Source organism: Pseudomonas sp. PAGU 2196, assembly GCF_022179005.1.
GTDB lineage: Bacteria > Pseudomonadota > Gammaproteobacteria > Pseudomonadales > Pseudomonadaceae > Aquipseudomonas > Aquipseudomonas kermanshahensis.
The window spans coordinates 110,200-166,927 of sequence record NZ_BNTL01000002.1 but is presented as its reverse complement, the minus strand read 5'-3'; the positions used below and the strand labels follow the sequence as shown (position 1 = coordinate 166,927).

Here is a 56,728-nt window from a genome sequence, read left to right as displayed (position 1 = left end):
ACCGACACGCCGCTGAGCATCGACCTGGCGATGAACATTCCTCCGCAACCCGCCGATGGCTCGATGGCCCAGCAGGCGAGCAGTGCGATGGCCGAGTCGTTCACCCGTCACAGCATCGAGGCGCTCTCGGCCTACCAGCAGCAGCCGGCACCACCCGCTTTGTTACAAGCAGCCAAAGGCTGGCTGCGCCCGGCGCTGGACGAGGTCGATTGCGAAGGGTTAGTCGTTTGTTCAGGCTCGCAAGTGGCAATCTTCGCCATCCTCAGTGCGCAGACGCGCCCGGGCGACGTCCTCTTATGCGACGCGCTGACCTACCCAGGGCTGATCCTCGCTGCCGAACAATTGAAACTGCGGCTGTGGCCTGTGCCCAGTTGTGCACAAGGCATGCAGCCCGACGCCCTGGCGCGGGCCTGCCAGGAAAGCGGCGCACGTCTGCTTTACCTGAACCCGACATTCCATAACCCGACAGCACATACCATGCCGTTGGCACGGCGCAGAGAAATCGCCGAAATCATCCTGCGCTGCGGCATCACGTTGATCGAGGACGATCCCTACCGCTATCTGCTCGACGATGCGCCGCCGCCCATAGCCACACTGACCGGACGGCGCAATACCTACTACCTCGCGTCCTTGTCGAAGTGCCTGTGGCCAAGCTTGCGTACCTCGTTCGTACTCCCCCCGCACGGCGATGACGGGCAAAGCCTGCAACTCAGCCTGCGTGCTACCAGCATGGGTTGCTCGGCATTGCTGCTGGCGCTGGTGGAGCAATGGATCAGCAGCGGAGCCGCTGCGGGCTTGATGCAGGAAATCAAGCGCGAAATGCGCGCTCGCCAACAACTGGCTGGCAAACTGCTGTCGCACCCGTTCCAGTCGCACCCCACCGGGCTGCACTTGTGGCTGGAGTTGCCTGCGCACTGGAATCAGGAGCTGTTCACCCATGCCCTGCGCGATCAAGGCGTGCAAGTGGCGAGCGGGCATTCGTTCGCGGTTGCGACGCCTGCACCGGACTGCCTGAGAATCTCCCTGGGCGGCGCCAGCAACCAAGCCGAACTGAGCCGCGCCTTGCGCAAGATCGATACCCTCCTCATCCAGGACCGCCGGCGCGACTCGCGCACGTTCGTTTGAGCAATTGCGCGAATACCCTGCGCGGGCATAGACAGCGTTTATAGCCAGCGCGGCGAGTATCGATTTGCTATGGGTATGGTCGTCCTCTAGGTTGGATCACGGTTATTACCTTGCCGTACCCTGAGGATGCTATGAGCCCAGCTTTCAATGTCGCCGGTTACCGACAACTTGCCCGACAGCGTTTACCCAGAATGGTATTTGACTACCTCGAGGGGGGCGCTGACGACGAGAAATGTTTGCAGCGCAACCTGGACGCTTTTGACAAGTTGGAGCTGCTACCTCGGCGGCTGGTCAATGTGGCCGAGCGGGACCTAGGCACTCAGGTGCTCAGCAGGCATCAGCCACTGCCGTTAATGATTGCTCCGACTGGGCTCAATGATGCGTTCTGGCCAGGGGGCGATCTGGAAGTCGCACGCGCAGCGAAGAAGGCCGGAATTCCTTTTATTCTCTCCACTGCCTCTAACACATCGATCGAAGAAGTAGCCGAAAAGGTCGGCGGCGATCTGTGGTTTCAGCTGTACGTAGTGCACTCCACCCTAGCGGACCAGCTGGTCGATCGAGCACTGTCCGCTGGATATCGCACCTTGGTCCTGACCACTGACGTAGCGGTCAACGGCAAGCGCGAGCGTGATTTGCGCAGCGGTTTCGGCCTGCCTTTCAAATACACGCCAAGCGTGATGCTAGATGGATTGCTGCACCCGCGTTGGTCGCTTCGGCTGCTCACGGCAGGCATGCCCCAGATGGCCAATTTTGCCAGCAAGGAAGCCTACGACACTGAGCTGCAAGCAGCGCTTCTCTCGCGCAAGATGGATGCAAGTTTTGACTGGGAAGCATTAAAAAGGCTACGCGCACGCTGGCCCCATCGGCTTCTGGTCAAAGGCGTGCTCCATCCTGAGGATGCCTCGCAGTGCATAGCACTGGGCGCAGACGGCGTCATCCTGTCGAATCATGGCGGTCGGCAACTTGATTCAAGCTGTTCGCCCCTGGCTACGCTTCAGCAGATTGCACTGGCCCACCCCGGAAAAGTGCTGATAGACAGCGGATTCCGACGGGGCTCTGATGTTGTGAAGGCGCTTGCGCTGGGTGCGAGCAGCGTATTGATCGGACGCCCAGTGCTTTACGGCCTTGCCGCTGCGGGGGAAGTGGGTGTGAGCACGGTGCTGGACATTTTCAGAGATGAGATAAGCCGAACCCTGGCCAATATGGGCTGCGGGTCAGTTCAGGGGCTGACATCGGATTATGTAATCCGTGTGACGTAACATTATGAAAGTCGGAGTCACTGAGCGTCAGGTTCCACTGGGGGTAGAACACATAACGTATCGCTTCCAGAATCGTAGACTTGGCCGAGTCACCCTTGCCGATTAGGCAGAAGATGTGTCCCATCGGGAGGCTCCATTCTAGCTCGCTGACACCTCGGAAATTCTTGATATTCAGTCGTCTAATCTTCACCGGCGAGCGACTCCTGAACCTTATCGAAGCGGGACCGGCAACCGTGCTGCGTTTCCGCTTGGTTTCCCTAGCGCGGCCGGTCATAGCCGCTAGTGCTGGGCGTCCGAAGCCGGTCAATTAGGCCTTCATAATGATGGCCACCAAGGTAAGCACGAAAGTGATAAAGCAGCAAAGGACTGATGGCCATCAACCAGGCGTGAGTCGAGCTGTTGGCCGAGGCGTATCTGGGATACCAGAGCATGGTGTACATGGGCCTATCCTCCGGACATTGACGAATGCGAAATGAATCGCCCCTGGTTTCGTAGACACATCGAACGGCTGCAAAGGGTCGGAAGCTGCCGGTCGTGAATGACCGCTATCGACCCATAGCAGACGCTCGCTGAGCGAAGACTGCGGCAAGATCTTCGTGTCTTGCCGCAGCCCAGTGTCGATGTCGGCGCTCGCGGTCAGCTTGCTGTATGGGGTAGCGGCGTCAAACCACTATCTTTGATCGCTGCGTCGGCTTCTGGCGATGCCAGATAGTCAAGGAGCGCCTGGGCTGCGGAATGATGCTGGCTCTTGCTGACGACAGCGCCCGAATACATGGTCATTTTCTGCGCATCAGCCGGGATCAGACCAACGATATCAATACCCTTTACTGGCTTAAGCTCACTTAGCTGTTGGAAGCCGATCTGTGCTTGGCCGCGAGCGATCACCTCGCCGACAGGCTCGGCAGGAATCATGTGAGCCTTTGCCTCGAACTGTTTGCCGAGCTGCATGCGAGGGAACAGGGTTTTAGAGAGGTATACACCGCTCGCGCTGTCGGAGTAAGCAACAGAGCTGCTGTTTTGCAGCACTTTGCGGAAGTCCTGCATGGTGCCTATGTCCGGCTTCGGTTCGCCTTTACGCACGGCCATGGCAATGAAAGATTTTCCGAGATCTATCCGGCTGTTTTTATCTGCTAGACCGCTGGCGACCAGGTTGTCGAGCGCCGAACCTACCATCAAAACCACATCCGCCTGCTCACCGCGGGCGAGCCTATTTGGGACGGCCTGTGGGGTTTCCCCCATCGAAGGCGCGGCTAGAACTTCCAGCTTCACGCCATATGTCTTCTCATACGCTGGCGCCACTTCCCGGATAGCGCCCATGATGCCGCCCGAACTCAAAACGGTCAGCGTTTCCTCACCACCTTGTACAACGTCAGCAGCCGAGCAGACGAATGAAGCGGTTAAGAGAGTGGCACAGAACAGCAGTCGAAGCATCGGGGCTTTCTCCACAAGTAAAGGCGCAGAATCCTACCGGGGCGAAGCTTAAGCTTGTGATTAATCAACGATTAAGAATGTTTTACTTGTCTACCCGCAAATGGCTTCAAAAGGCTTCCAGACGACTGGCCAAAGGAGAAAGCGAGATAACGGCTCGCAAGGCCTCATGATTGGCATCAGACCATGCCAGATCCAGTAAATCGTTGAGCGCCCTGCGTTGGAATTGACTGAAGGGCTTGCGTTGTTGGGTCGTACACAAAAGCGTAGAGACCTTTCTCAATCGCCCTAAAACCCGTGGATCTTGAGGTCTTCCCTAACGCATTCAGGGCAGAAGGAAGCGTCCCATTCACTGAAGTGCTCCCCCTCAGAAAGGTACTGAGTGCCTGAGTAGGCAACATCCCAGTCACTTTTGATGACGTGGAACGCTGCGTTCAGCGTGTGGTTGTGAACAAGTCGATTGAAACCATAGCACCCAGGCCAGCCGATGGCTGCTGCGAGCCTTCTCACTTCGGCCGTCTTTATCACATGACGGGTACGCAGGGCTTCGAAGATCTCTGCCTTGGGCTCGGCCCAATAGAGCAGCAGGTTCCTTCTCACGTATGACGGAAGAGTTTCATCAGGCAGAATCCAGAGGGGCATGTGAAAACGCCAGTACAAGGTAGGGAGGGGTCACGCGGGGAGTCTGGTGTAACCGCCCGATGAAGGGGAGCGAGCGCTTCCCCTCTACCGGCGACAGTTTTAATTGTTGGGCGACAGCTTTAATTCCACGAAATCACTTTTTAACGGTTGCCCGTCGGTTTATTCCACCGTCACCGACTTCGCCAAGTTACGCGGCTGGTCAACGTCGGTGCCCTTGAGCACCGCCACGTAGTACGACAGCAACTGCAGCGGGATGGTGTACAGGATCGGCGCCAGGGCGTCAGCGATGTGCGGTACCTTGATCACGTGGGTGCCTTCGCCGTTGGTCATGCCAGCGTGCTCGTCGGCAAACACCACCAACTCACCGCCACGGGCACGCACTTCCTGCAGGTTGGACTTGAGCTTCTCCAGCAGTTCGTTGTTCGGCGCCACGGTCACGACTGGCATGTCGTTATCCACAAGCGCCAGCGGGCCGTGCTTCAGCTCGCCTGCCGGGTAGGCTTCGGCGTGGATGTAGGAGATTTCCTTGAGCTTGAGCGCGCCTTCCATCGCTACCGGGTACTGGGCGCCGCGGCCCAGGAACAGGGTGTGGTGCTTGTCGGCGAACAGCTCGGCGATCTTCTCGACAGTTGCGTCCATGGCCAGTGCCTCGCCCAGGCGGGCCGGCAGGCGACGCAATTCTTCAACCAGCTCGGCTTCGACACCGGCTTCGAGGGTGCCGCGTACTTGGCCCAGGGCCAGCGTCAGCATCATCAGCGAGACCAGCTGGGTGGTGAACGCCTTGGTCGAAGCAACACCGATTTCCGGGCCAGCCAGGGTCAGCAGGGTCAGGTCGGATTCACGCACCAGCGAGCTGATGCCGACGTTGCAGATCGCCAGGCTGCCGAGGAAGCCCAGCTCCTTGGCGTTGCGCAGGGCAGCCAGGGTGTCGGCAGTCTCACCGGATTGCGAGATCGAGACGAACAGGGTGTCGGGCTGCACCACCACCTTGCGGTAGCGGAACTCGCTGGCGACTTCGACCTGGCAAGGGATGCCGGCCAGGCTTTCCAGCCAGTAACGGGCGACCATGCCGGCGTGGTAGCTGGTGCCGCAGGCAACGATCTGTACGTTGCGCACTTTGGCGAACAGGTCGGCGGCTTTCGGGCCAAAGGCCTGTACCAGGACGTGGTCTTTGCCCAGACGGCCTTCCAGGGTGCGCTGGACCACGCTTGGCTGCTCGTGGATTTCCTTGAGCATGAAGTGACGGTAGTTGCCCTTGTCCGCCGCTTCTGCACCTTCGTGATACTGCACGGTTTCACGCTGGACCTTGTTGCCAGCCTGGTCCCAGATGCTGACCTGGTCACGGCGGATTTCAGCGATATCGCCTTCTTCCAGGTACATGAAACGGTCGGTGACCTGGCGCAGAGCCAGCTGGTCCGAGGCCAGGAAGTTCTCGCCAAGGCCCAGGCCGATCACCAGCGGGCTGCCGCTGCGGGCAGCTACCAGGCGGTCTGGCTGTTTAGCGCTGATCAGGGCCAGGCCATAAGCACCGTGCAGGCGCTTCACCGCAGCCTTCAGCGCGTCGGTCAGGTCTGCAACGGTCTTGAGCGTGTGGTGGATCAGGTGGACGATGACTTCGGTATCGGTCTGCGAGGTGAACACGTAGCCGAGGCCTTTGAGCTCTTCACGCAGTTCTTCGTGGTTCTCGATGATGCCGTTGTGCACGACCGCCAATTCACTGCCCGAGAAGTGTGGGTGGGCATTGCCTTCGGTTGGCGCGCCGTGGGTAGCCCAACGCGTGTGAGCGATACCCAGCTGGCCGACAAGCGGCTCGGCGGCCACGGCAGCTTCCAGCTCGCTGACCTTGCCAATCCGGCGGCGGCGCTCCAGGCCACCCTGCTGGCTGTAGACCGCCAGGCCGGCACTGTCGTACCCGCGGTACTCAAGGCGCTTGAGGCCTTCGATCAGGATGGCGGTGATATTACGTTCGGCTACGGCACCAACGATTCCACACATGTTCATTGCTCCTGGCTGATCGCGGCGCAAATCAGGTTGATGCCGCGGGCTTGAATTTGTTCGCGTGCCGCTGCGGGCAGGCGTTCGTCAGTAATGAGGGTATTCACGCTGCCCCACGGCAGCTCAAGGTTGGGGATTTTGCGCCCCACCTTGTCGGACTCGACCATCACGATCACCTCACGGGCGACCTCGGCCATGACTCGGCTCAGGCCCAGTAGCTCATTGAAGGTGGTGGTGCCCCGGTTGAGGTCGATGCCATCGGCACCGATGAACAGCTGATCGAAATCGTAGGAGCGCAGCACCTGCTCGGCAACCTGCCCCTGGAACGACTCGGAGTGCGGGTCCCAGGTACCACCGGTCATCAGCAATACAGGCTCATGCTCGAGATCGCTGATGGCGCGGGCCACGTTCAAGGAATTGGTCATCACCACCAGGCCAGGCTGTCGGCCCAGCTCGGGAATCATCGCGGCAGTGGTGCTGCCACTGTCGATGATGATCCGCGCATGTTCGCGGATACGCCCTACCGCCGCGCGGGCAATGGCCTTCTTGTAGGCAGACACGGGCTGGGCCGGCTCACCGAGCAGTTCTTGCGGCACCGGTACCGCACCGCCATAGCGGCGTAGCAACAGGCCGTTGGTTTCCAGGGCGGCGAGGTCTTTGCGGATGGTCACTTCCGAGGTTTCGAAGCGCTTGGCCAATGCATCCACACTCACCTCCCCTTGCTCACTGAGCATGGCCAGGATGTTGTGGCGGCGTTGAGGCGTGTTACGTTTCGACATGAGCGCTTAAGTTTCGTTTCGAAAGATAATGGTTGCAATCAAAACCTAAGACGTTCGTTTCGTCAAGCAGTTGCTGCCCTGTGGATAGTTTCGTCCCCTGTAGGAGCGCAAACTCACGCCCCAAAAAAAAGCCGACTTATTCACATAAGTCGGCTTTCGATCGAACAGCTGTGTATAACTCAGCTCTTCTTGATCTTCTCCGGCCGCTTCCAGCCCGAGATGTTTCGCTGGCGCGCGCGGCCCACAGCCAGGTCGGCGGCTTCGACGGTCTGGGTGATAGTCGAACCGGCTGCCGTGGTCGCGCCGGCCTTGATTTCCACAGGCGCCACCAGCGAGTTGTTCGAACCGATGAACACGTCCTCACCCATCACGGTCTTGAACTTGTTGGCGCCATCATAGTTGCAGGTGATGGTGCCAGCGCCGATGTTGGTGCGCGCGCCGATTTCGGCGTCGCCCAGGTAGCTCAGGTGGCCTGCCTTGGCACCTTCGCCCAGGTGAGCGTTTTTCAGCTCGACGAAGTTACCCACATGGGCCTTGGCATCCAGCACACTGCCTGGGCGCAGGCGAGCGAACGGGCCGGCATCGCTGCCCTCACCCATCACCGCACCTTCGATGTGGCTGTTAGCCTTGACCACCACACCCTTGCGCAGGGTGCTGTTCTTGATCACGCAGTTGGGGCCGATCTCTACGCCGTCTTCGATGACCACCTGGCCTTCGAGGATCACGTTGATGTCGATCAGCACATCGCGACCAACGGTCACTTCACCCCGTACATCGAACCGCGCCGGGTCACGCAGGGTGACGCCCTGGGCCATCAGGCGGCGGCCTGCGCGCAGCTGATAGTGGCGCTCGAGCTCGGACAGCTGGCGACGGTCGTTGGCGCCCTGCACTTCCATCGGGTCTTCAGGTTGCTCGGTGGCAACCACCAGGCCATCGGACACCGCCATGGCGATGACGTCGGTCAGGTAGTACTCGCCTTGGGCATTGTTATTCGACAAGCGGCTCATCCAGTCCGCCAGGCGCGCCGCAGGCAGGGCCAGAATGCCGGTGTTGCCTTCCTTGATCGCTTTCTGCGCGTCGCTGGCATCCTTGTGCTCAACGATGGCCGTCACCTTACCTTGCTCGTCACGCACGATACGGCCATAGCCGGTCGGGTCTTCGAGGGTGACCGTGAGCAAGCCCAGCTGTTGATCATTGGCCTTGGCCAACAGGCGCTGCAAGGTCTCCACTTCGATCAACGGCACATCACCGTACAGCACCAGTACGGTGTCAGCGGTCAATGCTGGCAGCGCCTGGGCCACGGCATGGCCTGTGCCCAGCTGCTTGTCTTGCATGACAAAGTTCAGATCGTCAGCTGCCAGGCGCTCACGCACCTGCTCGGCACCATGGCCAATGACCACGTGGATACCTTGCGGCTGGAGCTGACGCGCGCTGTGGATAACATGGCCAAGCATGGAGTTGCCGGCAACCGGGTGCAGCACCTTGGGCAGCGCCGAGCGCATGCGGGTACCTTGGCCGGCGGCGAGAATAACGATATCGAGTGACATTACTGGCTACCAATCCTGGGCGGTCAGTGAAATGACCGGGGGGAGAAATTCGGAAAAAGAAAAAGGGTAGCCGAGGCTACCCTTTTACTCAATCGCAACAGAAGTGATCAGCCCAGGGCCGATTACTTGCCTTTGCGCATTTGCTGGACGGTACGCAGCTGAGCTGCGGCCTCGGCCAGACGTGCGGCGGCGGCGCCGTAGTCGAAGTCCGCGCCTTTCAGATTCAGGGCGTTCTCGGCAGCCTTGAGGGCTTCCTGAGCCTGAGCTTCATCCAGGTCTGCAGCACGTTGCACGGTATCGGCAAGCACCTTGACCATGTTCGGCTGAACCTCGAGGAAACCACCAGAGATGTAAAACACCTCTTGGGCGCCACCCTGCTTGGTCAGCGTGATCGGACCTGGCTTCAGATTGGTGATCAGCGGCGCGTGGCCCGGAGCGATACCAAGATCACCCAGGTTACCGTGCGCAACCACCATCTCGACCAGACCGGAGAAAATCTCTCCTTCCGCGCTGACGATATCGCAATGGACTGTCATAGCCATCTGCTTGCCTCAACCTGATAGCGCCCCTTGCGGGGCGCAGGAATTACAGTTTCTTGGCTTTCTCGATCGCTTCGTCGATGCTGCCGACCATGTAGAACGCTTGTTCTGGCAGGTGGTCGTAGTCACCTTTGAGGATGCCGCTGAAGCCAGCGATGGTGTCTTTCAGGGAAACGTACTTGCCTGGCGAACCGGTGAAGACTTCGGCCACGAAGAACGGCTGCGACAGGAAGCGCTGGATCTTACGAGCGCGGGCTACCAGTTGCTTGTCGGTCTCGGACAGTTCGTCCATACCCAGAATGGCGATGATGTCTTTCAGCTCTTTGTAGCGCTGCAGAACATACTGAACGCCACGCGCGGTGTCGTAGTGCTCGTTGCCGATCACGTTCGGGTCCAGCTGACGCGAAGTCGAGTCCAGTGGGTCGACCGCTGGGTAGATACCCAGGGAGGCGATGTCACGGGACAGAACGACGGTGGCGTCCAAGTGGGCGAAGGTGGTCGCTGGCGACGGGTCGGTCAAGTCGTCCGCAGGTACGTATACGGCCTGGACGGAGGTGATCGAACCTTCCTTGGTGGAGGTGATGCGCTCTTGCAGAACGCCCATCTCTTCAGCCAGGGTCGGCTGGTAACCTACTGCCGAAGGCATACGGCCCAGCAGTGCGGATACTTCAGTACCGGCCAGGGTGTAACGATAGATGTTGTCGACGAACAGCAGAACGTCGTTACCTTCGTCACGGAACTTCTCAGCCATGGTCAGGCCGGTCAGCGCTACGCGCAGACGGTTTCCTGGTGGCTCGTTCATCTGACCGTAGACCAGCGCTACTTTGTCGAGAACGTTGGAGTCCTTCATCTCGTGGTAGAAGTCGTTACCCTCACGAGTACGCTCACCCACACCAGCGAACACGGAGTAACCGCTGTGTTCCATGGCGATGTTACGGATCAGTTCCATCATGTTTACGGTCTTGCCGACACCGGCACCACCGAACAGACCAACTTTACCACCCTTGGCGAACGGGCAAACCAGGTCGATAACCTTGATGCCGGTTTCCAGCAGGTCGTTGCCGCCTGCCTGGTCAGCGAACGAAGGCGCTGGCTGGTGGATACCGCGACGCTCTTCTTCACCGATCGGGCCGGCTTCGTCGATCGGGTTGCCCAGTACGTCCATGATACGGCCCAGGGTGGCCTTACCAACAGGAACGGAAATGGCAGCGCCGGTGTCGACGACATCCAGACCGCGCTTCAAGCCTTCGGTCGAGCCCATCGCAATAGTACGAACCACGCCGTCGCCCAGCTGCTGCTGAACTTCGAGGGTGGTTTCCGCGCCTTGTACTTTCAGCGCGTTGTATACACTCGGCACGACGTCACGTGGGAATTCCACGTCGATGACGGCGCCGATGATTTGAACGATACGTCCGCTACTCATAGCTGGATCCTCTGAATATGTGAACCGTTAAACCGCGGCAGCGCCGCCGACGATTTCCGAGATCTCCTGGGTGATCGCAGCCTGACGCGCCTTGTTGTAGATCAACTGAAGCTCTTTGATCAAATCACCGGCGTTGTCTGTGGCGTTCTTCATGGCGATCATCCGGGCCGCTTGTTCAGCAGCGTTGTTCTCGACCACCGCCTGGTATACCTGCGACTCCACATAACGCACCATCAAGCCGTCCAGCAGCTCTTTTGCGTCGGGTTCGTACAGGTAATCCCAGTGATGCTTGAGATCCTGATCCGGGGTTGCCACCAACGGTACCAATTGCTCGACCGTTGGCTTCTGGGTCATGGTATTGATGAACTTGTTCGAAACCACGGAGAGGCGATCGATACGGCCGTCCAGGTAGGCGTCCAGCATCACTTTGACGGAGCCGATCAGATCGTTGATCGATGGCTCTTCGCCCAGGTGGCTGATCGCGGCTACGACGTTGCCGCCAAAGATGCGGAAGAAAGTCGCACCCTTGCTGCCGATCACGCACAGGTCGATTTCCACGCCCTGTTCGCGGTTTGCGTTCATGTCCTTGACCAGGGCCTTGAACAGGTTGGTATTCAAGCCACCGCACAGACCACGGTCACTGCTCACCACGATATAACCGGTGCGCTTAACAGGGCGCTCGATCATGAAAGGGTGGCGGTATTCCGGGTTGGCGTTGGCCAGATGACCGATCACCTGGCGGATACGCTCCGCGTAAGGACGGCTAGCAGCCATGCGCATTTGTGCCTTGCGCATTTTGCTGACCGCCACTTTCTCCATGGCGCTGGTAATTTTTTGCGTGCTTTTGATGCTCGCAATCTTACTGCGAATCTCTTTTGCGCCTGCCATGTATCACCTATCAGGTTAGCAAGCGGGGGCCTGAGCCCCCGCTGCGGCTTACCAGGTCTGGGTGGCCTTGAACTTCTCGATACCGGCTTTCAGGCCAGCGTCGATTTCGTCGTTGAAGTCACCCTTCACGTTGATCTTCGCCATCAGTTCAGCGTGATCACGGTTGAAGAAGGCGATCAGTGCTTGCTCGAAGCTACCGATCTTGGAGACTTCTACGTCAGTCAGGAAACCACGCTCAGCGGCGTACAGCGACAGGGCCATGTCCGCGATGGACATTGGCGCGTACTGCTTCTGCTTCATCAGCTCGGTAACGCGCTGACCATGCTCCAGCTGCTTGCGGGTCGCTTCGTCCAGATCGGAAGCGAACTGGGCGAATGCAGCCAGTTCACGGTACTGAGCCAGAGCGGTACGAATACCACCGGACAGCTTCTTGATGATCTTGGTCTGAGCGGCACCACCTACGCGGGATACCGAAACACCGGCGTTCACTGCAGGGCGGATGCCCGAGTTGAACATGGCCGATTCCAGGAAGATCTGACCGTCGGTGATCGAGATCACGTTGGTCGGAACGAACGCGGAAACGTCGCCAGCCTGGGTTTCGATGATCGGCAGCGCGGTCAGGGAACCGGTTTTGCCAGTCACAGCACCGTTGGTGAACTTCTCGACGTACTCTTCCGAAACGCGCGATGCACGCTCCAGCAGACGGGAGTGGAGATAGAACACGTCGCCTGGGTACGCTTCACGTCCTGGTGGACGGCGCAGCAGCAGGGAGATCTGACGGTAGGCAACGGCCTGCTTGGACAGGTCATCGTAAACGATCAGTGCGTCTTCACCGCGGTCACGGAAGAACTCGCCCATGGTGCAACCGGCGTATGGCGCCAGGAATTGCAGTGCGGCGGATTCCGAAGCACTGGCAACCACCACGATGGTGTTCTTCAGTGCGTCGTTTTCTTCCAGCTTGCGAACGATGTTGGCAACGGTGGAACGCTTCTGGCCGACAGCAACATACACACAGAAAATACCGGAGTCTTTCTGGTTGATGATGGCGTCGATGGCCATGGCGGTCTTGCCGATCTGACGGTCACCGATGATCAGCTCACGCTGGCCACGGCCGACAGGGATCATGGCGTCAACGGACTTGTAGCCAGTCTGTACAGGCTGGTCTACCGACTTACGCCAGATCACGCCTGGAGCAACTTTCTCGACCGCGTCGGTCTCGGTGTTGCCCAGCGGGCCTTTGCCGTCGATCGGGTTGCCCAGTGCGTCGACGACGCGACCCAGCAGTTCCTTACCAACCGGAACTTCCAGGATGCGGCCGGTGCACTTGGCGCTCATGCCTTCGGCGAGGGTGTCGTATGCACCCAGGATCACTGCACCTACGGAGTCTTGCTCCAGGTTCAGGGCCATGCCGTAGACGCCGCCAGGGAACTCGATCATTTCGCCGTACATGACGTCGGCCAGACCGTGGATCCGCACGATACCGTCGGAAACCGAAACGACGGTACCTTCGTTACGGGCTTGGGAGCTCACATCGAGGTTGTCGATGCGGCCCTTGATGATTTCACTAATTTCGGAAGGATTGAGTTGCTGCATTGCTCTGCTGCCCCTTCAAACTCAAGATTTCAATGCTTCGGCCAGTTTCGCGATTTTGCCGCGAACAGAGCCATCGATTACCAGGTCACCAGCGCGGATGACGACGCCGCCAATCAGGCTGGCATCCTCCGACGCGTGCAGGCGCACTTCCTGGCCTAACCGTGCACTGAGAACCTTGGCGAGTTTGTCTTGCTGTTCTTGGTTCAACGCGAAGGCACTGGTGACTTCCACGTCCACGGATTTCTCTTGCTCAGCCTTGTACAGGTCGAACAGAGCGGCAATCTCCGGCAGAAGCAGGAGACGGTCGTTTTCCGCGGCAACATGAATGAAATTCTGTGCCTGTGCATTGAACTTGTCACCGCACACGTCAATGAACGTGGCGGCCTTTTCTGCGCTCGTCAGTCGCGGGGCCTTGAGCAGGCGCTGCATGGTGTCGTCTTGCGACACCGCAGCAGCCAGGCCGAGCATGGCTGACCAATTGGCCAGTTGCTGATGGGCCTGGGCATGCTCAAAGGCAGCCTTAGCGTAAGGTCGGGCCAACGTGGTCAGTTCTGCCATGATCGCCCTCGCTTAAATTTCAGCGGCCAGTTTGTTAACCAGCTCCGCATGCGCGTTTTGATCGATTGTGGCGCCAAGGATCTTTTCAGCACCGCCAACGGCCAGAGCACCCACTTGGGCACGCAGGGCGTCTTTAGCGCTGTTCAGTTCCTGTTCGATCTCGGCCAGAGCCTGAGCCTTCACACGGTCAGCTTCGACGCGGGCCTGTTCACGGGCTTCCTCGACAAGCTGAGCAGCGCGTTTCTTGCTTTGCTCAATGATTTCGGCTGCCTGTGCTTTAGCTTCACGCAGTTGCTGACCCGCTTTCTCTTGGGCCAGCTCCAGGTCGCGAGCTGCGCGGTTGGCAGCGTCCAAGCCATCGGCAATCTTCTTTTGGCGCTCTTGCAGAGCAGTGATGACCGGAGGCCATACGTACTTCATGCAGAAGAGTACAAAAATCAGGAAAGCAACGGATTGGCCAATCAGGGTTGCATTAATGTTCACGCCAACACCTCGCTCGGTCTTAATTCATACAGCAAATCAACTCGTGGTGACGAGTGATTAGCCGGCGATCTGACCAACGAACGGATTCGCGAAGGTGAAGAACAGAGCGATACCAACACCGATCATGGTTACGGCGTCGAGCAGACCGGCAACGATGAACATTTTAACCTGCAGCATCGGAACCATTTCTGGTTGACGAGCAGCGCCTTCCAGGAATTTGCCGCCCAGCAGGCCGAAACCAATGGCGGTACCCAGAGCACCCAGGCCGATCAGCAGAGCAACAGCGATAGCGGTCAGACCAACTACAGTTTCCATCTTTCCTCCCGACTTTTACGTCGTATTGGTTAGGTTTTTAGTTTGAAGCGGTAAAACAAATCGTGAGTACAGCTGCCCTTGCGGACTTTTTAAGCCCTCCCCCCGTACCGGCGAGGAAGGCTATCAGACACGCCAGGCGGTCTTAATGGTTATCTTCGTGCGCCATCGACAGGTAGACGATGGTCAGCATCATGAAGATGAAAGCTTGCAGGGTGATGATCAGGATGTGGAACACAGCCCACGCCCATTGCAGCACCACACCCAGGCCGCTCAGCCAGAGCAGGCCAGAGCCGAACATGACGGCGATCAGGATGAACACCAGCTCACCGGCGTACATGTTGCCGAACAGACGCAGGGCCAGCGAGATCGGCTTGGCGATCAGGGTGACGAATTCGAGCAGGAAGTTCACCGGGATCAGCAGGATCTGCACAAAGATGTTCTTGCTGCCGAACGGGTGCAGGGTCAGCTCACCGATGAAGCCGCCCAGGCCCTTGACCTTGATGCTGTAGAAGATGATCAGGGCGAACACGCTGAAGGCCATGGCCAGGGTCGCGTTCGGGTCGGTGGTCGACACGGCGCGGAACGGAATGTGCGGATCACCGGAGATCAGGATGGCCAGCTGAGGAATCCAGTCGACCGGTACCAGGTCGACGGCGTTCATCAGGAATACCCAGACGAAGATGGTCAGCGCCAGCGGTGCGATCACCGGGCTACGGCCGTGGAAGGAGTCCTTCACGCTGCCGTTGACGAAGTCGACCATCACTTCGACGAAGTTCTGCAGACCGCCAGGTTGGCCGGAGGTCGCCTTCTTCGCCGCCATGCGGAAGATGAACAGGAAGATCAGACCCAGCGCAACGGACCAGCCCAGGGTGTCCAGGTGGAACGCCCAGAAGCCCATTGCCTTGGCTTCTGCAGCCGAATGGGCGAAGCCCCAGCTGCCGTCTGGTAGTTGACCGTAGGTCAGGTTCTGCAAGTGGTGCTGGATATAGCCCGAAGCGGTTTCTGCTGCCATGGTTGCCTCAAACGCCCTAAGGTCTCGAAAGTCTTTTATTCATTAGCAGTGGCGCGAACCAGCTGACCATTAGGGTCAGCAGGAAGACGCCGAATACTGCTAACGGCGCCAATGGCTTCACTCCTGCGAAGGTCAGTGCAAACAGCACTGCCGTCAAAATCATTTTGCCTGCCTCGCCAGCGTAGAACGACTTGACGATGGCCTGCGCTGCCCGGGCTCCGCTGAAGCGAAATGCCTTCCAGGCGAAATACACATTGGGTAGCCAGGCAATCAAACCTCCGCAGAGACCTGAATATCCACTGACCGCCCCTTTCCACTGCCACAACACCAACGTTGCCAACAGCAGTACAACACATTGAGTCAGCAGTACCGGAAAAACCGCCCAGCGATGGAAAGGCAAGCGGTTTGGCGTGCGTATTTCCATCACAACTGCTCCTCGGAAGTCGACCAACAAGTCAGCTATGACTTGGCATAATTTGTGCCGACAAAATGCGCGCAGAGTATAGGGGTGGATTAACCCCTATTCAACTCTTCGTAGTGATTTCCGACTGCGCGCTACAACAGGAATTGTTTCAGCGGATGTGAGCAAGGACGCCTTGCAACTCGTCAAGCGAGTTATAGCGAATAACCAACTGGCCCTTGCCCTTGTTGCCATGACGGATCTGTACGGCAGAGCCCAGGCGCTCTGCGAGCCGCTGTTCAAGGCGTGCGATATCCGGATCAGGTTTGCTCGGTTCGACCGGATCAGGCTTGTCGCTGAGCCACTGACGCACCAGTGCCTCAGTTTGGCGCACGGTGAGGCCACGTGCGACAACATGACGCGCCCCCTCTTCCTGACGATGCTCTTCAAGACCGAGCAAAGCGCGCGCATGACCCATCTCCAGGTCTCCATGGGCGAGCATGGTCTTGATCGCTTCAGGCAGGGTGATCAGGCGCAGCAGGTTGGCCACGGTAACCCGCGACTTGCCCACGGCATCCGCTACCTGCTGCTGGGTCAGTTCGAACTCCTGCTGCAGGCGCTGCAGCGCGAGGGCCTCTTCCAGGGGGTTGAGGTCTTCGCGCTGGATGTTCTCGATCAGCGCCATGGCGATGGCCGTTTCGTCCGGCACTTCGCGGACCATGGCCGGCACGGTGTCCAGGCCAGCCTGCTGGGTGGCGCGCCAACGGCGCTCACCGGCGATGATCTCGTAGCGGTTGTCGGCAATCGGGCGAACCACGATCGGCTGCATCACGCCATGGGTGCGAATCGAGTGCGCGAGTTCTTCCAGCGCCACCGGGTCCATGTCGCGACGCGGCTGGTACTTGCCACGTTGAATCAGCTCGACCGGCAGGTGTTGCAGTTCTTTCTGGTCGATCTTGACAGCCTGCTCTTCGAGCGCGCTGACGGAAGGACCACTGAGCAGTGCATCCAACCCACGTCCGAGACCCCGTTTCTTAACGGCCATACGGATTCCTTAAGTTGTTTGTGCAGTGCGGGATGGACGGCGCTGACGGCGTACCAGTTCCCCAGCCAGGGCCAGATAAGCCAGCGCGCCACGCGATTGCTTGTCGTAGGCCAGGGCCGGCATGCCAAAGCTTGGGGCCTCGGCCAGGCGAATGTTGCGCGGGATGACCGTGTCGTACAGCTGCTCGCCGAAGTGTTCCTTGAGCTGGGCCGAAACATCGTTGTTCAGGCTCAGGCGCGGGTCGAACATGGTCCGCAACAGGCCTTCGATCTTCAGCTCCGGGTTCAACCGGGCGGCGATGCGCTTGATGTTATCCACAAGGTCACTGAGACCTTCCAGTGCGTAGTACTCGCACTGCATGGGGATGATGACGCCATCGGAGGCCACCAACGCGTTCAGCGTCAGCATCGACAACGACGGCGGACAGTCGATGAGAATGAAGTCGTAGTTCTCGCGGATCGGCGCCAGGGCGTTGCGCAGGCGGCTTTCCTTGACCTGCATTTCCAGCAGCACCACTTCGGCGGCGGTCAGGTCACGGTTGGCCGGCAACAGCTGGAAACCACCGTGCTCGGAGTAATGCATGGCCTGAGCCAGGTCGCATTCCCCGATCAGCAGGTCGTATACCGAGTGCTCGAGCTCGTGCTTGTCGACACCGCTGCCCATGGTGGCGTTGCCTTGCGGATCGAGGTCGATCAGCAGCACACGACGTTTGGTCGCGGCCAGCGAAGCGGCGAGATTGATACAGGTGGTGGTCTTGCCCACACCACCTTTCTGGTTCGCGATTGCGAATACCTTAGCCATTGATGCGCGTGTTCCCAGTCATGCCTTGCGGCGCAGTATCAGCAGATGGCGCTGGCCCTGGCAACCCGGAACGGTCAGGGCCTGCTCGCTTTCCACTGTGAAGTCTGCGGGCAATGCTACCAGTTCATCGGCAGGATGCAGCCCCTTCATTGCAAGCCATTGCGTCCCGGTGTCGCCCAGATGGCGGGTCCAGTTGGTGAAGTTCTCCATGCTGCTGAAGGCACGAGAGATGATTCCGCTGAACGGTTGCGCCGGTTTGAACTCCTCGACCCGGCTGTGGATAACCTGCAGGTTGTCCAGCTTGAGTTCCATTTTGACCTGGGTCAGGAAGCGGGTCTTCTTGCCATTGCTGTCCAGAACCGTCACTTGCTTGTGTGGGTGCAGGATAGCCAAGGGTATGCCTGGCATGCCACCCCCACTGCCGACATCCAGCCAGTTATCGCGCTCGCTGTGGATAAACGACATGACGCTGAGGCTGTCGAGCAGATGCCGCGAAACCATCTCGTCCGGATCGCGCACGGCAGTCAGGTTGTAGGCCTTGTTCCATTTGATCAACAGGGCCAGGTAGCCCAGCAGCATCTCGTGCTGCTGCGCGCTCAGCTCGATGCCGAGCTGGCGCGCGCCTGTGGACAATTCTTCGGCGTGTTGCGGGGTGACCAGGGAACTCAAGCGCTTTGCTCCAATTCGCGGCCTGCGCCGCGTTTTTTCAGATGAATCAGCAGCAGCGAAATGGCCGCTGGTGTCACACCAGGGATACGCGAAGCCTGGCCCAGCGTCTCGGGACGGGTCTGGCCAAGCTTGCCCTGGATTTCCTTCGACAGGCCAGAAATCGTGGTGTAGTCGATATCCACAGGCAGGCGGGTGTCTTCGCTGGCGCGCAGCCGAGCGATTTCGTCCTGCTGGCGGTCGATGTAGCCCGCGTACTTGGTCTTGATCTCGACCTGCTCGGCAACCTGTGGATCAATTTCATCACCACCGGTGGCCTCGATCAGGCCGGCGTAGTCGATTTCCGGCCGCGCCAATAGGTTGAGCAGGCTGTATTCGTGGCTCAACGGCGTGCCGAACTTATCCACAACCGCCTGGCCCTGCGGCGTATTCGGGCGAACCCAAGTCGACTTCAGGCGCTGTTCCTCACGCTCGATGCCATCACGCTTGGCGCAGAACGCGGCCCAACGCTGGTCATCGATCAGGCCCAGTTCGCGGCCTTTTTCGGTCAGGCGCAGGTCGGCGTTGTCTTCGCGCAGGATCAGCCGGTACTCGGCACGCGAGGTGAACATGCGGTACGGCTCCTGGGTACCCAGGGTGATCAGGTCGTCGACCAGTACGCCGATGTACGCCTCGTCGCGCCGCGGGCACCAGCTTTCGCGGCCTTGCGCACGCAGCGCAGCGTTGGTACCGGCCAACAGGCCTTGTGCACCGGCTTCTTCGTAACCGGTGGTGCCGTTGATCTGGCCAGCGAAGAACAGGCCGCCGATGACTTTGGTCTCGAGGCTGTACTTCAGGTCACGCGGGTCGAAGTAGTCATACTCGATGGCGTAGCCCGGGCGCACGATGTGGGCGTTTTCCATGCCGCGAATCGAGCGCACCAGCTCCAGCTGCACGTCGAACGGCAGCGACGTCGAGATGCCGTTGGGGTACAGCTCATGGGTGTTCAGGCCTTCCGGCTCGATGAATACCTGGTGGCTTTCCTTGTCGGCAAAACGGTGGATCTTGTCTTCGATCGATGGGCAGTAGCGCGGGCCAACACCTTCGATCACACCCGAGTACATCGGCGAACGGTCGAGGTTCGACGCGATGATTTCGTGGGTGCGGGCGTTGGTGTGGGTAATCCAGCAGCTCACCTGGCGCGGATGCATCTGCGCGTTGCCCATGAACGACATGACCGGGATCGGCGTATCGCCCGGTTGCTCGGTCATGACCGAGAAGTCTACCGACCGGCCATCGATACGCGGCGGGGTACCGGTTTTCAAACGGCCTACGCGCAGCGGCAGTTCACGCATGCGGTGCGCCAGGGCAATCGAAGGCGGATCGCCGGCGCGACCGCCGGAATGGTTTTGCAAACCGATGTGGATAAGGCCACCAAGGAAGGTCCCGGTCGTCAGCACCACGGAGTCGGCAAAGAAGCGCAGGCCCATCTGGGTCACCACGCCTTTGACTTGGTCCTGTTCGACGATCAGGTCGTCGCAGGACTGCTGGAATATCCACAGGTTTGGCTGGTTTTCCAGGATTTCGCGAACCACAGCCTTGTAAATGGCGCGGTCAGCTTGCGCTCGGGTGGCGCGTACGGCCGGGCCTTTGCGGTTGTTCAAAACGCGGAACTGGATGCCGCTCTTGTCGGTGGCCAATGCCATGGCACCGCCGAGCGCATCGATCTCTTTGACCAGATGGCTTTTGCCAATACCGCCAATCGCGGGGTTGCAGCTCATGTGACCGAGGGTTTCCACGTTATGGGTCAGCAGCAGGGTTTTCACACCCATGCGTGCAGACGCAAGCGCAGCCTCGGTACCGGCATGGCCGCCGCCGATGACGATCACTTCAAAACGGGAAGGGAAATCCACCACGCACCTCGTGCCTGTTTTTGCGAATAGAGAAGGTAAGCGGACAAGTATAGGGACTTACCCCCTTGCAAAGGAACCGCTTGCGCAAAATTTGATCAGGCTGTGGATGAGTGGCAGACAACAAAAACAACGAAGAGAGATTTAAAAAAGCTTTGTTTTTATGTTTATTCTTATGCACACACCTTTCTGTGGATAAGGTTCTAGATCCCTTATGTGGCGCTGTGTACAGAGAAATTAAACCCTGTTATCCAAGTGCCATAAGGCCTCTGGATAACGTCCTTTAGCCTGTGGATTAAAGTACTACTTATGCACAAGCGGTTTTTTCCTCAAGAAAAAGAGAGGGTTATCAAGAGAGCTGATGGAGGGTTTTCCACAGGGTACAGGCGAGTGTTTTGGCTGCTGTGGATGAAATAAAACCGGAAGTCGAGGGTGCTTTTGCTATCCAAAGCCCCTTGCTAACCAATCGCCGGGCAAAAAAAAGCCGCTCCCGGAGGAGCGGCCTGGTGTTGCGAGTGCCTTTTGAAGGCCTGTGGATTACTTACCGATGCAGAAACTGGAGAAGATACGCCCCAGCAGGTCATCCGAGCTGAACACCCCTGTGATCTCTCCCAGGGCCTGCTGAGCCTGTCGCAAGTCCTCGGCCAGCAGCTCTCCGGCCCCCGCCAGGGTCAACTGCGCGCGGCCATGCTCCAGGTGATCGCTGGCCTGGCGCAGGGCATCCAGGTGGCGCCGGCGGGCGCTGAAACCGCTCTCGGCGGTCTGTTCATAACCCATGCAGGCCTTGAGGTGGTCGCGCAGCAACTGCAAGCCACTGTCGTCGTCCTTGGCGCTGAGGGTGATGGTCACATGGCCGTCGTCACACTGTTCCAGGCCCACGGCCTCACCACTGAGGTCAGCCTTGTTGCGGATCAGGGTGACTTTGCCAGGGTCTGGCCGCTGATCGAGGAACTCAGGCCAGAGGGCAAATGGGTCTGCGGCTTCCGGGGCTGTGGAATCCACAACCAGCAATACACGATCCGCTTCGCCAATGGCCTTGAGCGCCCGCTCTACGCCGATCTTTTCCACATGGTCATCGGTATCACGCAGGCCTGCAGTGTCGACCACATGCAACGGCATGCCGTCGATGTGGATATGTTCACGCAGGATGTCGCGAGTGGTGCCGGCGATGTCGGTGACGATGGCGGCTTCGCGGCCGGCCAGCCGATTCAGCAGGCTGGATTTACCCGCATTCGGACGGCCGGCAATCACTACGGTCATGCCATCACGCAGCAAAGCGCCCTGCCCGGCTTCGCGTTGCACTGTGGACAACTCGCCACGCACCGCGTCCAGCATCGACAGCACGTGGCCATCGGCGAGGAAGTCGATCTCCTCCTCCGGGAAGTCGATCGCCGCTTCGACATAGATCCGCAAGGCGATCAGTGCCTCGGTAAGGCTGTGCACACGCTTGGAGAACTCACCTTGTAGCGAACGCAAGGCATTGCGCGCGGCCTGGCTGGAGCTGGCCTCGATAAGGTCGGCGATCGCCTCGGCTTGCGCCAGGTCGAGCTTGTCGTTGAGAAACGCACGCTCGCTGAACTCACCGGGCCGGGCCAGGCGGCAACCGAGTTGTACACAGCGTTGCAGCAGCATGTCGAGGACCACCGGCCCACCATGCCCCTGCAGCTCGAGCACATCCTCACCGGTGAACGAGTTCGGCCCTGGGAAGTACAACGCGATGCCTTCGTCCAGGACCAGGCCCTGGTCATCACGGAAGGGCCCGTAATGCGCATGGCGAGGCGTTAGGGTGCGGCCGGTGATGAGCTGGCCTGCCTTGGCCGCCAGAGGGCCAGACAAGCGGACAATGCCCACGCCACCGCGGCCTTGGGCGGTAGCGATGGCAGCGATGGTCTCACGCACAGTGTTCATGCTCGAAAGCCTCTACGACAAAAACGACAGATAGCAAAAACGCCCCACTAGGGGGCGTTTTTATTCACAGACTAGCAGCCCGTCAAGCAGCAGCTTTTTTAGTCGCTGCTTCGATACGGCGGGTGATGTACCACTGCTGCGAAATCGACAGGCAGTTGTTCACAACCCAGTACAGCACCAGGCCAGCCGGGAACCACAGGAAGAAGAAGGTGAAGATGATTGGCATCATTTTCATTACCTTGGCCTGCATCGGATCCGGTGGCGTCGGGTTCAGACGCTGCTGAATGAACATGGTGGCGCCCATGATGATCGGCAGGATGAAGAACGGATCCTTGATCGACAGGTCAGTGATCCACAGCATCCATGGGGCCTGGCGCATTTCTACGCTTTCCAGCAGTACCCAGTACAGGGCCAGGAATACCGGCATCTGAACCAGGATCGGCAGGCAGCCACCCAGCGGGTTGATCTTCTCTTTCTTGTACAGCTCCATCATCGCCTGGGACATCTTCTGGCGATCATCACCGAAGCGTTCCTTCAGCGCAGCGAGCTTCGGCGCCACGGCACGCATGCGCGCCATCGAGCGGTAGCTGGCAGCCGACAGCGGGAAGAACAGGCCTTTGATCAGCATGGTCAGGACGATGATCGACCAGCCCCAGTTACCCAGCAGGCTGTGGATATGTTGCAGCAGCCAGAAGATCGGCTGGGCAATGAACCACAGGAAGCCGTAGTCGACGGTCAGTTCCAGGCCTGGGGACAACTCTTTGAGCTTGGACTGGATCTTCGGACCGGCGTACAGCATGGCGCTGGTTTCGACCTTGCCGCCAGCAGGAACGCTGATGGCTGGGCCGGTGTAGCCAATGATGTAGTTGCCTTGGCTGTCCTTGCGGGTCTGGACAACGTTATTGTCCGACTTGGCCGGGATCCAGGCAGTAACGAAGTAGTGCTGCAGCCAGGCGACCCAGCCGCCGGACACATTTTCTTTCAAACTACCTTTGTCGATGTCTTTCATCGACACTTTCTTGTACGGCTCGGCAGCTGTCCACAGGGCGGCGCCCAGGTAGGTAGCGGTGCCGGTGGCCGTGCTCGAAGACGGATCGCCACTGGCATCACGCTTGAGCTGGGCAAACATGTTGCCGCTCCAAGCCTGGCTGCTCTGGTTGTCGATCAGGTAGCTGACGGTCAGGTCGTACTCACCGCGCTTGAAGCTGAAGCGCTTGATGTAGTTAACACCGTTGTCGCTGAACTTCAGGTCTACCACCAGTTGTTCCTGGCCATCGGCCAGCTGGTAGTTGCGCTGTTCAGCCGCGTACAGCGGGCGACCCGTGGAACGGGCGTCCGGGCCATTGGCGCCGGTCAGGCCGCTCTGAGCCAGGTAAACACGCTCGCCACCATTGTCGAACAGCTGGAACGGAATGTTCGGGTGGTCCTGACGGCGTGGGTACTTCGGCAGGTTCAGCTGGACGATGTCACCACCCACCGGGTCGATAGCCAGTTCCAGAACATCGGTCTTGACGCGGACCAGATCCTTGCTGAGTGCGACCGGTGCCAGTTCGGCAGGGCTCGATTCGGCGTTGGCGCTCGGTACATCGGCGCTGGCACCGTTGTTACCGGCCGGCACGCCATCGGGCAAGCCCGGAGCAACAGTGCTGGCAGCAGTATTCTGAGTCGGCAGGGCAGCTTGGCCGTAGTCATCGTTCCACTTCAGGACCATGACGTAGGACACGACTGCCAGCGCGGCGATCAGGATCGTGCGTTTAATATCCATGATTACTCGGCTATCGAAGAAGTTCGGGAGGAAGGAGCGGGTGGAACGGGATCGAAACCGCCGTCGTTCCACGGATGACAACGCCCCAGGCGACGAACGGCCAGCCACCCACCACGCCATAAGCCATGGTTTTCGATGGCTTCGTAAGCGTAACAGGAGCAGCTGGGGAAGAAACGACAGTGACTGGCCATCAGAGGACTGATGGCATAACGGTAAAACTGGATCGGAACGAGTGCCAGTTTACGCATCTTGGCTGTCTACCCCTGCGAAATCGGCGCTAACCGCTGGAGAAGGCCGGCTGCGCGCCAGGCGTTTCCAGAGCTTGCCAAAGTGTTGATGCAATTCCGGGTTTTCTACCTCACCCAATCCCTTGCGCGCGACGATCACGATGTCCAGGCCAGCGAGTATCTGCTGGTTCAGACGAAAGGAATCGCGCATCAAGCGCTTGAGGCGATTGCGTTGAACGGCGAGCTTGACGCTCTTCTTGCCGATCACCAGGCCAAGGCGCGGATGATCGAGGCCGTTCTCGCGAGCAAGGATCAGCAGGTTTTTCCCTGGAACCTTGCCGGTTGGGGAGTCGAAGACCGCTTTGAAATGTCGGGGTGTAAGCAGTCGCTTTTCCCGACTGAAGTCCTGACTCACCACCTGTGCCGAAAAATCAAATGGCCAGACGCTTACGGCCTTTGGCACGACGACGCGACAGAACAGCGCGGCCGTTCTTGGTAGCCATACGAGCACGGAAACCGTGAGTGCGCGCGCGCTTGATGGTGCTTGGTTGGAAAGTACGTTTCATGGCGTGTTACCTGGGTTTGTCGACGACGGCCGGGATGGCCCCCTTTTTAAGAGACCGGCGATTCTAGAGAAAGCAAGCCAATAGGTCAATTTCCAACCAGTCATTCCTTATAGAAGGCGTGACGGGCTCGGTCGATCAGACGCTGCCCAGACGCGGCCTTAGCGTGAACGCACATCGGGGGATAACATGAAAAAAAAGAAGAGACATTTAAAAAGCTTTCTTAAAGAACTTATAAATCTTAAGTGGATAACTTTCTGTGGATAACGTTCTACAGCCAAGAAATCGCGGGCTGTACAGAGTTTTGAAACCCTGTCGGTATCCGGTGCTGCGCTTGTGCTCCGCATGCGCAGAAGCTGTGGATTAAAGTGCTCATTATCCACAGGTGAATTATCCACAGATCTCAACCCAGGGTTGTGCATAGCCCTCAGGTGCGGTTATCCACAGAGCTTATGCACAGCGCAATAAAGCCGTTTTGGTCGATAAATGGCTGTTTTGTCATGGCTCCTAACGTATCCACATGTGGATAACTGATCGCTCGACCGGTACAATGGCGGTTTGTTTTTGCCTCATCCGGCTTTCAAACTCAGGGGATATCCGTGTCAGTGGAACTTTGGCAGCAGTGCGTGGAGCTTCTGCGCGATGAACTGCCTGCCCAGCAATTCAACACCTGGATCCGTCCGCTACAGGTCGAAGCCGAAGGCGACGAGTTGCGCGTCTATGCGCCTAACCGTTTCGTTCTCGATTGGGTCAATGAAAAGTACCTGGGTCGTCTGCTCGAGCTGTTGGGTGAGAACGGCAGCGGCATTGCGCCTGCCCTTTCCTTATTAATAGGCAGCCGTCGCAGCTCGGCGCCGCGGGCCGCGCCCAATGCGCCGGTCAGTGCCGCTGTGGCCGCTTCGTTGGCGCAGACCCAGGTACAAAAAGCTGCGCCTGCTGCGATGTCGGTAGAGCCTGCCGCTGCGCCTGTGGAAGCTGCGCAGGTCAATGAGGTTGCCGAGCCTTCGTCGCGTGACAGCTTTGATGCCATGGCCGAGCCTGCGCCGGCACCGGCTACCAACACCCGCACCGAACAGCGCACTGTTCAGGTTGAAGGTGCCCTCAAGCACACCAGTTACCTGAACCGCACGTTCACGTTCGACACCTTCGTCGAAGGTAAGTCGAACCAGCTGGCGCGGGCCGCTGCCTGGCAGGTCGCCGACAACCCGAAGCATGGTTACAACCCGCTCTTCCTTTATGGTGGTGTGGGCTTGGGTAAAACCCACTTGATGCATGCTGTGGGTAACCACTTGCTGAAGAAAAATCCGAATGCCAAGGTGGTCTACCTGCATTCGGAGCGTTTCGTCGCGGACATGGTCAAGGCGCTGCAGCTCAATGCCATCAACGAATTCAAGCGCTTCTATCGCTCGGTCGATGCGTTGCTGATCGACGACATCCAGTTCTTCGCCCGCAAAGAGCGTTCCCAGGAAGAGTTTTTCCACACCTTCAACGCCCTGCTCGAGGGCGGCCAGCAGGTGATCCTCACCTCCGACCGCTACCCGAAGGAAATCGAGGGCCTGGAAGAACGTCTGAAATCCCGCTTCGGCTGGGGCCTGACCGTTGCGGTAGAACCTCCCGAGCTGGAAACGCGTGTCGCGATTCTGATGAAGAAGGCCGACCAGGCCAAAGTCGAGCTGCCGCATGACGCTGCCTTCTTTATTGCCCAGCGCATCCGCTCTAACGTCCGCGAACTGGAAGGTGCCCTGAAGCGTGTGATCGCTCACTCGCACTTCATGGGCCGCGATATCACCATCGAACTGATTCGCGAATCGCTCAAAGACTTGCTGGCGCTGCAAGACAAGCTGGTCAGTGTGGATAACATTCAGCGCACAGTGGCCGAGTACTACAAGATCAAGATCTCCGATCTGTTGTCCAAGCGTCGCTCGCGTTCTGTCGCGCGCCCGCGCCAGGTAGCCATGGCCCTCTCGAAGGAGCTGACCAACCACAGTCTGCCGGAGATCGGCGACATGTTTGGTGGTCGCGACCACACGACCGTGCTGCACGCCTGTCGCAAAATCAACGAACTGAAGGAATCCGACGCGGACATCCGCGAGGACTACAAGAACCTGCTGCGGACGCTGACGACCTGATGGCCGTCTGCGCAGCTAATTGAAGGCAAGGGACTAGACCATGCATTTCACCATTCAACGCGAAGCCCTGTTGAAACCCCTGCAACTGGTCGCCGGTGTCGTCGAGCGCCGTCAGACCTTGCCGGTCCTGTCTAACGTATTGCTGGTTGTGCAAGGCCAGCAGCTGTCGTTGACCGGTACCGACCTGGAAGTCGAACTGGTAGGCCGCGTACAACTGGAAGAGCCAGCCGAGCCTGGCGAAATCACTGTCCCGGCCCGTAAGCTGATGGACATCTGCAAAAGCCTGCCGAACGACGTCCTGATCGATATCAAGGTCGACGAGCAAAAACTGTTGGTCAAGGCCGGCCGCAGCCGCTTCACCCTGTCGACCCTGCCCGCCAATGACTTCCCGACGGTGGAAGAAGGCCCAGGCTCGCTGACCTGCAACCTGGAACAGAGCAAGCTGCGCCGCCTGATCGAGCGCACCAGCTTTGCCATGGCTCAGCAGGATGTGCGCTACTACCTCAATGGCATGCTGCTGGAGGTGTCGCGTAACACCCTGCGCGCCGTCTCTACCGATGGCCACCGCCTGGCGCTGTGCTCCATGAGCGCGCCCATCGAGCAGGATGATCGCCACCAGGTGATCGTGCCGCGCAAAGGTATCCTGGAGCTCGCGCGCCTGCTGACTGATCCGGAAGGCATGGTCAGCATCGTCCTGGGGCAACACCATATTCGCGCGACTACCGGCGAGTTCACCTTCACCTCCAAGCTGGTGGACGGCAAGTTCCCGGACTACGAGCGTGTACTGCCTAAGGGTGGCGACAAGCTGGTGGTCGGTGATCGTCAGGCGCTGCGTGAGGCATTCAGCCGTACCGCGATCCTGTCCAACGAAAAGTACCGCGGCATTCGCCTGCAACTGGCCGCTGGCCAACTGAAGATTCAAGCCAACAACCCTGAGCAGGAAGAAGCGGAAGAAGAGATCAGCGTCGACTACAACGGCAGCGCGCTGGAGATCGGCTTCAACGTCAGCTACTTGCTGGACGTGCTGGGCGTGATGACGACCGAGCAGGTGCGTCTGATTCTGTCCGACTCCAACAGCAGTGCGCTGCTGCAGGAGGCTGGCAATGATGACTCTTCCTACGTTGTCATGCCGATGCGTCTGTAACCTGTAGCAGACTGAATGTCCCTTCGACGTATCATGGTCACCGCGGTGCGCAACCTGCACCCGGTGACCCTCTCACCCTCCCCCCGCATCAACATCCTCTACGGTGCTAACGGCAGCGGCAAAACCAGTGTGCTCGAAGCTGTGCACTTGCTGGGGCTGGCGCGCTCCTTCCGCAGCACGCGCCTGAATCCGGTCATCCAGTACGAGCAGCCGGCTTGCACCGTGTTTGGCGAGGTTGAGTTGACGTCGGGGGGCACCAGCAACCTGGGCGTATCTCGCGAGCGGCAAGGTGATTTCACCATCCGTATCGACGGGCAGAATGCCAAAAGTGCGGCGCAGTTGGCCGAGTTGCTGCCCCTGCAGCTGATCAACCCAGACAGTTTCAGGCTGTTGGAAGGCGCCCCGAAAATTCGCCGCCAATTCCTGGATTGGGGAGTGTTCCACGTGGAACCTCGTTTTCTGCCTGCCTGGCAACGTCTGCAGAAGGCGCTCCGGCAGCGGAACTCGTGGTTGCGGCATGGTACACTTGACCCAGCTTCGCAAGCCGCCTGGGACCGGGAATTGTGCCTGGCCAGCGCGGAAATAGATGAATACCGTCGCAACTACATCAAGGCCTTGAAGCCCGTCTTCGAGCGAACCCTGAGCGAACTGGTCGAGCTTGACGGGTTGACCCTGAGCTATTACCGAGGCTGGGACAAGGACCGGGAACTCAACGAAGTACTCGCCTCCTCTCTTCTTCGTGACCAGCAAATGGGCCACACCCAGGCCGGTCCGCAGCGTGCTGATCTGCGTCTTCGGTTGGCTGCCAATAACGCAGCCGACATTCTGTCGCGAGGGCAGCAGAAACTTGTGGTGTGTGCGCTACGCATTGCCCAAGGCCACCTCGTCAGCCAGGCTCGCCGCGGTCACTGTATTTATCTCGTGGATGACTTGCCGTCAGAACTGGACGAGCAACACCGCCGCGCATTGTGCCGCTTGCTAGAAGAATTACGCTGCCAGGTGTTCATCACCTGTGTAGATCACGAATTACTGAGGGAAGGCTGGCAGACGGAAACGCCAGTTGCTTTGTTCCACGTGGAACAGGGCCGTATCACCCAGACCCACGACCATCGGGAGTGAAGGCATGAGCGAAAATCAAACGTACGACTCCTCCAGCATTAAAGTGCTGAAAGGTTTGGATGCCGTACGCAAGCGTCCCGGCATGTACATTGGCGACACCGATGATGGTAGCGGCCTGCACCACATGGTCTTCGAAGTGGTCGACAACTCGATCGACGAAGCCCTCGCCGGTCATTGCGATGACATCACCGTCATCATCCACACGGATGAATCCATCAGCGTGCGCGACAACGGTCGCGGCATTCCGGTTGACGTGCATAAAGAAGAAGGCGTATCGGCAGCCGAGGTCATCATGACCGTGCTGCACGCCGGCGGTAAATTCGACGACAACTCGTACAAAGTTTCGGGCGGCCTGCACGGTGTGGGTGTTTCCGTGGTTAACGCCCTGTCCGAGAAGCTGGTGCTGACCGTGCGTCGCAGCGGCAAGATCTGGGAGCAAACCTACGTTCATGGTGTCCCTCAAGCGCCGATGGCGATTGTAGGTGACAGCGAAACGACCGGTACCCACATCCACTTCAAGCCTTCGGCTGAGACGTTCAAGAACATCCACTTCAGCTGGGACATCCTGGCCAAGCGGATCCGTGAACTGTCGTTCCTCAACTCGGGCGTCGGCATTCTGCTCAAGGATGAACGCAGCGGTAAGGAAGAGTTCTTCAAATACGAAGGCGGCCTGCGTGCGTTCGTCGAGTACCTGAACACCAACAAGACGCCGGTGAACAACCAGGTGTTCCACTTCAACGTCCAGCGTGACGATGGCGTGGGTGTTGAAGTGGCCCTGCAGTGGAACGACAGCTTCAACGAAAACCTGCTGTGCTTCACCAACAACATTCCGCAGCGCGATGGCGGTACTCACTTGGTGGGCTTCCGTTCTTCGCTGACCCGCAGCCTGAACAGCTACATCGAGCAGGAAGGCTTGGCCAAGAAGAACAAGGTGGCGACCACGGGCGACGACGCCCGTGAAGGCCTGACCGCGATCATCTCGGTCAAGGTCCCTGACCCTAAGTTCAGCTCCCAGACCAAAGACAAGCTGGTTTCCTCGGAGGTGAAAACCGCCGTGGAACAGGAGATGAATAAATACTTCTCGGACTTCCTGCTCGAGAACCCGAACGAAGCCAAAGCTGTTGTCGGCAAGATGATCGACGCCGCTCGTGCCCGCGAAGCCGCGCGCAAGGCGCGTGAAATGACTCGCCGCAAAGGTGCACTGGACATCGCGGGCTTGCCAGGCAAGTTGGCTGACTGCCAGGAAAAGGACCCTGCCCTTTCCGAACTGTACCTGGTGGAGGGTGACTCCGCCGGTGGTTCGGCCAAGCAAGGTCGTAACCGTCGCACTCAGGCGATCCTGCCGTTGAAGGGTAAGATCCTCAACGTCGAGAAGGCTCGCTTCGACAAGATGATCTCGTCCCAGGAGGTCGGTACGCTGATCACCGCACTGGGCTGTGGTATCGGTCGCGAAGAGTACAACATCGACAAACTGCGTTATCACAACATCATCATCATGACCGATGCTGACGTTGACGGTTCGCACATCCGTACCCTGCTGCTGACGTTCTTCTTCCGTCAGCTGCCAGAGCTGGTCGAGCGTGGCTACATCTACATTGCCCAGCCACCGTTGTACAAGGTGAAGAAAGGCAAGCAGGAGCAGTACATCAAGGACGACGAGGCCATGGAAGAATACATGACCCAATCGGCCCTGGAAGATGCCAGCCTGCACTTGGACGAGTCGGCGCCAGCGGTTTCCGGTGTTCAGCTGGAAAGCCTGGTGAACGAGTTCCGTGGCGTGATGAAGACCCTCAAGCGTTTGTCGCGCCTGTACCCCCAGGAGCTGACCGAGCACTTCATCTACCTGCCGGAAGTTACCCTGGAGCAACTGGGCGACCACGCTGTGATGCAGGCCTGGCTGGCCAAGTTCCAGGAGCGTCTGAGCAGCACCCAGAAGTCGGGCCTGGCGTATCAAGCCAGCCTGCGCGAAGACAAGGAGCGCAATGTCTGGCTGCCGGAAGTGGAAATCACCTCGCACGGCCTGGCCAGCTACATCACCTTCAACCGCGATTTCTTCGGCAGCAACGACTACCGTACCGTGGTCAATATCGGTTCCAAGCTGGCCAGCCTGCTGGGCGAAGGTGCTTATGTGCAGCGTGGCGAACGCCGCAAAGCAATCGTCGAGTTCAAGGAAGGCCTGGACTGGCTGATGAACGAAAGCACCAAGCGCCACACCATCCAGCGATACAAAGGGCTGGGTGAGATGAACCCGGACCAGCTGTGGGAAACCACCATGGACCCAACCGTGCGCCGCATGCTCAAGGTCACCATCGAAGACGCGATCGCTGCCGATCAGATCTTCAACACCTTGATGGGCGACGCAGTGGAACCTCGCCGCGAGTTCATCGAAAGCAACGCGCTGTCGGTATCGAACCTGGACTTCTGATCAGGTGTAGGTTGAACGACATGAAAAAGCCCGCGAAAGCGGGCTTTTTTATGCGTGCGATACGGTGGGTCAGTAGCCGCTGAGAATGTTCACGATCACCCCACTGGCAATCGCCACCAGCACGTAGTCGCCATTCACAGCCAACCAACGGTGGTCACGCGGTGGCGCATAGAGGTGACGTGCACGCCAGTCGGTTACCCAGTAGCGGTCGCCGCGGTAATGGGGGTCAACGGCATGCCCGCGTTGCCATTGTTGATGGGGTATCGGCATACCCGGCTGTGGACGGAAGTTCGGGTTTTGGTAAGGGGCTGGCGCATGGCCGTTACCCGGCCGACCCTGCGGCTGTTTGCCGTGCTGGCCGTTGCCATGCGGTGTGTTGCCCTGATGGGAGGGGCCGTTGTCATGCCCCGGGGGTGGGCCCGGTTGAGCAAAGCTGGCCAGCGGCGCGCTGAACATCAGCGCGGCGCACAGCACGGTCAGGGTTTTCTTCATGTGTTGCTGATCCTCTGCATGTTAATGCCCAGCGCAAGTTCGGTTCGCCTGGTGCGGTTAATGGATCAGACAGCGGTTTTGCCAAGCTACTCCTTGGCTCGAGGTAAAGGTCAGGTAAAGGTGCGCAAGGCCGAGACTCCCTATGTGCCCAAGCCCAGTGACTTCAAGCGTCGGTAGAGGGTGCGCTCACTCATGCCCAGGTGGCGCGCCAGCTCACTGCGTGGCCCCTGAAACTGCTCCAGCGCCTGCGCCAGCTCACTCAGGTCGCTATGGCCTCGGCCCCTTGTCACGCCAGGTGCAATCGGTGGGCCGATGTCGTCAGGCAGGTGCTCGGGACGGATCAGCCCGTCATCGGCAAACAGCCGTGCCCGTTCAAGGATGTTGCGCAACTCGCGGATATTGCCCGGGAACGGATGCAGCCCGAGGTGCTTCAAGGCGTCATCGGCCAACCTGGGCGCCGGCTGGCCAGCCATACGCTGGAGCAGGCTTTCGACCAGCAATGGCAGGTCCTCCACGCGCTCACGCAGGGCAGGCAGCCGGATAGGAAAGCCACTGATGCGGTAATACAGATCCTCACGGAACGTACCTTCGGCGACCATTTTCTTGAGCGGCTTGTGTGTGGCTGAGACCAAACGGAAATCCGAGTGCACGGTCCGCAGGCTGCCCACCGGGCGGAAGCTGCCGGACTCGATCAGGCGCAGCAGCTTGACCTGCATGGCCATCGGCACTTCGCCGATTTCGTCGAGGAACAACGTGCCGCCATGTGCGGCTTCGGCCAGGCCGATCTTGCGTTGGTTGGCGCCGGTGAACGCCCCTTTCTCGTAGCCGAACAGCTCGCTCTCGAACAGCGACTCGGTCAAGCCGGTGCAGTCGACCACGACCAACGGCCCGTTTGCACGCGGGCTGCCCATGTGCAGGGCGCGGGCGAACAGCTCTTTGCCGGTACCCGATTCGCCCTGGAGCAACACTGGGATTTGCGCGGGCGCCGCGCGCTGCAGGCTGGCCAATGCTGCCTTGAACGCTGGCGCCCGCCCTACCAAGCCCTGCTGCTGAGGTTGCGCTGCGGCGAGCGTGATGGTGGTGAGGCGCTCGACAAAGGCGACCACCCTGCCCTGCTCATCCAGGATCGGCCGCAGCTCGACGTCCACATGCTCAGGGCCGCGTGGCGTGTGATGAATGTGCAGCACACGTTCCGGCACCTTGCTGTCCCATGCCTTGCGCATGGGGCAATGCTCGCCGGCCTGGTCGCATGGCACGGCATAGTGGTGCGAGACCTTATGGCATTTTTCACCCAGCGGCGCCTGCTGGTCTCGGCCGAACTGGCGGCGGTAGGCCGCGTTGGCCGCGAGAATGTTGTAGTCCGTGTCCAGCACGATGGTGGGCAGGGCATCGTGTTCGAGGTAGGAAACCAACGCTAGGATGATGTGATGAGGCTCAGGCATGACGGCACCGATGTGATAACCCGGCGGAGGGTAGCAAGGACTGCCAAACACTGCCATTGACTGACAGTCGACTGCCAACGTGGCTGCCATGTTGCCAGGCAAGCGCCGGCCCGGCCCGTATTCATTAGCCAAGGCCTGTGAAAAACCCTGGCATGCATCTTGATAAACCTCCAGTCACTGCCTACGCCTCTATAGGGGCGTAGGAAACTTTGGAGAACGTGATGATCATCGGTAACAACCTTCACGTGGAAGCCTTCTTCGACGAGGCGACCTCGACCATCAGCTACCTGCTCATGGACGGCGAGACGCGCAAATGCGCGTTGATCGACAGCGTTTTGGATTACGACCCCAAGTCGGGGCGCACCTGCACCGCCTCGGCAGACAGGTTGATCACCCGGGTAAAGGCGCTCGATGCCGAGGTGCAGTGGATTCTGGAAACCCATGTGCATGCAGACCACCTGTCGGCCGCGGCCTATCTGAAGGACAAGCTCGGCGGCCACACCGCCATCGGTGCGCAGATCACCCAGGTGCAGAAAGTGTTTGGCGCGCTGTTCAATGCCGAACCCGGCTTTGCCCGGGATGGCAGCCAGTTCGATGTCCTGCTGGAGGATGAGGAAGGTTTCCGTATCGGCAACCTGCATGCCCGTGCTTTGCACACGCCGGGGCACACCCCCGCCTGCATGAGCTATGTGGTGGTCGATGGCGGTGAAACGGCGGTGTTCGTCGGTGACACGCTGTTCATGCCCGACTATGGCACGGCCCGTTGCGACTTCCCCGGCGCCGATGCCCGCACCCTGTATCGCTCGATCCGCCGCCTGCTGGCCTTCCCCGACCAGACCCGGTTGTTCATGTGCCACGACTACCTGCCGGGCGGGCGCGACATGCGATACGTCACGACTGTGGCCGAGCAACGTGGCAGCAATATCCACATTCACCACGGCATCGACGAAGACAGCTTCGTGGCCATGCGCGAAGCCCGCGACAAGACCCTCGACATGCCTGTGCTGATCCTGCCCTCGGTGCAGGTCAACATGCGCAGCGGCCACTTCCCTGAGCCCGAGGCCAATGGCGTGAGCTACCTGAAGATTCCACTGAACACGCTTTAACCGCTTTTACCCATAACGAGATTTCCAGGAAATACCGCCATGCCTGCCTTGCTCCACCCTGCCAAAACGCTCAATACCGACCACCACAAAGTGGTGATCGTCGGTGCCGGTGCTGCCGGTATCGCCACCGCGTCCAGCCTGATCAGCCGTGATCCGTCACTGGATATCGCCCTGATCGACCCCGCCGACGTGCATTACTACCAGCCCGGCTGGACCCTGGTCGGTGCCGGTGTGTTCAAGGCGCCAGACACGGCGCGCACCATGGCCTCGACCCTTCCCCGTGGCGTGCATTGGATCAAGGCGCGCGTGCAGGGCTTCGACCCCTTGGGCCAGTTGGTCGTACTCGAAGATGGCCGCGCTATCAGCTATGAACAGTTGGTGGTTTGCCCAGGCCTGAAACTCGATTGGCAGGCCATCGACGGCCTGAGCGAGACACTGGGCCGTAACGGCGTGACCTCCAACTACCGCTACGACCTGGCCTCGTACACCTGGCAACTGGTGCAGCAGCTCAAGCAGGGCCGCGCCGTGTTCACCCAACCGCCGATGCCGATCAAGTGCGCTGGTGCGCCACAGAAAGCGCTGTACCTGTCTTGCGACCACTGGCTGCGCCACGGGCATTTGGGGGATGTGAAAGCCAGTTTCTTCAACGCCGGTGCCGTGCTGTTTGGCGTGGCCGACTACGTGCCCGCACTGATGGCTTACATCGACAAGTACGCCGTGGACCTTAACTACGCCCATCGCCTGGTGGCGGTGGATGGCCCCGGCAAGCGCGCGACGTTCGTGCGTACCTTGGCGGACGGCAGCACTGAAACCCGAGTCGAGGCCTTCGACATGCTGCACGTGGTGCCGCCGCAGGTGGCGCCAGACTTCATTCGCGAGAGCCCGTTAGCAGACAGCGCGGGCTGGGTCGACGTCGACCCGCAGACCTTGCGCCATCGAAAGTTCACCAATATCCATGCCCTGGGCGACGTGGCCAACACCAGTAATGCCAAGACTGCTGCGGCAGCACGCAAACAGGCGCCGGTAGTGGCCAATAACGTGCTGGTGGCGTTGGGCAGGCTCCCTACCCTCGCCATGTACGACGGTTATGGCTCATGCCCGCTGACTGTCGAGCGCGGCAAGATCGTGCTGGCCGAGTTCACCTACGGCGGCAAAGTGGCGCCGAGCTTCCCACGCTGGCTACTCGATGGCCGACGGCCGACGCGCCTGGCCTGGTTGCTCAAGGCGCGGGTACTGCCGCCGTTGTACTGGAAAGGCATGCTCAAGGGGCGTGAATGGTTGGCGCGGCCGCAGCCATTGGTAGCTGAGGCCAAACAGTGATCGAACACCAACTGTTGGGCGCAGGCTTGGGGGCGGTCATCGGTGCCGTGCTGGCCTTGACCGGCGCGGGCGGCGGTATTCTTGCGGTGCCATTGCTGGTGTTTGGCCTTGGCCTGTCGATGGTCGAGGCGGCGCCAGTCGGCCTGTTGGCGGTGGGCCTTGCTGCCGCCGTGGGGGCAGTGCTGGGTTTGCGTCAGGGGTTGGTGCGCTACCGAGCGGCGTTGTTCATCGCCCTGATCGGCATCGCGGTCGCGCCCTTCGGCCTCATGCTGGCGCACCGTGTGCCCAACACGCCGCTGGCATTGGTATTCGCCGGCGTGCTGGTCTACGCCTGCCTGCGCATTTGGCGCAAGGCGGCCAGGGAGCTGCGCGGTGAAGCCAACGATGCACATCGCTACATCGAACCCTGCGTGCTCAACCCGCTGCAGGGCCGTTTGCGCTGGACGTTGCCCTGCGCACGCGCCCTGGCCTTTACCGGCGCGCTGTCGGGATTGCTGTCTGGGTTGCTGGGCGTGGGCGGTGGGTTTGTGATCATCCCCGCCTTGAACCGCTACACCAATTTGCGCATGGCCAGCATCGTCTCGACCTCGCTGGCGGTGATTGCGCTGGTGTCCACGGGGAGCGTGGTCAGCGCCAGCCTGGCGGGGGTGATGCACTGGCAGGTCGGCGCACCGTTTGCGCTCGGTGCGGTGGCCGGTTTGCTGCTGGCGCGGCCATTGGCAGCCAAACTCGCCGGGCCGCGCTTGCAGCAGATGTTTGCCGTGGCCGGTTGGGCGGCCGCCCTGCTGTTGGCCGGCAAGGCGCTACTGGGCTAGCAGCTCGCCCTGTTCGGCGGCACACAGCGCCAGCAGGTAGTCCCACACTACCCGCAGGCGCACCGACTTGTGCAGCTCGCGACGGGTGCAGATCCAATAGCTGCGCTGGATGGTTTCGCTGGGCAGCACCCGGACCAGCGTCGGGTCATGGCGCGCCATGAAGTTGGGCAGCACGGCAATGCCAAGGCCCGCGCGCGCCGCGTGTTGCTGGGCGATCACGCTGGTGCTGCGAAACGCCACGTTGGGCGCGCGGCAGAAGCTGTTGAGAAACAGCAGCTCTTGGCTGAACAGCAGGTCATCGACGTAGCCGATCCAGCAGTGCCGAGCCAGGTCTTCGCGGTTGCGCAGCGGCGGTGCGCGGTCGAGGTACGCTTGGCTGGCGTAGAGCGCCAGGCGGTAGTCGGTGAGCTTGCGGGTGATCAGCAGGTCGGCGTTGGGCCGCTCCAGGTGGATGCTGATTTCCGCCTCGCGGTTGAGGATGCTGACGAAGCGCGGCACCGCCACCAGTTCCACCTCAAGGCCTGGGTAGCGCTCGAACAGCGCGTTCATGCGCGGGGTGAAGAACATGATGCCAATGCCTTCTGTCACCCCCAGGCGGATCTTGCCCAGCGGGGTGATGGCTTGGGTGATTTCTTCCTGCGCCAGCAAGGCGACGTTTTCCATGGCTTCGGCGTGCTTGAGCAGGGCCTGCCCGGACGGGGTCAGGTCGTAGCCTTGGGCATGCTGCACGAACAGTGGCGTGCCCAGGCTTTTCTCGATGCTCTCGATATGCCGGGCGACGGTGCTGTGGGTGGTATTGAGGCGTTTGGCGGCAGTGAGCAAACGGCCGCTGCGCTGCAACTCGAGGAAAAACCGCAGATCGTTCCAGTCGAACATGCTGATCCTTTTGGGCTGTTCACTCTGGCCGGCGATGGCCAAAGCAGACATGTCACTGTGCTAAAACGCACAGCGGCTGCGCGAAATCTCGTGTTTCCACAGCGAAATTAATCAATAAGATGGTTCGGGACAAGAACAATAATCAGGCGCGAGGTTGTACATGCCATCAGCCGATTCTGTCTTCGACTACGTGGTCGTGGGCGCCGGTCCAGCCGGGTGCCTGCTGGCCAATCGATTGTCCGCCGACCCTTCCTGCCGCGTGCTGCTGCTGGAGGCGGGTGGCCGTGACAACTATCCCTGGATCCACATCCCCGTCGGCTACCTCTATTGCATCGGCAACCCCCGCACTGACTGGTGCTTCAAGACCGAAGCACAAAGCGGCCTGGGTGGTCGCAGCCTGGGTTATCCACGGGGCAAGGTGCTGGGCGGTTGTTCATCGATCAACGGCATGATCTACATGCGCGGCCAGGCGGCCGACTATGACCACTGGGCCGAGCAAGGCAACCCTGGCTGGGCCTGGAAGGACGTACTGCCACTGTTCAAGGCCAGTGAAAACCATTTTGCCGGTGACAGCGAGCACCATGGCGCTGCCGGCGAATGGCGGGTCGAGCGCCAGCGTTACAGCTGGCCGATCCTCGATGCGTTCCGCGAGGCGGCCGAGCAAAGTGGCATCGCCAAGGTCGATGATTTCAACACCGGTGACAACCAGGGCTGTGGATACTTTCAGGTCAACCAGCGCAGTGGCGTGCGCTGGAACGCGTCAAAGGCGTTTCTTCGGCCGGTGCTCAGCCGGTCGAACCTGACGGTGCTGACCGGTGTAGAAGTCGATCAGGTACTGCTCAACAACACCCGTGCCCGTGCGGTAAAAGCCCGCTGGCAAGGTGCCTGGCACGAGTTCGCTGCCCGTCGCGAGATCATTCTGTGCGCCGGCGCCGTCGGCTCGCCGGGGATCCTGCAACGGTCTGGCATCGGCCCGCGCAAGCTGCTCGAAGACTTGGGCATTGGTGTGCGGCATGACATGCCCGGCGTCGGCGGCAACCTGCAGGACCACCTGCAATTGCGCCTGATCTACCAGATCCGCAACACCCGTACCCTGAACCAGATGGCCAACAGCCTGTGGGGCAAGATGGGCATGGGCCTGCGTTATCTCTATGACCGCAGCGGCCCGTTGGCCATGGCGCCTAGCCAGTTGGGGGCGTTCGTGCGCTCCAGCCCCGAACATGCCACGGCCAACTTGCAGTACCACGTGCAGCCCTTGTCGCTGGAGCGGTTCGGCGAGCCATTGCACCGCTTCCCGGCCTTCACCGCTTCGGTGTGCAACCTGCGCCCGCTCAGCCGCGGGCGCATCGACATCCGCGCCGCTGATATGCACAGCGCGCCACTGATCGACCCTAACTACCTCAGTGACCCACAGGACTTGCGGGTCGCCGCAGACGCCATCCGCATGACGCGGCGCATCGTCCAGGCCCCTGCCCTCGCGGCCTTCGCCCCCCAGGAATACCTGCCGGGCCCTGCCCTGCAAAGCGAAGACGAGTTGTTCGAGGCCGCTGGCAAGATTGGCACCACCATCTTCCATCCCGTGGGCACCTGCCGCATGGGCAGTGGCCCAGAGGATGTTGTGGATAACCAGCTGCGGGTGCATGGCATCCCAGGCTTGCGGGTGGCGGATGCCTCGATCATGCCGCAGATCACCTCCGGCAATACCTGTTCACCCACGCTGATGATCGCCGAAAAGGCGGCGCAACTTATCCTCAAAGGAGCTGCGACCCAGACCTACCTAAACGAAGACGCAATACCGACGCCCTGACCCGGGTGCGTGCAACACCGGCAGCTTGCGGTCGGAGGCTGCCGACAGTGGAACAAAAAGAATAATCACTGTGGCCTGTGGGCCGAGGACAGCAACGATGTCGGATTACATCCAAGAGCAGGGTGCGACGGCCAGCAGCGCCAGCCGTCGTGAAGAAAGAAAGATCATTTTCGCGTCATCCCTCGGGACGGTTTTCGAGTGGTATGACTTTTTTCTCTATGGCGCGCTGGCGGCGGTCATCAGCAAGCAGTTCTTTGCTGGGGTCAACGACACCACGGCCTTCATCTTTGCCTTGATGGCCTTCGCCGCCGGCTTCCTGGTTCGCCCCTTCGGTGCGCTGGTGTTTGGCCGGCTGGGCGACATGATTGGGCGCAAGTACACCTTCCTGGTGACCATCGTGCTGATGGGCCTGTCGACCTTTGCCGTCGGCCTGCTGCCCACCTATGCCAGCATTGGTATTGCGGCACCGATCATCCTGGTGATCCTGCGCATGCTGCAGGGCCTGGCGCTTGGGGGCGAGTACGGTGGCGCGGCTACCTACGTGGCCGAGCATGCCCCGCAGGGTAAACGCGGCTTCCATACCGGTTTCATTCAATCCACCGCCACCCTGGGCCTGCTGCTGTCGTTGCTGGTCGTACTGGGCAGCCGTTACATCAGTGGTGACCAGTTCGAAACCTGGGGCTGGCGCCTGCCGTTCCTGCTGTCGATTTTCCTGCTGGCGATTTCCACCTGGATTCGCATGAGCATGCATGAGTCGCCTGCCTTCGTGAAAATGAAAGCCCAGGGCAAGATCAGCAAATCGCCGATCCGCGAGTCGTTCACCTCCTGGCCGAACCTCAAGGTGGTGCTCACTGCCCTGTTCAGCATCAATGCTGGCCAGGCGGTGACCTTCTACACCGCGCAGTTCTACGTGCTGTTCTTCATGACCCAGATGCTTAAGATGGACCCCGCCCAGGCCAACACGCTGCTGATCATCAGTGTGGTGATCGGCGCGCCGTTCTTCGTGTTCTTCGGTTGGCTGTCGGACCGTATCGGGCGTAAGCCGATTCTGATGCTCGGCCTGCTGCTGGCGACGGTGCTGTACTTCCCGCTGTTCAAGGCGCTCAGCCATTACGCCAACCCGCAGATCGACGCCGCCAGCCGCCAGGCACCGATCGTCGTGACCGCCGACCCGCAGGGCTGCACCTTCCAGTTCGACCCGGTTGGCAAGGCGCGCTTCGACAGCCCATGCGACAAGGTCAAGACGTTCCTGGTCAAGCAGGGCCTGCCGTACAGCTCGGTGAGCGTGGCTGGCAGCGAGGTGGTGGTCAACATTGGCGACAAGACCATCAATGGTTTCGACGACGCCGCCATGCGCTCGGCGATCGAGCAGGCGGGGTACCCAGCCAAGGCTGATCCGGGGCAGGTCAACGAGGTGATGGTGGTGGTGCTGATCGTGGCGATGATCCTGATCGCGACCATGACCTATGGCCCACTGGCGGCGGTGATGGTCGAGCTGTTCCCGACCCGTATCCGCTATACCTCGATGTCCCTGCCCTACCACATCGGCAACGGCTGGTTTGGTGGCTTCCTGCCGACGGTGTCGTTCGCGCTGGTGGTGTATACCGGGGATATCTTCTACGGGCTGTGGTACCCGGTGCTGGTGACCGGCATCAGCCTGGTGGTGGGGATTTTCTGCCTGAAAGAAACCAAGGACGTGGACATCGACAAGGTCTGACGCGGCTCAGGTTACCCATAAAAAAACCGGCTTTAAAAGCCGGTTTTTTTATGCCGCGAAAAAACTTATGCACGTTTTTCGCAAATCTGTCATGTGAAGAAATAAACAGCTAATTCAATCACTTACTGCATACATAGAACAGATCGCAGAAAAACTGCTCACACGTTATCCACAGAAACTCAAGCAGTCTGCTCCTGTGGCTTTTCAGCCGCGGGTGGCAGCGAACCCAGGGCCCTTTGCGTGGCCTCGTTCCAGGCGGCGGCGCGGTCATTGAGCTCGGCAATTGCACGAGGGCCGGTGCCGTTGGCGTACATCGGCTCACCGATCACCACCTCGATGGTGCCGGCACGCTTGCCCCAGCCAGCCTTGGGCCAGAACTTGCCCGCGTTGTGCGCAATGGGCAGCACCGGCAGGCCGGCATTGACCGCCAGCGCGGTACCGCCACGGGAGAACTTGCCGACGGTGCCAAACGGCACGCGGGTGCCCTCTGGGAAGATCAGCACCCACACACCCTGCTTGAGCAGTTCATCACCTTGGCTGGCGACCTGACGCAGGGCTTCTTTAGGGTTGTCGCGGTTGATCGCGATGGGCCGCAGCATGGCCATGGCCCAGCCGAAGAACGGCACGTACAGCAGCTCGCGCTTGAGCACTTGGCTGAGCGGCGAGAAGTACTGGGAAAGGAAGAAGGTCTCCCAGGTGCTCTGATGGTTGGACAGGATCACACACGGCTCATTCGGCACATTCTCGGCGCCGGTGATCTTGTAATCGATGCCAAGGATGGTGCGGGTCAAAAATAACGCGCAACGGCACCAGTACACGTTGATGAACGTGTAACGCTTGGGGAACGACAAGAAGGGCGCGACAAAAAAGCTCAGGGAGCACCACAGCAACGAGCTGGTGCCCAGCAGCAGGTAAAAAAGAAAGATTCTGATCGCCTGCAGGATCGACATAGTGGCATGTACCGTTGCGGGGCGTGCCCGCCTGAGAAAATGCGCCCTAAGGCGCACTGTTTAAATTAGTTCTCTGGCGATAGCTGCCAGATCGTCGAAAATCAGTGTAGTTTCAGGGACACCTTTTTCCAGGGTCCGCTCGCCCTTGCCGGTTTTCACCAACACGGGTTGTGCACCGACGGCCAGGGCGGCCTGGAGGTCACCTTGGCTGTCGCCGACAAACCACACGCCGCCAAGGTCGGCCTGGTAGTGCTCGGCAATCGCCCGCAGCATGCCCGGCTTGGGCTTGCGGCAATCGCAGCCTTCATCCGGGCCATGTGGGCAATAGACGATATGGCCCACTTCGCCGCCCTGCTCGGCCACCAACGCACGCAGGCGCGCGTGCATGGCCTCGAGGGTTTGCACCGGGTAATAGCCGCGGGCAATGCCGGACTGGTTGGTGGCCACGGCCACCGTCCAGCCCGCTTTGCTCAACTGCGCGATGGCCTCGACCGAGCCGGGAATGGGGATCCACTCCTCCAGCGACTTGATGTAAGCGTCGGAGTCATAGTTGATCACCCCGTCTCGATCGAGAATCAGCAGTTTCAAGGCTTACCCCAGCAGCGAGATGTCGGCCACACCCAGGAACAGACCGCGCAGGCGGCTGAGCAGGGCATAACGGTTGGCGCGGACCTTGGCGTCCTCGGCGTTGACCATCACCGCCTCGAAGAAGGCGTCGACCGGGTCACGCAGGGCTGCCAGGCGGGCCAGCGACTCGCTGTACTGACGCGCTGCGGCCATCGGTTGCACGGCCTGGTCGGCCTGCTGAATGGCCGAGTACAGGGAGAACTCGTTGGCGTTGTCGAAGTACTTCGGCTCGACCTGTTCGGCGATGGCGCCTTCGGCCTTGCTCAGCAGGTTCGACACGCGCTTGTTCACCGCGGCCAGGGCTTCGGCTTCCGGCAGTTTGCGGAACGCCTGCACCGCCTGCACACGCTGGTCGAAGTCCAGGGCAGAGCCCGGCTTCAGGGCACGTACCGACAGGTAGGTGGCCACGTCGATGCCTTCGTCTTCGTAGCGTGCACGCAGGCGATCGAAGATGAACTCCAGCACTTGCTCAGCCAGGCCGGCAGCCTTGACCTTGGCACCGAACTGCTTGACCGCGAACTCGGCCGCACCGGTCAGGTCCAGGTCCAACTGCTTCTCGATCAGGATGCGCAGCACGCCCAGCGCGGCGCGGCGCAGTGCGTACGGGTCTTTGCTGCCGGTTGGCAGCATGCCGATGCCGAAGATACCGACCAGGGTGTCGAGCTTGTCAGCGATCGCCACGGCAGCACCGGTGACGGTCTCTGGCAGCTCGGCGCCAGCGCCGCGCGGCATGTACTGCTCGTTCAAGGCCAGGGCGACGTCTTGCGGCTCGCCATCGTTGAGCGCGTAGTAGTAACCGGCAACGCCCTGCATCTCAGGGAACTCGCCGACCATCTCGGTGGCCAGGTCGCACTTGGACAGCAGGCCGGCACGCGCGGCGCGCTGGGCGTCGCCGCCAATCAGCGGGGCAATGAACGCGGCCAGCTTGGAAACACGCTCGGCCTTGTCGTACACGGTGCCCAGTTGAGCCTGGAACACCACGTTCTTGAGGCGCTCGTTGAAGGTTTCCAGCGGCTGCTTCTTGTCTTGCTTGAAGAAGAACTCGGCATCGGTCAGGCGTGGGCGCACGACCTTTTCGTTGCCTTCGATGATCTGCTTCGGGTCACGGCTTTCGACGTTGGCCACGGTGATGAAGCGCGGCAGCAGCTTGCCTTCGCTGTCCAGCAGGCAGAAGTACTTCTGGTTGTCCTGCATGGTGGTGATCAGGGCTTCTTGCGGCACGTCGAGGAAACGCTCCTCGAACGAGCACACCAGCGGCACTGGCCACTCGACCAGCGCGGTCACTTCGTCCAGCAGCGCCGGCGGCACGATGGCGCTGCCTTCCTGCTGGAGGGCCAGTTCGGCGGTGCGCTTGGCAATCAGCTCGCGGCGCTCGGCGAAGTCGGCCAGCACGTAGGCTTTGCGCAGGTCTTCGACGTAGTTGGCCGGGGTGGTGATAACCACGTTTTCCGGGTGGTGGAAGCGGTGGCCACGGGACTCACGGCCGGCCTGCTGGGCGAGGATGGTGCAGTCGACGACCTGGTCGCCAAGCAGCATCACCAGCCACTGGGTTGGGCGCACGAACTCTTCGCGGCTGGCGCCCCAGCGCATGCGCTTGGGGATCGGCAGGTCGTTGAGCGAGTCTTCGACGATGGTCGGCAGCAGGCTGGTAGTGGCCTTGCCCGGAATGTGCTGGGAGAAACGCAGCTTGGCGCCGCTCTGGTCGATTTCCGACAGCTCTACACCGCACTTCTTGGCAAAGCCCAGGGCCGCTTGGGTCGGCTCGCCGTCTTTGAAAGCAGCCTGCAGGGGCGGGCCGTCGATGTTGATGCTGCGGTCAGGCTGCTGCACGTCGAGCTGGCGGATCAGTACGGCCAGGCGGCGCGGCGCGGCGTATACCGATTTGCTGGCGTAGTTCAGGCCAGCGGCCTGCAGGCCTTTCTCGATACCGGCCAGGAAGGCGTCGCCCAGGCTGGCGAGGGCCTTGGGTGGCAGCTCTTCGGTGCCCAGTTCTACCAGGAAATCTTGAGCACTCATTGTGCAGCCTCCAGCTTAGCCAACACTTCGTCACGCAATTCAGGGGTGGCCATCGGGAAGCCCAGGCGTGCGCGGGCTTGCAGATAGCTTTGCGCCACGTCCCGGGCCAGGGTACGTACGCGCAGGATGTAACGCTGGCGCTCGGTCACCGAGATGGCGCGGCGGGCGTCGAGCAGGTTGAAGGTGTGCGAAGCCTTCAGGACCATTTCGTAGGTCGGCAGCGGCAGCTCCAGCTTGATCAGGCGGTTGGCTTCGCTTTCGTAGAAGTCGAACAGCTCGAACAGTTTCTCGACGTTGGCGTGTTCGAAGTTGTAGGTCGACTGCTCGACTTCGTTCTGGTGGAACACGTCGCCGTAGGTGACCTTGCCGAACGGGCCATCGGCCCATACCAGGTCGTAGACCGAGTCGACACCCTGGATGTACATGGCCAGGCGTTCGAGGCCGTAGGTGATTTCACCGGTGACCGGGTAGCACTCGATGCCGCCCACTTGCTGGAAGTAGGTGAACTGGGTCACCTCCATGCCATTGAGCCAGATTTCCCAGCCCAGGCCCCAGGCGCCGAGGGTCGGCGATTCCCAGTTATCTTCGACGAAACGGATATCGTGGACCAGCGGATCCAGGCCAATGGCTTTCAGCGAGCCGAGGTACAGCTCCTGGAAGTTGGCCGGGTTCGGCTTGAGCACCACCTGGAACTGGTAGTAGTGCTGCAGGCGGTTTGGGTTTTCGCCATACCGCCCGTCGGCAGGGCGACGGCTAGGCTGAACGTAGGCGGCGTTCCAGGTCTCTGGGCCGACGGCGCGCAGGAACGTGGCGGTATGGAAAGTGCCGGCGCCTACTTCCATATCGTAGGGCTGAAGCACCACACAACCTTGAGCTGCCCAGTAGTTCTGCAGGGCGAGGATCAGGTCTTGGAAGGTACGCACGGCTGGCGTAGGCTGGCTCACGAAATTCACCTGTATCTGGGGATGCGGATGTAAAGAGCGGGAGTATAACCTGATTCGCCTCGCCCTCTACTCATTGGAGCCTTATGCCACGCTGCTTTTGGTGTACCGACGATCCGTTGTACCAGGCCTACCACGACCAGGAATGGGGAACACCGCAGCGTGATCCGGCGTTGCTGTTCGAGATGCTTTTGCTCGAAGGGTTCCAGGCGGGGCTGTCATGGATCACGGTTTTACGTAAACGCGAGCGTTATCGCGAGGTGATGCATGGCTTCGACCCGGTGAAGTTGGCGCAGATGAGCGATGAACGGATCGAAGCACTGATGCTCGACGCCGGCATCATCCGCAACCGCCTCAAACTCAAGGCGGCCCGGCGCAATGCCCAGGCCTGGCTGGCTGTGGATAACCCGGCCGAGTGGCTCTGGTCGTTTGTGGGCGGCACGCCCAAGGTCAACCATTTCAAGGACCGAAGCGAAATGCCTGCCGTTACCGATGAAGCGAAGGCAATGAGCAAGGCCCTGCAAAAAGCCGGCTTCACGTTTGTCGGCCCAACCATCTGTTATGCCTTCATGCAGGCCACCGGTATGGTCATGGACCACACCACCGATTGTGATCGCTACGCCGCCTTGGCGCGCTGACGGGGTACAATGCGCGCCTTGCTGAAATAAGGAATTCGCCTGTGGAAAAGTTCAAGGGCGCCCTGATGGTCAGGGTGCTTCGACTGTTCGCCAAGTTGCCCTGGGGCGCTGTGCAGCGCGTCGGCGCCGGTATCGGCTGGCTGATGTGGAAGGTCCCGAACGGGTCGCGCAACGTGGTGCGTATCAACCTCGCCAAGTGTTTCCCGGAGATGGACCCGGCCGAACGTGAGCAACTGGTCGGCCGCGCGCTGAGAGACATCGGCAAGTCCTTTGTCGAAAGCGCTTGCGCCTGGATCTGGCCACCGCAGCGTTCGCTGGAGCTGGTCAAGGAAGTGCACGGCCTGGAAGTGCTGGAGCAGGCCCTGGCCTCGGGCAAGGGCGTGGTGGGCATCACCAGCCACCTGGGTAACTGGGAAGTGTTGAACCACTTCTATTGCAACCAGTGCAAACCGATCATCTTCTACCGCCCGCCGAAGCTCAAAGCTGTGGATGATTTGTTGCGTGAACAGCGGGTGCAGATGGGTAACCGTGTGGCGCCTTCGACCAAGGAAGGCATCCTAAGCGTGATCAAGGAAGTGCGCCGCGGGGGCCAGGTGGGCATTCCTGCCGACCCGGAACCTGCTGAGTCGGCGGGTGTGTTCGTGCCGTTCCTGGGCACCCAGGCGCTGACCAGCAAGTTCGTGCCGAACATGCTGGCCGGTGGCAAGGCGGTGGGTGTGTTCCTGCATGCGTTGCGGCTGCCGGATGGGTCTGGGTTCCGGGTGATTCTGGAGGCGGCGCCGGAGGCGATGTACAGCACGGATGTGACCGAGTCGGCGGCGGCCATGAGCAAGGTGGTCGAGCGGTATGTGCGTGAGTATCCGAGCCAGTACATGTGGAGCATGAAGCGCTTCAAGAAGCGCCCAGCTGGCGAAGCGCGCTGGTATTGAGATAGTTGGGGGCGCTTTGCACCCCATTCGCGGGGCAAGCCCGCTCCCACAAGGTACAGAGTGACACTCAGGTTGCGTAGGACTTGTGGGAGCGGGCTTGCCCCGCGAATGGGCTGCAGAGCAGCTTCGGCAATTTCAGGCTTTATTCAGCTTTTTGAGGAACACTGCCATCTCTTTCTCGGCCTGCTTATCGCCATGGGCCTGCGCCGCCACGATCCCGTCCTCCCAGGCCTTGCGCGCCGCCGCCAAATCCCCCTGCAACTGATACGCCTTACCCAGCAACTTCCACGCCGCCGAATACTTAGGGTCTTGTTCCACGCAACGCGCCAGGTGCACCGCCGCTTCAGCGCCATTGCCCTCGTCCAGCCAGGCCTTGCCAAGGCCGAACCTCAACAGCGGGTTATCCACACCCTTGGCCAGCATCTTCTCCAGCGATTCGCGCATGCCCTCTTCTCCTAGAAGAAACTCAAGCCGACGTGGAACAGCTTCTCCACATCTCGAATGTGTTTTTTATCCACAACGAACAGAATCACGTGGTCACCCGATTCGATCACCGTGTCGTCGTGGGCAATCATCACCTCTTCGTCGCGAATGATCGCGCCGATGGTGGTGCCTGGCGGCAGGGCGATGTCTTCGATGGCCTTGCCGACCACCTTGCTTGACTTCGAATCACCATGCGCCACAGCCTCGATGGCCTCGGCCGCGCCGCGGCGCAGGGAGTGGACGCTGACGATATCGCCACGCCGCACGTGGGCCAGCAACGTGCCGATGGTGGCCAACTGAGGGCTGATGGCGATGTCGATTTCACCACCCTGCACCAGGTCGACATAGGCCGGGTTGTTGATGATGGTCATCACCTTGCGTGCGCCCAGGCGCTTGGCCAGCAGCGACGACATGATGTTGGCCTCATCGTCGTTGGTCAGGGCCAGGAAAATGTCGGCGTCGGCGATGTTCTCTTCGAGCATCAAGTCCTTGTCCGACGCACTGCCCTGCAGCACCACCGTGCTTTCCAGGGTATCGGAGAGGTGACGGCAACGCGCCGGGTTCATCTCGATGATCTTCACCTGATAGCGGCTTTCGATGGCCTCCGCCAGGCGCTCGCCGATCTGCCCGCCCCCGGCGATGACCACGCGCTTGTTGGTCTCGTCGATGCGTCGCAGCTCGCCCATCACGGCGCGGATGTCTTTTTTCGCGGCGATGAAGAACACTTCGTCATCGGCCTCGATCACGGTGTCGCCGCGTGGGGTGATCGGCCGGTCACGGCGGAAGATCGCCGCCACACGGGTGTCGACGTTGGGCATGTGCGCACGGATCTGGCGCAACTGCTGGCCCACCAGCGGGCCGCCGTAGTACGCCTTGACCGCCACCAGTTGCGCCTTGCCTTCGGCGAAGTCGATTACCTGCAGTGAACCTGGGTGCTCGATCAGGCGCTTGATGTAGTTGGTCACCACCTGCTCGGGGCTGATCAGCACGTCGACCGGAATGTGGTCGTTGTGGAACAGCTCTTCGCGGGTGAGGTAGGCCGATTCCCGTACCCGGGCGATCTTGGTCGGGGTGTGGAACAACGAGTAGGCGACCTGGCAGGCCACCATGTTGGTTTCATCGCTGTTGGTCACCGCCACCAGCATGTCGGCGTCGTCGGCGCCGGCCTGGCGCAACACCGTCGGCAGCGAGCCGCGGCCTTGCACCGTGCGGATGTCCAGGCGGTCGCCGAGGTCGCGCAGGCGCTCGCCGTCGGTGTCGACCACGGTAATGTCGTTGGCCTCGCTGGCCAGGTGTTCTGCCAGCGTACCGCCCACCTGCCCCGCGCCGAGGATGATGATCTTCATCCGCTACTCCCTAACCGTTGTGCTTATCCGCGTGACGCGGCGATCTTGATCAGCTTGGCATAGTAGAACCCGTCGTGGCCGCCTTCCTGGGCCAGCAACTGGCGGCCATGTGGCTGGCGCAGGCCGGCCTCGGTGGCCAGGTCCAACTCACGGGCGCCCGGGGTGCGGGCGAGGAAGGCGTCGATCACCTCGGTGTTCTCGGTCGGCAAGCTCGAGCAGGTGGCGTAGAGCAGCATGCCGCCCACTTCCAGGGTCGGCCACAGGGCATCGAGCAGCTCACCTTGCAACGTGGCCAGGGCCGGAATGTCGTCGGCCTGACGGGTCAGCTTGATGTCCGGGTGGCGGCGGATTACGCCGGTGGCCGAGCACGGGGCGTCGAGCAGGATGCGTTGGAACGTTTTGCCGTCCCACCAACTGGCGGTGTCGCGGGCATCGCAGGCGATCAGCTCGGCGTCCAGTTGCAGGCGATCGAGGTTCTCGCGCACGCGGGCCAGGCGCTTGGCTTCCAGGTCGATGGCCACCACCTGCGCCAGGCCAGCTTCGGCTTCGAGCAAGTGGCAAGTCTTGCCGCCCGGGGCACAGCAGGCGTCGAGCACGCGTTGGCCGGGGGCCAGTTCGAGCAGGTCGGCGGACAGCTGGGCGGCTTCGTCCTGCACGCTTACCCAGCCTTCGGCAAAGCCAGGCAGGCTGCGCACATCGCAGGGCTCATTCAGCACGATGCCGTCACGGCTGTACTGGCAGGCGCTGGCGCCCACGCCGGCCTCAGCCAGCAAGGCCAGGTAGGCATCGCGGCTGTGGTGGCGGCGGTTGACCCGCAAAATCATCGGCGGGTGGGCGTTGTTGGCGGCGCAGATGGCTTCCCATTGATCGGGCCAGAAGGCCTTCAGCGATTTCTGCAGCCAGCGCGGGTGGGCAGTGCGCACCACCGGGTCGCGCTCCATGCCTGCGAGCAGCGCTTCGCCTTCACGCTGCGCGCGGCGCAGCACGGCGTTGAGCAGGCCTTTGGCCCACGGCTTTTTCAGCTTGTCGGCGCAACCCACGGTTTCGCCGATGGCGGCGTGCGCCGGAATGCGCGTGTAGAACAGCTGGTACAGGCCGACCAGCATCAAGGCCTGCACATCGGCATCGGCCGCTTTAAACGGCTTCTGCAGCAATTGCGCAGCGAGCAGGTCGAGGCGCGGCTGCCAGCGGGCGGTACCGAAGGCCAGGTCTTGGGTCAGGCCCCGGTCGCGCTCGTCGACCTTGTCCAATTGTGCCGGCAACGAGCTGTTCAGCGAAGCCTTGCCGCTGAGCACAGCGGCCAAGGCACGGGCGGCGGCCAGGCGAGGGTTCATTGGCCGAGCACCTTGCCGTTGGCGAATTTCTCGCGGCGGCTGTTGAACAGGTCGCTGAAGTTCAGCGCCTTGCCGCCGGGCAGTTGCAGGCGGGTCAGGCTCAGTGCCTGGTCACCGCAGGCGACTACCAGGCCGTCTTTGCTGGCAGACAGAATCTCGCCAGGGGCGCCGTTGCCTGTGGACAACGTGGCAGCCAGCACCTTCACGCTTTCGCCGTCCAGGGTGCTGTGGCACACCGGCCACGGGTTGAAAGCACGCACCAGGCGCTCCAGCTCCACGGCCGGGCGGCTCCAGTCGATGCGTGCTTCGTCTTTGTTCAGCTTGTGGGCATAGGTGGCCAGGGCGTCATCCTGGGCTTCACCCTGCAGCGAGCCGTCGGCAAGGCCAGCAATGGCTTGAATGACCGCAGGCGGGCCCATTTCGGCGAGGCGGTCATGCAGCGTGCCGCCGGTGTCTTCGGCGCTGATCGGGGTGACCACTTTGAGCAGCATCGGGCCGGTGTCCAGGCCCGCTTCCATGCGCATCACGGTCACGCCGCTCTCAGCATCGCCGGCTTCCACGGCGCGCTGGATCGGCGCCGCACCGCGCCAGCGTGGCAGCAAGGAGGCGTGGCTGTTGATGCAACCAAGGCGCGGAATATCCAGCACGGCCTGGGGCAGGATCAGGCCGTAGGCGACCACCACCATCAGGTCGGGCTTGAGCGCGGCGAGCTCGGCCTGGGCATCGGCATTGCGCAGGGTTGGCGGCTGCAGCACCGGGATGTCGTGGGCTACGGCCAGTGCCTTGACCGCGCTCGGCATGAGCTTCTGGCCACGCCCGGCTGGGCGGTCCGGCTGGGTGTAGACGGCCACGATCTCATAGGGGCTGTCGAGCAGTGCCTTGAGGTGTTCGGCGGCAAACTCTGGAGTGCCTGCGAAGACGATGCGCATGGAGTTCTCGCTGCAAAAAAGAAAAAGGCTTGCCGGAGCAAGCCTTCTGGAAGGTGGGGATCAGGCTTGCTGGCGGTGCTGCTTTTCCAGCTTCTTCTTGATCCGGTCGCGTTTGAGCGTGGACAGGTAGTCGACGAACAGCTTGCCGTTGAGGTGATCGAACTCGTGCTGCACGCACACGGCCAGCAGGCCTTCGGCTTCGAGCTCGAACGGCTTGCCGTCGCGGTCCTGGGCTTTGACGCGCACCCGCAGGGGGCGGTCGACGTTTTCGTAGAAGCCAGGCACCGACAGGCAACCTTCCTGGTACTGGCCCATGTCGTGGGTCAGTTCTTCGACGACGGGGTTGATGAAGACCCGCGGCTCGCTGCGGTCTTCGCTCAGGTCCATCACCACCACTTGCTTGTGGACGTTGACCTGGGTCGCAGCCAGGCCGATGCCAGGCGCTTCATACATGGTTTCAAACATGTCGTCGATCAGCTGGCTCAGGGCGTCGTCGAACACCGTCACCGGTTTGGCGAGGGTGCGCAGGCGCGGGTCCGGGAATTCGAGAATGTTCAAGATGGCCATAAGGTCGGGCAGTCACTGTGCGTTCGGTTGAAAACTGAGCACACATAATAAAGGTAATCGGGGGATTCGGCACCTGGCAAAGCTCGGCTAGGGTTTAAACGGACGGCTTATCACCCATTTGATGGACAGGTTGTCAAAGCGTTATCAACACAGTTATCCACAGGTTGTGCCACGTCGATGGCCCCGTTTCGATCAAGGATGATCCTCATGTTGACCCACCATTCGTCGCCTTGCGCGCCTGCCGAACTGGAGGCGAGGTTGCGCCTGCACCGCCTGCCGGACACAGGGTTACGCCGCTTTCACAGCCTGCTGAAAGCTTTTGGCAGCGCTTCTTCGGCGCTGAGTGCGCCGGCCGCAGCCTGGCGCGCACTGGGCATTCCGCAAGCCAGTATCGAAGCCCGAAGAAGCGCCGAAGTGCGTGACGGTGCACTGGCTGCAATGGCCTGGTTAGAGCGCCCGGGCCAGCATTTACTGATGTGGGACAGCCCTGGCTACCCTGCTCTGCTGGCCGAAACCGACGACCCGCCGCCGTTGCTTTTCGTCGCTGGCGACCCCGCATTGCTGGAAAGGCCACAGTTGGCAATTGTGGGAAGCAGGCGTGCTTCACCCCCCGCGCTCGACACTGCCCGAGCATTTTCCCGCTACTTGGCGCAGACGGGTTTCACCATTACCAGCGGCCTGGCATTGGGTATCGATGGTGCCGCTCATCGGGCAGCGTTGCAGGCCGGCGGCGGCACAATTGGGGTGCTCGGGACGGGGCTGCAAAAACTTTATCCACAGCGCCATCGCGAGCTTGCCCAAGCGATGATCGACAGCGGCAGCGCGCTGGTTTCCGAGTACCCGCTGGATGCCGGCCCGCTGCCGGGCAATTTTCCGCGGCGTAATCGCATCATCAGTGGCTTGTCGCTGGGCGTATTGGTTGTGGAGGCGAGCCTGGCCAGTGGCTCGCTGATCACAGCGCGCTTGGCGGCTGAGCAGGGCCGCGAGGTGTATGCCATCCCAGGCTCCATTCACCACCCAGGTGCCAAAGGCTGCCACCAGCTGATTCGCGACGGTGCCCTGCTGGTGGAGAGCGTGGAACAGATTCTGGAAAGCCTGCAGGGCTGGCAGAACTTGCCCCCGGCCATTGTTGAACAGCGTGATCACCCCCTGCTCGCCTTGCTGCATGCCGCGCCACAGACTACCGAGAGCCTGGCCCACTGCAGCGAACTGCCGTTGGCCCAGGTGATGGCGCAGCTCACCGAACTGGAGCTTGAAGGGCGGGTCAGCAATGAAGCCGGGCGTTGGTTTGCCCGCGTTGGCTAAGTACACTGCTCACAAGCAAGGTATATAGGCGGAGAGACAGCAATGGTGAGCAGTTTTCGTGTGCAACAAGCCGCACGTGAGATCCGGGCGGGCGCGGTTATCGCCTACCCGACGGAAGCGGTCTGGGGCCTGGGCTGTGACCCGTGGAACGAGGACGCGGTGTATCGCCTGCTGGCGCTAAAGTCGCGGCCTGTGGATAAAGGGTTGATCCTGATCGCCGACAATATCCGCCAATTCGACTTTTTGTTCGAAGATTTCCCCGAGGACTGGATTGACCGCATGGGCAGCACCTGGCCAGGCCCGAATACCTGGCTGGTGCCGCACCAGGACCTGTTGCCGGAGTGGGTGACCGGGCAGCACGACACGGTGGCGCTGCGGGTCAGTGACCACCCGCAGGTGCGTGAGCTGTGCGCGCTGGTCGGGCCGCTGATTTCCACCTCGTGCAACCCCGGCGGTCGCCCGGCGGCGAAAAGCCGCTTGCGGGTGGAGCAGTACTTCCATGGCCAGCTGGACCTGGTACTGGGCGGGGCGTTGGGCGGGCGGAAGAACCCAAGTGTGATTCGCAACCTGGCAACGGGTGAAATCGTTCGGCCGGGCTAAATTGCCAAGCGCCGATACCCCTCCTTGTGGGAGCGGGCTTGCCCCGCGAAGAGGCCAGCCCAGGCGGCCAGTGTGTATGGCCAGGGCTTCGCCCTGGTTCGCGGGGCAAGCCCGCACACAGTTGGACGAGTCGCCTGGAATTTCTCTGATCCTTACCCAAATGGCTGACCCTTCCTCCATTTGGGAAACCTCCTACTCCTCCCGACCTAATCCGTCACCTTCCCTGCAGGAACCCCTGCCTCTAGCTTGCTCGGTATGCGTCGCATGGGCGGCGCGGGTTCGTCTCGCCAGGAAGACACGTCGCACATCGGCGGGAGCATTGGGAAGAATGCCGCTATTCGAGAATGCCGAATACCTTATAAGGGCGAATCTGGAGCAGCTTGCGTCCAACCATCGGGTCCGAGTGGTGGAAATAGGTAGGTTTACCGCAGCTCAGTTCGAAGCGATCAACAGGCAGAAAGAAGGGCAGGATTTGCCCTTGCTGAAGGAGCCGGGCATCGTCTTTATTGGCAGCCATGCGTACCGTTCCCGGGTGGTGCGAGATGGATACACCATTGATGACATGGTTCTGCAAATCAAGGCAGCACTGGCGGCGACATCAATCTGGAAAAGCGCCACGCACATGACCGCCCTTCGCAGCACAATTGGCCGAAACGATGGCTATGGCAATGAAGTCTTTGATGAGGCGATTTTTGAACTGACTGCTCGTAAGCCCAAGGCAGAGCTCTATTCCATTGTCCCCAAAGGAGATAGAAACAAGCCCAAAAAATAAAGGCCGCTTACGCGGCCGAAGGGTAAGGATGCGCTCGCCCGGATAACTTGAAACTCAACCGGCGCACCAGCACAACCTCGTAGTGAAGGCTACGCTTCCGAGTCTAGTGGGTCAAGCTGGTGCATGTGTGCATGACATGCAGCGCTGCCCACTGCCTCAAATGTCCCGAGACAAAATTTTCGTCGTGGTGAGTAAGCTAGTCTTCAGAAGCACCGGCGTCGGGGTTTTCTGATTTTTCCGCGAACGGCTGTTCAGTCTGCGGCTTGGGAAATATCTTACGAGTCGCGTCGCCTGCCATCACCTTCTCAGTGGGAACCTCTGCCCTTAGGCTTAAACCGTCGCCGAGTAACTTGGCGATCGGGTGTGGTAACCCGGATGTGCTTGGGGCGTCACAGCTATGGCAGCTGTGCGCGGGAGGCGTCATGCCTGCCGGGAGCGCCTCCAGCCCGGTTTACCACCTCGCGTACAGCTGCCGCCTAAACCGTGTGGTAACGGCTTGGCGCCAGCTTCAATGCCTGGAGCAAGCCATGAACAAGATTGTGCCCGATCCACCCCTACCCAGCACCTCAACTCGACCCTTCGGCCGTTGCGATGCCGGTCATGATCCACTCTTCACCGTAAACCCGAACATTTCCGCTGAAGACGCTTTGGTCCACGTCGCCCTATACCTGCGCAGCGCCTTTGAAACTGGCTACAAAGCCCTGGACTATATGCGTGAAGAAGGCCGTGGCATGTTCTGGTCGAACCTGCATGCGATTGAAATGGCAGAGGGTGTGGTGGAGGCGATACTCGATGGCATCGAGTCGACCCCACAGCCGCAGAAGAAAGTGTGAGGGCTGACAGGTGCCTGCCTTGAGGGTTTTAGCGCCTGTGAAATTCTAAAGCCAAGCACCTGCCCGCCCTGATGCGATCGCGTGCCTAAATCAAGGCAACAAAACAGTCGACCCCACAGTCCGTCGAGCCGACAGCTCAGCCTGCGCCTTGGCTGCCTCACTCAGCGGATACCGCTGCTGGATATCCACAACCAGCTTCCCACTCGCAATCATCGCAAACAGGTCATCGGCCATGGCCTGGGTGTTCTCGGCATTGTTGGCATAACTCGCCAGGGTCGGCCGGGTGACATACAGCGAGCCCTTCTGCGCCAGAATCCCCAGGTTCACCCCGCTCACCGCGCCCGAAGCATTGCCAAAGCTCACCATCAACCCACGCGGCTGCAGGCAGTCCAGCGAGGTCAGCCAGGTATCGGCGCCGACGCCGTCGTACACCACCGGGCATTTCTTGCCGTCGGTCAGCTCCAGTACGCGCTTGGCCACATCTTCATGGCTGTAGTCGATGGTTTCCCACGCCCCCAGCGCCTTGGCCCGCTCGGCCTTCTCAGCGGAGCTGACGGTACCGATCAACTTGGCCCCCAGCGCCTTGGCCCATTGGCAGGCCAGCGAACCCACGCCACCGGCAGCGGCATGGAACAGGATCACGTCGCCCGGTTGCACCGCATAAGTCTGCTTGAGCAGGTACTGCACGGTCAGGCCCTTGAGCATCACCGCCGCTGCCTGCTCAAAGCTGATGTTGTCCGGCAGCTTGACCAGGTTGGCCTCGGGCAGCGTATGCACTTCGCTGTAGGCACCCAGCGGGCCGCCGGCATGGGCTACCCGATCACCGACTTTCAGGCGGGTGACGCCCTCACCCACGGCTTCGACCACACCAGCGGCCTCGGTGCCGAGCCCGGAAGGCAAGGATGGCGGGGCGTACAAGCCGCTGCGGAAATAGGTGTCGATGAAGTTCAGGCCAATCGCCTGGTTACGCACGCGGACCTGCTGTGGCCCAGGTGGGGCGGGGTCGAACTCTACAAGCTGCAGAACTTCCGGGCCGCCATGCTGGCTGAACTGGATACGCTTGGCCATCTCGCACTCCTGTTGTCGGGATTGGTAACAGCCCTCTATCGGACGCCTTTGCTTGATCGCCGTCAACTGCGGCGCGTCAGCCGCCGGTGGTATGCTACGCGGCGAATTCTTCTCTGCCCGCTCCAGGTGACCCGATGACCAGCCGCAC

Annotated in this window: 55 protein-coding genes (2 of these 55 running past the window's edge); 18 read left to right on the top strand and 37 right to left on the bottom strand. The window is 60.6% G+C overall.

Translation table 11 applies throughout. The features are described from left to right. Window positions 1-1,125 carry the 3' portion of a PLP-dependent aminotransferase family protein gene (locus MFF34_RS02215; RefSeq protein ID WP_283236612.1) on the top strand. 282 nt of this gene lie to the left of the window's left edge, so the window shows 1,125 of its 1,407 coding nt (coding positions 283-1,407); its start codon lies beyond the left edge, outside the window; the stop codon is at window positions 1,123-1,125. A gap of 131 nt (window positions 1,126-1,256) precedes the next feature. After that, window positions 1,257-2,384 carry an alpha-hydroxy-acid oxidizing protein gene (locus MFF34_RS02210; RefSeq protein ID WP_238209928.1) on the top strand — a complete coding sequence of 376 codons (1,128 nt, stop codon included), beginning with the start codon at window positions 1,257-1,259 and terminating at the stop codon, window positions 2,382-2,384. On the opposite strand, the gene MFF34_RS28215 is transcribed toward MFF34_RS02210, so the two are convergent. From MFF34_RS28215 to rpmH, 24 genes are all read right to left on the bottom strand, one after another. Continuing rightward, window positions 2,296-2,658 carry an AAA family ATPase gene (locus tag MFF34_RS28215; RefSeq protein ID WP_374707376.1) on the bottom strand — a complete coding sequence of 121 codons (363 nt, stop codon included), beginning with the start codon at window positions 2,656-2,658 and terminating at the stop codon, window positions 2,296-2,298. The genes MFF34_RS02210 and MFF34_RS28215 overlap by 89 nt on opposite strands. Before the next feature lie 362 nt (window positions 2,659-3,020). Next, the gene (locus MFF34_RS02205; RefSeq protein ID WP_238209920.1) at window positions 3,021-3,815 is read right to left on the bottom strand and encodes a substrate-binding domain-containing protein; all 795 of its coding nucleotides are present in this window, start codon (window positions 3,813-3,815) and stop codon (window positions 3,021-3,023) included. A 285-nt stretch (window positions 3,816-4,100) separates the two neighbouring features. Continuing rightward, the gene (locus tag MFF34_RS02200) at window positions 4,101-4,454 is read right to left on the bottom strand and encodes a hypothetical protein (RefSeq protein WP_238209918.1); all 354 of its coding nucleotides are present in this window, start codon (window positions 4,452-4,454) and stop codon (window positions 4,101-4,103) included. Window positions 4,455-4,613: 159 nt separating this feature from the next. Beyond that, window positions 4,614-6,449, bottom strand: coding sequence for a glutamine--fructose-6-phosphate transaminase (isomerizing) (glmS, locus tag MFF34_RS02195; RefSeq protein ID WP_085272141.1), 1,836 nt, complete (start codon window positions 6,447-6,449; stop codon window positions 4,614-4,616). Between the two features lie 2 nt (window positions 6,450-6,451). Next, window positions 6,452-7,228, bottom strand: a complete 777-nt coding sequence (locus MFF34_RS02190; protein WP_027592080.1) for a DeoR/GlpR family DNA-binding transcription regulator — start codon at window positions 7,226-7,228, stop codon at window positions 6,452-6,454. 179 nt (window positions 7,229-7,407) lie between these two features. Beyond that, on the bottom strand, window positions 7,408-8,775 hold the full coding sequence (gene glmU, locus MFF34_RS02185) for a bifunctional UDP-N-acetylglucosamine diphosphorylase/glucosamine-1-phosphate N-acetyltransferase GlmU (protein WP_027592079.1): 1,368 nt from the start codon (window positions 8,773-8,775) through the stop codon (window positions 7,408-7,410). 122 nt (window positions 8,776-8,897) lie between these two features. After that, complete coding sequence (locus MFF34_RS02180; protein WP_016489909.1) at window positions 8,898-9,317, bottom strand: F0F1 ATP synthase subunit epsilon; 420 nt, start codon at window positions 9,315-9,317, stop codon at window positions 8,898-8,900. 43 nt (window positions 9,318-9,360) lie between these two features. Further along, window positions 9,361-10,737 carry a F0F1 ATP synthase subunit beta gene (gene atpD, locus MFF34_RS02175; RefSeq protein ID WP_016489910.1) on the bottom strand — a complete coding sequence of 459 codons (1,377 nt, stop codon included), beginning with the start codon at window positions 10,735-10,737 and terminating at the stop codon, window positions 9,361-9,363. Between the two features lie 27 nt (window positions 10,738-10,764). Next, window positions 10,765-11,625, bottom strand: a complete 861-nt coding sequence (gene atpG / locus MFF34_RS02170) for a F0F1 ATP synthase subunit gamma (RefSeq protein WP_016489911.1) — start codon at window positions 11,623-11,625, stop codon at window positions 10,765-10,767. 48 nt (window positions 11,626-11,673) lie between these two features. After that, entirely contained in the window at window positions 11,674-13,218 is a 1,545-nt protein-coding gene (atpA, locus tag MFF34_RS02165; RefSeq protein ID WP_099430841.1) for a F0F1 ATP synthase subunit alpha, read from the bottom strand. A gap of 21 nt (window positions 13,219-13,239) precedes the next feature. Then, window positions 13,240-13,776, bottom strand: a complete 537-nt coding sequence (locus MFF34_RS02160; protein WP_003253191.1) for a F0F1 ATP synthase subunit delta — start codon at window positions 13,774-13,776, stop codon at window positions 13,240-13,242. Between the two features lie 12 nt (window positions 13,777-13,788). Beyond that, window positions 13,789-14,259, bottom strand: coding sequence for a F0F1 ATP synthase subunit B (locus MFF34_RS02155; RefSeq protein ID WP_003253189.1), 471 nt, complete (start codon window positions 14,257-14,259; stop codon window positions 13,789-13,791). A 57-nt stretch (window positions 14,260-14,316) separates the two neighbouring features. After that, on the bottom strand, window positions 14,317-14,574 hold the full coding sequence (gene atpE, locus MFF34_RS02150; protein WP_003097235.1) for a F0F1 ATP synthase subunit C: 258 nt from the start codon (window positions 14,572-14,574) through the stop codon (window positions 14,317-14,319). Window positions 14,575-14,716: 142 nt separating this feature from the next. Continuing rightward, window positions 14,717-15,586 (bottom strand): F0F1 ATP synthase subunit A, encoded by an 870-nt coding sequence (atpB, locus tag MFF34_RS02145; RefSeq protein WP_016489912.1) that lies wholly within the window; start codon window positions 15,584-15,586, stop codon window positions 14,717-14,719. A gap of 16 nt (window positions 15,587-15,602) precedes the next feature. Continuing rightward, window positions 15,603-16,010, bottom strand: coding sequence for a F0F1 ATP synthase subunit I (locus MFF34_RS02140; RefSeq protein WP_027592077.1), 408 nt, complete (start codon window positions 16,008-16,010; stop codon window positions 15,603-15,605). Window positions 16,011-16,158: 148 nt separating this feature from the next. Next, window positions 16,159-17,031, bottom strand: coding sequence for a ParB/RepB/Spo0J family partition protein (locus MFF34_RS02135; protein ID WP_027592076.1), 873 nt, complete (start codon window positions 17,029-17,031; stop codon window positions 16,159-16,161). 9 nt (window positions 17,032-17,040) lie between these two features. Beyond that, window positions 17,041-17,832 carry a ParA family protein gene (locus MFF34_RS02130; RefSeq protein ID WP_027592075.1) on the bottom strand — a complete coding sequence of 264 codons (792 nt, stop codon included), beginning with the start codon at window positions 17,830-17,832 and terminating at the stop codon, window positions 17,041-17,043. A gap of 18 nt (window positions 17,833-17,850) precedes the next feature. Beyond that, complete coding sequence (rsmG, locus tag MFF34_RS02125; RefSeq protein WP_099430842.1) at window positions 17,851-18,501, bottom strand: 16S rRNA (guanine(527)-N(7))-methyltransferase RsmG; 651 nt, start codon at window positions 18,499-18,501, stop codon at window positions 17,851-17,853. Beyond that, window positions 18,498-20,390: a tRNA uridine-5-carboxymethylaminomethyl(34) synthesis enzyme MnmG gene (mnmG, locus tag MFF34_RS02120; RefSeq protein ID WP_085272138.1), complete on the bottom strand. Its 1,893-nt coding sequence runs from the start codon at window positions 20,388-20,390 to the stop codon at window positions 18,498-18,500. Before mnmG ends, rsmG begins: the two co-directional genes overlap by 4 nt. Window positions 20,391-20,924: 534 nt before the next feature. Continuing rightward, entirely contained in the window at window positions 20,925-22,295 is a 1,371-nt protein-coding gene (mnmE, locus tag MFF34_RS02115) for a tRNA uridine-5-carboxymethylaminomethyl(34) synthesis GTPase MnmE (protein WP_238209916.1), read from the bottom strand. An 82-nt stretch (window positions 22,296-22,377) separates the two neighbouring features. Next, window positions 22,378-24,060 carry a membrane protein insertase YidC gene (yidC, locus tag MFF34_RS02110; protein ID WP_027592071.1) on the bottom strand — a complete coding sequence of 561 codons (1,683 nt, stop codon included), beginning with the start codon at window positions 24,058-24,060 and terminating at the stop codon, window positions 22,378-22,380. Window positions 24,061-24,062: 2 nt separating this feature from the next. After that, a complete protein-coding gene (gene yidD, locus MFF34_RS02105; protein WP_075046823.1) occupies window positions 24,063-24,308 on the bottom strand; it encodes a membrane protein insertion efficiency factor YidD in 246 nt (81 codons plus the stop codon). Continuing rightward, window positions 24,301-24,705, bottom strand: coding sequence for a ribonuclease P protein component (rnpA, locus tag MFF34_RS02100; protein ID WP_238210260.1), 405 nt, complete (start codon window positions 24,703-24,705; stop codon window positions 24,301-24,303). The genes yidD and rnpA overlap by 8 nt, the downstream gene beginning before the upstream one ends. A 13-nt stretch (window positions 24,706-24,718) precedes the next feature. Then, window positions 24,719-24,853 carry a 50S ribosomal protein L34 gene (gene rpmH, locus MFF34_RS02095; protein WP_003253163.1) on the bottom strand — a complete coding sequence of 45 codons (135 nt, stop codon included), beginning with the start codon at window positions 24,851-24,853 and terminating at the stop codon, window positions 24,719-24,721. Between the two features lie 596 nt (window positions 24,854-25,449). Here rpmH and dnaA point away from each other — a divergent pair. Genes dnaA through gyrB form a run of 4 tightly spaced genes read left to right on the top strand, consistent with a single transcriptional unit; the run spans window position 25,450 to window position 31,667 of the window. Then, complete coding sequence (dnaA, locus tag MFF34_RS02090; protein ID WP_027592069.1) at window positions 25,450-26,979, top strand: chromosomal replication initiator protein DnaA; 1,530 nt, start codon at window positions 25,450-25,452, stop codon at window positions 26,977-26,979. A 40-nt stretch (window positions 26,980-27,019) separates the two neighbouring features. Next, window positions 27,020-28,123, top strand: coding sequence for a DNA polymerase III subunit beta (gene dnaN, locus MFF34_RS02085; protein ID WP_027592068.1), 1,104 nt, complete (start codon window positions 27,020-27,022; stop codon window positions 28,121-28,123). A gap of 15 nt (window positions 28,124-28,138) precedes the next feature. Then, the gene (gene recF / locus MFF34_RS02080; RefSeq protein ID WP_027592067.1) at window positions 28,139-29,242 is read left to right on the top strand and encodes a DNA replication/repair protein RecF; all 1,104 of its coding nucleotides are present in this window, start codon (window positions 28,139-28,141) and stop codon (window positions 29,240-29,242) included. A 4-nt stretch (window positions 29,243-29,246) separates the two neighbouring features. Beyond that, window positions 29,247-31,667, top strand: coding sequence for a DNA topoisomerase (ATP-hydrolyzing) subunit B (gene gyrB / locus MFF34_RS02075; protein WP_027592066.1), 2,421 nt, complete (start codon window positions 29,247-29,249; stop codon window positions 31,665-31,667). Window positions 31,668-31,736: 69 nt separating this feature from the next. Here the strand turns inward: gyrB and MFF34_RS02070 are convergent, their stop codons facing one another. Beyond that, on the bottom strand, window positions 31,737-32,159 hold the full coding sequence (locus tag MFF34_RS02070; RefSeq protein WP_186679306.1) for an RcnB family protein: 423 nt from the start codon (window positions 32,157-32,159) through the stop codon (window positions 31,737-31,739). Window positions 32,160-32,299: 140 nt separating this feature from the next. Further along, a complete protein-coding gene (locus MFF34_RS02065; RefSeq protein ID WP_238209913.1) occupies window positions 32,300-33,601 on the bottom strand; it encodes a sigma-54-dependent Fis family transcriptional regulator in 1,302 nt (433 codons plus the stop codon). Between the two features lie 221 nt (window positions 33,602-33,822). Between MFF34_RS02065 and MFF34_RS02060 the strand changes: the two genes are divergently transcribed. From MFF34_RS02060 to MFF34_RS02050, 3 genes are read left to right on the top strand one after another with little or no spacing between them, the layout of a single operon-like run. Continuing rightward, on the top strand, window positions 33,823-34,707 hold the full coding sequence (locus MFF34_RS02060; protein ID WP_238209911.1) for an MBL fold metallo-hydrolase: 885 nt from the start codon (window positions 33,823-33,825) through the stop codon (window positions 34,705-34,707). 39 nt (window positions 34,708-34,746) lie between these two features. Continuing rightward, the gene (locus MFF34_RS02055) at window positions 34,747-36,027 is read left to right on the top strand and encodes an FAD/NAD(P)-binding oxidoreductase (protein ID WP_238209908.1); all 1,281 of its coding nucleotides are present in this window, start codon (window positions 34,747-34,749) and stop codon (window positions 36,025-36,027) included. Continuing rightward, complete coding sequence (locus MFF34_RS02050; RefSeq protein ID WP_238209906.1) at window positions 36,024-36,842, top strand: sulfite exporter TauE/SafE family protein; 819 nt, start codon at window positions 36,024-36,026, stop codon at window positions 36,840-36,842. The genes MFF34_RS02055 and MFF34_RS02050 overlap by 4 nt, the downstream gene beginning before the upstream one ends. Here MFF34_RS02050 and MFF34_RS02045 read toward each other — a convergent pair. After that, entirely contained in the window at window positions 36,831-37,718 is an 888-nt protein-coding gene (locus tag MFF34_RS02045; protein WP_238209904.1) for a LysR family transcriptional regulator, read from the bottom strand. The two genes, MFF34_RS02050 and MFF34_RS02045, sit on opposite strands and share 12 nt — an antisense overlap. 160 nt (window positions 37,719-37,878) lie before the next feature. Here MFF34_RS02045 and MFF34_RS02040 point away from each other — a divergent pair, with 160 nt between their 5' ends. Then, a complete protein-coding gene (locus MFF34_RS02040) occupies window positions 37,879-39,525 on the top strand; it encodes a GMC family oxidoreductase (protein WP_238209902.1) in 1,647 nt (548 codons plus the stop codon). A gap of 97 nt (window positions 39,526-39,622) precedes the next feature. Then, entirely contained in the window at window positions 39,623-41,242 is a 1,620-nt protein-coding gene (locus MFF34_RS02035) for an MFS transporter (RefSeq protein WP_238209901.1), read from the top strand. 179 nt (window positions 41,243-41,421) lie between these two features. Here the strand turns inward: MFF34_RS02035 and MFF34_RS02030 are convergent, their stop codons facing one another. From MFF34_RS02030 to glyQ, 4 genes are read right to left on the bottom strand one after another with little or no spacing between them, the layout of a single operon-like run. Next, window positions 41,422-42,192, bottom strand: coding sequence for a 1-acyl-sn-glycerol-3-phosphate acyltransferase (locus MFF34_RS02030; RefSeq protein WP_027592057.1), 771 nt, complete (start codon window positions 42,190-42,192; stop codon window positions 41,422-41,424). Between the two features lie 60 nt (window positions 42,193-42,252). Further along, window positions 42,253-42,780: a D-glycero-beta-D-manno-heptose 1,7-bisphosphate 7-phosphatase gene (gene gmhB, locus MFF34_RS02025; protein WP_027592056.1), complete on the bottom strand. Its 528-nt coding sequence runs from the start codon at window positions 42,778-42,780 to the stop codon at window positions 42,253-42,255. Between the two features lie 3 nt (window positions 42,781-42,783). Continuing rightward, window positions 42,784-44,835: a glycine--tRNA ligase subunit beta gene (gene glyS, locus MFF34_RS02020; protein WP_085272131.1), complete on the bottom strand. Its 2,052-nt coding sequence runs from the start codon at window positions 44,833-44,835 to the stop codon at window positions 42,784-42,786. Continuing rightward, complete coding sequence (glyQ, locus tag MFF34_RS02015; protein ID WP_027592054.1) at window positions 44,832-45,779, bottom strand: glycine--tRNA ligase subunit alpha; 948 nt, start codon at window positions 45,777-45,779, stop codon at window positions 44,832-44,834. The genes glyS and glyQ overlap by 4 nt, the downstream gene beginning before the upstream one ends. 83 nt (window positions 45,780-45,862) lie before the next feature. Between glyQ and MFF34_RS02010 the strand changes: the two genes are divergently transcribed. Together MFF34_RS02010 and MFF34_RS02005 are read left to right on the top strand one after the other, a co-directional pair. After that, entirely contained in the window at window positions 45,863-46,414 is a 552-nt protein-coding gene (locus MFF34_RS02010) for a DNA-3-methyladenine glycosylase I (protein ID WP_027592053.1), read from the top strand. Window positions 46,415-46,455: 41 nt separating this feature from the next. Further along, window positions 46,456-47,343 carry a lysophospholipid acyltransferase gene (locus tag MFF34_RS02005; protein WP_238209899.1) on the top strand — a complete coding sequence of 296 codons (888 nt, stop codon included), beginning with the start codon at window positions 46,456-46,458 and terminating at the stop codon, window positions 47,341-47,343. Between the two features lie 135 nt (window positions 47,344-47,478). On the opposite strand, the gene MFF34_RS02000 is transcribed toward MFF34_RS02005, so the two are convergent. The 5 genes from MFF34_RS02000 to def are packed head-to-tail and all read right to left on the bottom strand — an operon-like array spanning window position 47,479 to window position 52,002. Beyond that, window positions 47,479-47,787 carry a tetratricopeptide repeat protein gene (locus MFF34_RS02000; RefSeq protein WP_099452509.1) on the bottom strand — a complete coding sequence of 103 codons (309 nt, stop codon included), beginning with the start codon at window positions 47,785-47,787 and terminating at the stop codon, window positions 47,479-47,481. Between the two features lie 11 nt (window positions 47,788-47,798). Further along, on the bottom strand, window positions 47,799-49,172 hold the full coding sequence (trkA, locus tag MFF34_RS01995; RefSeq protein ID WP_027592050.1) for a Trk system potassium transporter TrkA: 1,374 nt from the start codon (window positions 49,170-49,172) through the stop codon (window positions 47,799-47,801). Window positions 49,173-49,195: 23 nt separating this feature from the next. Next, window positions 49,196-50,506 (bottom strand): 16S rRNA (cytosine(967)-C(5))-methyltransferase RsmB, encoded by a 1,311-nt coding sequence (rsmB, locus tag MFF34_RS01990; RefSeq protein ID WP_238209897.1) that lies wholly within the window; start codon window positions 50,504-50,506, stop codon window positions 49,196-49,198. Then, entirely contained in the window at window positions 50,503-51,435 is a 933-nt protein-coding gene (gene fmt, locus MFF34_RS01985) for a methionyl-tRNA formyltransferase (RefSeq protein WP_186679267.1), read from the bottom strand. Before fmt ends, rsmB begins: the two co-directional genes overlap by 4 nt. Window positions 51,436-51,495: 60 nt before the next feature. Beyond that, window positions 51,496-52,002, bottom strand: coding sequence for a peptide deformylase (gene def, locus MFF34_RS01980; RefSeq protein WP_027592047.1), 507 nt, complete (start codon window positions 52,000-52,002; stop codon window positions 51,496-51,498). Window positions 52,003-52,209: 207 nt separating this feature from the next. Here def and dprA point away from each other — a divergent pair, with 207 nt between their 5' ends. The 4 genes from dprA to MFF34_RS01960 all read left to right on the top strand — a co-directional run bounded on the left by dprA (window position 52,210) and on the right by MFF34_RS01960 (window position 55,512). Beyond that, window positions 52,210-53,307, top strand: coding sequence for a DNA-processing protein DprA (dprA, locus tag MFF34_RS01975; protein ID WP_238209895.1), 1,098 nt, complete (start codon window positions 52,210-52,212; stop codon window positions 53,305-53,307). 42 nt (window positions 53,308-53,349) lie between these two features. Next, window positions 53,350-53,907, top strand: a complete 558-nt coding sequence (locus MFF34_RS01970; RefSeq protein ID WP_099427977.1) for an L-threonylcarbamoyladenylate synthase — start codon at window positions 53,350-53,352, stop codon at window positions 53,905-53,907. Between the two features lie 328 nt (window positions 53,908-54,235). Then, window positions 54,236-54,679, top strand: coding sequence for a hypothetical protein (locus MFF34_RS01965; RefSeq protein ID WP_238209893.1), 444 nt, complete (start codon window positions 54,236-54,238; stop codon window positions 54,677-54,679). Between the two features lie 527 nt (window positions 54,680-55,206). After that, the gene (locus tag MFF34_RS01960) at window positions 55,207-55,512 is read left to right on the top strand and encodes a DUF3077 domain-containing protein (protein ID WP_238209891.1); all 306 of its coding nucleotides are present in this window, start codon (window positions 55,207-55,209) and stop codon (window positions 55,510-55,512) included. A gap of 90 nt (window positions 55,513-55,602) precedes the next feature. On the opposite strand, the gene MFF34_RS01955 is transcribed toward MFF34_RS01960, so the two are convergent. Beyond that, window positions 55,603-56,580 (bottom strand): NADPH:quinone reductase, encoded by a 978-nt coding sequence (locus MFF34_RS01955; RefSeq protein WP_027592043.1) that lies wholly within the window; start codon window positions 56,578-56,580, stop codon window positions 55,603-55,605. A gap of 134 nt (window positions 56,581-56,714) precedes the next feature. On the opposite strand from MFF34_RS01955, the gene hemF reads away from it, so the two are divergent. Next, window positions 56,715-56,728 carry the start of an oxygen-dependent coproporphyrinogen oxidase gene (hemF, locus tag MFF34_RS01950; protein ID WP_027592042.1) on the top strand. 898 nt of this gene lie beyond the right edge of the window, so only the first 14 of its 912 coding nucleotides appear in the window; the start codon lies at window positions 56,715-56,717; its stop codon lies off the right edge, out of view.

Bases quoted from the DNA above. Each gene is read 5' to 3' on its own strand.
- MFF34_RS02055 (WP_238209908.1), top strand. From the start codon at position 34,747: ATGCCTGCCTTGCTCCACCCTGCCAAAACGCTCAATACCGACCACCAC.
- MFF34_RS01960 (WP_238209891.1), top strand. From the start codon at position 55,207: ATGAACAAGATTGTGCCCGATCCACCCCTACCCAGCACCTCAACTCGA.
- MFF34_RS02140 (WP_027592077.1), bottom strand. From the start codon at position 16,010: ATGGAAATACGCACGCCAAACCGCTTGCCTTTCCATCGCTGGGCGGTT.
- MFF34_RS02180 (WP_016489909.1), bottom strand. From the start codon at position 9,317: ATGGCTATGACAGTCCATTGCGATATCGTCAGCGCGGAAGGAGAGATT.
- MFF34_RS02035 (WP_238209901.1), top strand. From the start codon at position 39,623: ATGTCGGATTACATCCAAGAGCAGGGTGCGACGGCCAGCAGCGCCAGC.
- MFF34_RS02190 (WP_027592080.1), bottom strand. From the start codon at position 7,228: ATGTCGAAACGTAACACGCCTCAACGCCGCCACAACATCCTGGCCATG.
- rpmH (WP_003253163.1), bottom strand. From the start codon at position 24,853: ATGAAACGTACTTTCCAACCAAGCACCATCAAGCGCGCGCGCACTCAC.
- gyrB (WP_027592066.1), top strand. From the start codon at position 29,247: ATGAGCGAAAATCAAACGTACGACTCCTCCAGCATTAAAGTGCTGAAA.
- MFF34_RS02060 (WP_238209911.1), top strand. From the start codon at position 33,823: ATGATCATCGGTAACAACCTTCACGTGGAAGCCTTCTTCGACGAGGCG.
- MFF34_RS02030 (WP_027592057.1), bottom strand. From the start codon at position 42,192: ATGTCGATCCTGCAGGCGATCAGAATCTTTCTTTTTTACCTGCTGCTG.
- MFF34_RS02200 (WP_238209918.1), bottom strand. From the start codon at position 4,454: ATGCCCCTCTGGATTCTGCCTGATGAAACTCTTCCGTCATACGTGAGA.
- yidD (WP_075046823.1), bottom strand. From the start codon at position 24,308: ATGCGTAAACTGGCACTCGTTCCGATCCAGTTTTACCGTTATGCCATC.
- MFF34_RS01955 (WP_027592043.1), bottom strand. From the start codon at position 56,580: ATGGCCAAGCGTATCCAGTTCAGCCAGCATGGCGGCCCGGAAGTTCTG.
- MFF34_RS02000 (WP_099452509.1), bottom strand. From the start codon at position 47,787: ATGCGCGAATCGCTGGAGAAGATGCTGGCCAAGGGTGTGGATAACCCG.
- MFF34_RS02135 (WP_027592076.1), bottom strand. From the start codon at position 17,031: ATGGCCGTTAAGAAACGGGGTCTCGGACGTGGGTTGGATGCACTGCTC.
- MFF34_RS01970 (WP_099427977.1), top strand. From the start codon at position 53,350: ATGGTGAGCAGTTTTCGTGTGCAACAAGCCGCACGTGAGATCCGGGCG.
- atpB (WP_016489912.1), bottom strand. From the start codon at position 15,586: ATGGCAGCAGAAACCGCTTCGGGCTATATCCAGCACCACTTGCAGAAC.
- MFF34_RS02065 (WP_238209913.1), bottom strand. From the start codon at position 33,601: ATGCCTGAGCCTCATCACATCATCCTAGCGTTGGTTTCCTACCTCGAA.
- MFF34_RS02045 (WP_238209904.1), bottom strand. From the start codon at position 37,718: ATGTTCGACTGGAACGATCTGCGGTTTTTCCTCGAGTTGCAGCGCAGC.
- MFF34_RS02160 (WP_003253191.1), bottom strand. From the start codon at position 13,776: ATGGCAGAACTGACCACGTTGGCCCGACCTTACGCTAAGGCTGCCTTT.
- atpA (WP_099430841.1), bottom strand. From the start codon at position 13,218: ATGCAGCAACTCAATCCTTCCGAAATTAGTGAAATCATCAAGGGCCGC.
- recF (WP_027592067.1), top strand. From the start codon at position 28,139: ATGTCCCTTCGACGTATCATGGTCACCGCGGTGCGCAACCTGCACCCG.
- fmt (WP_186679267.1), bottom strand. From the start codon at position 51,435: ATGCGCATCGTCTTCGCAGGCACTCCAGAGTTTGCCGCCGAACACCTC.
- def (WP_027592047.1), bottom strand. From the start codon at position 52,002: ATGGCCATCTTGAACATTCTCGAATTCCCGGACCCGCGCCTGCGCACC.
- atpG (WP_016489911.1), bottom strand. From the start codon at position 11,625: ATGGCAGGCGCAAAAGAGATTCGCAGTAAGATTGCGAGCATCAAAAGC.
- MFF34_RS02040 (WP_238209902.1), top strand. From the start codon at position 37,879: ATGCCATCAGCCGATTCTGTCTTCGACTACGTGGTCGTGGGCGCCGGT.
- MFF34_RS02010 (WP_027592053.1), top strand. From the start codon at position 45,863: ATGCCACGCTGCTTTTGGTGTACCGACGATCCGTTGTACCAGGCCTAC.
- glyS (WP_085272131.1), bottom strand. From the start codon at position 44,835: ATGAGTGCTCAAGATTTCCTGGTAGAACTGGGCACCGAAGAGCTGCCA.
- MFF34_RS02130 (WP_027592075.1), bottom strand. From the start codon at position 17,832: ATGGCTAAGGTATTCGCAATCGCGAACCAGAAAGGTGGTGTGGGCAAG.
- MFF34_RS02210 (WP_238209928.1), top strand. From the start codon at position 1,257: ATGAGCCCAGCTTTCAATGTCGCCGGTTACCGACAACTTGCCCGACAG.
- glmS (WP_085272141.1), bottom strand. From the start codon at position 6,449: ATGTGTGGAATCGTTGGTGCCGTAGCCGAACGTAATATCACCGCCATC.
- mnmE (WP_238209916.1), bottom strand. From the start codon at position 22,295: ATGAACACTGTGCGTGAGACCATCGCTGCCATCGCTACCGCCCAAGGC.
- glmU (WP_027592079.1), bottom strand. From the start codon at position 8,775: ATGTCACTCGATATCGTTATTCTCGCCGCCGGCCAAGGTACCCGCATG.
- MFF34_RS01965 (WP_238209893.1), top strand. From the start codon at position 54,236: ATGCCGCTATTCGAGAATGCCGAATACCTTATAAGGGCGAATCTGGAG.
- atpD (WP_016489910.1), bottom strand. From the start codon at position 10,737: ATGAGTAGCGGACGTATCGTTCAAATCATCGGCGCCGTCATCGACGTG.
- atpE (WP_003097235.1), bottom strand. From the start codon at position 14,574: ATGGAAACTGTAGTTGGTCTGACCGCTATCGCTGTTGCTCTGCTGATC.
- rsmB (WP_238209897.1), bottom strand. From the start codon at position 50,506: ATGAACCCTCGCCTGGCCGCCGCCCGTGCCTTGGCCGCTGTGCTCAGC.
- dnaN (WP_027592068.1), top strand. From the start codon at position 27,020: ATGCATTTCACCATTCAACGCGAAGCCCTGTTGAAACCCCTGCAACTG.
- dprA (WP_238209895.1), top strand. From the start codon at position 52,210: ATGTTGACCCACCATTCGTCGCCTTGCGCGCCTGCCGAACTGGAGGCG.
- MFF34_RS02205 (WP_238209920.1), bottom strand. From the start codon at position 3,815: ATGCTTCGACTGCTGTTCTGTGCCACTCTCTTAACCGCTTCATTCGTC.
- trkA (WP_027592050.1), bottom strand. From the start codon at position 49,172: ATGAAGATCATCATCCTCGGCGCGGGGCAGGTGGGCGGTACGCTGGCA.
- MFF34_RS02070 (WP_186679306.1), bottom strand. From the start codon at position 32,159: ATGAAGAAAACCCTGACCGTGCTGTGCGCCGCGCTGATGTTCAGCGCG.
- yidC (WP_027592071.1), bottom strand. From the start codon at position 24,060: ATGGATATTAAACGCACGATCCTGATCGCCGCGCTGGCAGTCGTGTCC.
- MFF34_RS28215 (WP_374707376.1), bottom strand. From the start codon at position 2,658: ATGACCGGCCGCGCTAGGGAAACCAAGCGGAAACGCAGCACGGTTGCC.